Here is a 57,671-nt window from a genome sequence, read left to right on the forward strand (position 1 = left end):
GAAGGAGTCGATAGAAGTGAATGAGAGACAGGAAAGGATGGAGTAAACGCGTGAGGTCGTCGGCAGCGTCAGATGTGTATAAGAGACAGGGAGAAATCGAGGAGGTATGTTTTGCCTGAGAGAAGGGTTAGAAGTTGCCCACGAGTTGTGAAAGGAAAACCGCAGAAATACCCAAGAAAATGCCAGTCAATTTCTTAACTGACTGGCATTACTGCATATGCAGGGCTTTTTTCGCTTAATGAGTGCTTACTTTTTCTTTTTAGGACCAAGTAGCATACCCATTTGACGGCCTTCCATTTTCGGCATCTGCTCAACAGTACCGAATTCAGCCACGTCAGCTTCAATTTTTTGCAATTGAGCTAGACCCAACTGTTGGTGCGCCATTTCACGACCACGGAAACGAAGCGTGATTTTCACCTTGTTACCTTCTTCAAGGAACTTGATGATTGCACGTAGTTTTACGTTGTAATCACCAACATCAGTACCCGGGCGTAGCTTGATTTCTTTCACCTGGACTTGATGTTGTTTTTTCTTCGCTTCTTTCTGCTTTTGCTTAAGATCAAACAAATGCTTGTTGAAGTCCATGATCTTACATACTGGTGGCTCAGCGTTTGCTACGATCTCAACAAGATCAAGTTCAACACTTTCTGCTGCGCGTAGGGCGTCAGCTAAGCTTACAATCCCTTTCTGCTCACCATTTTCGTCTACAAGACGGACTTCTTTCGCACGAATTTCATCATTCAAGGCAGGACGGTTTGATTTGTTACCGCCCTGTTGATTACGGTCAGGCTGTTTAATCGCTGTTACTCCACAATGTACCGGCCGCGTTCGGCTACGGCTGCTTTTACTAGGTCAACGAAAGCATCGATTGACATAGTACCCAAATTTGTTCCTGAGCGGGTACGCACGTTTACGGTACCTTCCTCTACTTCACGGTCCCCAAGTACCAGTAAGTAAGGAATACGCTCTAATGTACGTTCACGAATCTTAAAGCCGATTTTCTCATTTCTCAAGTCAGAAATTGCACGGATACCGTTTTCTTTAAGTTTTGCGACGACTGACTCACATGCCTCAGCTTGAGAATCGGTAATGTTCATTACACATGCTTGCATTGGTGCCAACCAAGGTGGCATGAAGCCTGCGTAGTGTTCGATCAGTATACCAATAAAACGCTCGAAACTGCCAAGAATTGCACGATGTAACATTACTGGCTGATCGCGGTCATTATCTTCAGTGACATAAGACGCATCTAAACGTTCTGGCAAGTTAAAGTCACACTGAATGGTACCACACTGCCAGACACGACCTAAGCAGTCTTTCAGAGAGAATTCAATCTTCGGACCGTAGAATGCGCCCTCACCTGGTTGAAGCTCCCACTCAAGACCCGCAGCATCTAAAGCATCTGCCAAAGATTTTTCTGCCATATCCCAAAGCTTGTCATCACCCACACGTTTTTCAGGACGCGTCGACAACTTCATTTGTACTTCTTCAAAGCCAAAATCTTTGTATACATCCAGTGTCAATTTGATAAAGTCTGCAACTTCAGGACCAATCTGTTCTTTGGTACAGAAAATATGCGCGTCATCCTGAGTAAAGCCACGCACACGCATAATGCCATGTAAAGAACCTGATGGTTCGTTACGATGACATGAACCAAACTCTGCCAAACGTATAGGAAGATCACGGTATGACTTCAAGCCTTGGTTGAACACTTGCACGTGACAAGGACAGTTCATTGGCTTCACCGCATAGTTGCGATTTTCAGAATGTGTGGTGAACATGTTGTCTGCATAGTTTGCAGCATGTCCTGATTTTTCCCAGAGCGTGAAATCAACCACCTGAGGGGTACGGATTTCTTCGTAGCCATTGTCTTGCTGAACTTTACGCATGTATTGTTCAAGCACTTGATAAATGGTCCAGCCATTTGGATGCCAGAACACCATACCGGGTGCTTCTTCTTGCATATGGAACAAATCAAGCGCTTTACCAATTTTACGGTGATCGCGTTTTTCTGCTTCTTCAATACGTTTTACATACGCTGCAAGCTGTTTCTTGTCTGCCCAAGCGGTACCGTAAATACGTTGTAACTGTTCGTTTTTCGCATCACCGCGCCAGTAAGCGCCAGAGATTTTAGTTAGCTTGAATGATTTTAAGAATTTAGTGTTTGGAACGTGCGGACCACGACACATATCCAAATAATCCTGATGGTAGTACAAGCCCATTTGAGTTTCTTCAGGCATGTCTGCAATCAAGCGTAATTTGTATTCTTCGCCACGTGCTGTGAATTCTGCAATGACTTCATCACGAGGAGTCATTTTTTTCACAACTTCATAGTCTTGATCGATGAGCTTTTTCATACGCTCTTCAATCGCTGCCATGTCGTCTAATGTGAATGGACGTGGCATCCAGATGTCATAGTAGAAACCTTCTTCAATGACAGGACCAATTACCATTTTCGCTTCTGGGAACAATTGCTTAACAGCATGACCGACCAAATGCGCGCAAGAGTGACGGATAATTTCCACGCCTGCTTCGTCTTTAGGCGTGATAATTTGTAAGGTTGCATCTTCAGTAATCAAGTCAGACGCGTCAACAAGACGATCGTTTACACGACCTGCCACTGTATTTTTTGCAAGACCAGGTCCGATGCTAAGCGCAACGTCCATCACAGATACGGCGTGATCAAATTGTTTTTGATCGCCATTGGGTAAAGTGATAATTGGCATAAGAAAATCCTTAAGGAGTGATGCCCCGTACCATGGGGCATATCACCGCGAGATTATGATCGAGGAGAACCTCAAAAGATAAAAACGGTGGATAAATAAAAATCGACTTGAATTTTACACGTCTTAGCCACGGGATTAAACCTTTTCACCTAGAAAATTCGCGATTTGGCTCATTTTGAATTTATTTGCCAATACTTTGCCTTTACTCAGATCAGGAAATTTTCGGCTTTGTTTTTATTCTCTAAAGCTATCCCATATTTCGAATTTGCTCTGTATGTAAGCATAAAGCTGAGCGAATTGCGGAATAATCGCTTCACTCTGAGTCGGCCTTAAAAACACATAATCATCCACTGCAATGTCACACGGTTTAGGCACCTGAAGCATTTCCTGATTGCTGCTGCGGCCATACAACACATGCGGCCGGCTTTTTTCAGGATAAATATAATCTGCTCGCCAATAACCACCATACACAAACAAAGCTTTATATTTATGTGGAAGATGATTCAGTAGCTCCAAACCGGGCAATTGGCTATAGGGCAAAACTTTCAATACTGGAGTGGCAATCCAGAGTGCACATTTGAGTTCCGATAAATGATCCAAATCAAAATCACTCGGCTTGACCAACATGGAACCAAAAGCCAGATCATTGCATTCGCTCTGCTGGCAATGCTGCATAAAGGTCGGACTTCCACCTCCGTTAAAGCACAGACCCTCATGCCATAAATCCGGGAATTGCTGCTGAAGAATGGCTTTGTAGTGTTGATAAGTGTGTTGCGATTGTTGATAACTTTTTTCAGGACTTGTTATGATTTTTGGTAACTTTGCGACATGCGCGTCATAGCCCATTAGACCCGAAAGTTTGAGATAAGCCGCGTTGTGCTGAATCAGCTTCATTAAGGCTATAAATTGCTGCTGCGTTTGTACGCCGCCACGATGCAGTCCTACATCAATTTCAATATTGACATTCAGGCAGATATTCAAGCTTTGCGCGAGTTGCAGATATTGTTTTAATCGTTCCACATCATCAATCAACCATTGGATACTTGCTTGATCATTGATTTTATTTTGCTCAGATAAAGTTTGATAAAAATGTTTGACTGCCTGAATCGGCATCGGTTTACCCAACAAGATATCGGCTTGCTGAAATGTCCCTATAATCTCCAGCAGATGCGGCAGATGAAAGACCATAAAGCGCTGGGTATTTAGTTTTTCACTGGCCAGTTTGAGTAGCTGAATGCTGGCTAAAGACTTCACTACCAGACGTGGTTTTAACTTCGCAGGCAATTTTGACTGTACATAGTCCAAATTACGTTGATAGGTTTTTAAATCTAAAATCAGTTGCGGTGTGCCAGTGCCCTGCTGTTTTAAATCCTGTGTTAACTGCTGAAAATAATTCGATTGCATCACCCTCTCCTCATTTACCAGACAAAAACAGTTGCTTTAGGTACGGATTGAGCCATTTTTGCTGCGGATCCAGTTGCTGACGTAGCACCATAAAATCATCCCATTTTGGGTAGAGTTCGCGCAGCGAAGCGGTGCTCATGCTATGCAATTTGCCCCAATGCGGCCGTCCCTGATATTTCTGTAAAATCGGTTCAATCAGATCAAAGATGGTGCGGTAATCCTGTTTATAGAACTGGTGAATAGAAATAGACACTGAATCGCGCTGATAAAAAGGACTCAGCCAGATCTCATCGCCTTTGACATAACGGAACTCGATCGGGAAAAACATCGGCACCTGATGTTTACGTAAAATATGCAGAATCTCGTCCAGACACTGCAAGCCTGAATCAACCGGAATCTGATATTCCATTTCATTAAATTTGGTATTACGCGGGGTGGGGAAAATGCGATGCGACCAATCGACATAGCAGGTCGGTTTGACAAAGACACCGAGCAATTTTTGCAGATAAGGATTCGTAGCAGGCAACTTTCGAGTCAATTCTGAACACAAGGTCAGCAAGGCATCTTCCGAAGGCCAGCTCTCTGTTCTCGGCTGAATGGTTGCATCCGTTTCATCCAGAGTTTTCAGCATCACTTGATCGGCATGTAAAAAAGCCCAAAATTCAATATGCCGGTGCTGATGTTTCCATTGATCAATATGAGTAAATATGTCTTTTAATGAACAGAGCCGAATCTGTTCTTTTAGTTTATATCTGGGACGATTTTGCAGGGTGATTTGGGTCAATATACCCAAGCTGCCCAATGCCACCCGTCCAGCCTGAAATATTTCGGTATTCTGCTGACGATGACATTGCAACAGCTCGCCATCTGCGGTCAGCAATTCAAAGCCTTCCACGAAAGCGGATATGCAAGGTAAATCGATGCCCGTGCCATGCGTTCCAGTCGAAATCGCTCCGGCCAGACTTTGCTGGTCTATATCGCCCTGATTGATTAAGGCCTGATTGATCGGTGTCAGATCTTTCCCCAAATCATATAAACGCGTACCGGCGTACACGGTGCACTGTGTTTTCTCTTGATCAAAGGCAACCACACCTTTGAACTGATCGAGATTAAGCAACACCTCATCTGTCTTGGCCAAGGGGCTAAAGGAATGTCCTGCACCCACTGCACGAATGTGTGCATGGGTCTTCACTAAACTTTGTAATTCACTGATCTGGATGGGCTGAACAATCCGAGCAGTACTAAACTGGCTCCCCGACCAGTTTCGCCAGACGTCATTCGCCTGTTGTATTTTCATTATTATTCTCTGGCTTATATTATTTTAATGATTCAACTAGAGTAAAATACCTAAAAAATCAAACTTGGGAACCCATGCGTTCAGAACATTTAAGTAGGGTTAAATATTTTTATTAATATTCAAATACTTAAAATTTGTAAAATCGTACTCGACTAAAGCATAAATGCAAGATTTCTGAGAAATACATATCTTTTCAACAGGATATGAAAATAAATATAGAACGGAGTTTTACAATGGTTAGCGCATATGATGAATTACCGCGTACCCCCGCGAATTTTGTAGCCTTATCACCTTTACGCTATCTTGATCGTGCAGCTTATATCTATCCAAACCAGAACGCGATTATTCACGGTAAGCGTCGTATTACCTGGCGTGAGAAATACAACCGTTGTCGTCAGTTTGCCAACCAACTCCAAAAATTAGGCATCGGTAAAAATGATACCGTGTCTGTCTTACTGCCTAACGTCCCTGCCATGATCGAAGCGCATTTTGCTGTACCAATGGCAGGTGCCGTCCTGAATACCTTAAATACCCGTCTGGATGCCAAGACCCTTGCTTTCATGCTGGAACATGCTGAGAGCAAAGTATTATTGGTTGATCCTGAATTTACTGCACTTGCGACTGAAGCACTCGCTCTAGTTTCACAAGACATTTATGTCATTGATGTGGCCGATGCAGAGTTTGAAGGTGAAGATAAGCGTATTGGTCAAATCGAATATGAAGACTGGATTGCGCAAGGCGACGCAAACTTTGAATGGCATCTACCTCAAGATGAATGGGATGCCATCAGCTTAAGCTATACCTCGGGCACCACCGGCAACCCGAAAGGCGTGGTCTATCATCATCGCGGTGCCTACATTAACGCAGCCAGTAATATTATTGCCTGTGGTATGACACCACGTGCCACCTATTTATGGACACTACCGCTATTCCACTGTAATGGCTGGTGCTTTGCCTGGACCATGGCAGCCAACGGCGGAACCAACGTTTGCCTGCGTAAAGTCGATGCTGAACTGATCTTTAAGCTGATCGCTGAACATAAGGTCGATTACTTCTGTGGTGCACCGATTGTTCTGTCGATGTTGATTAACGCGCCTGAAGAGAAAAAGACCAAGATTGATCACCGTGTCGAAGTGATGGTCGCGGGTGCTGCACCGCCAGCTGCGATTATCGAAGGCATGCGCAATATCGGTATTAATGTAACGCATGTTTACGGCTTGACTGAAACCTATGGCCCTTCGGCACTCTGCGCTTCACAGGCGGGATGGAGCGATCTGTCTATTCAGGAACAGGCACAGTTACATTCACGTCAAGGCGTACCGTATCCATTGCAAGATGGCATGAAAGTGCTTGATCCGGATACCATGCAGGAAGTGCCGCATGATGGCCAGGCCATGGGTGAAATCATGTTCCGTGGCAATATCGTGATGAAAGGTTATCTGAAAAATCCTGAGGCGACAGCAGAAGCCTTTGCCGGTGGCTGGTTCCATACGGGAGATTTGGCGGTATGCCAACCGGATGGCTATGCCAAAATTACCGACCGTTCCAAAGATGTGATTATTTCTGGCGGAGAAAATATTTCATCGCTTGAAGTGGAAGAAGTACTGTATCAGCATCCGGCGGTGCTGACTGCGGCGGTAGTCGCCAAGCCTGATCCACGCTGGCAGGAAGTTCCTTGTGCCTTTATCGAACTCAAAGAAGGAATAACAGCTTCGGAAGAAGAAATTATAGAATTCTGCCGTGAGCATCTGGCCCGTTTTAAAGTCCCTAAAGATGTCGTGATTACCGAGATTCCAAAAACTTCGACGGGTAAATTACAGAAATTTGTCTTACGCGAATGGGCAAAAGAACGCGCGCAAGGTGAGTTTTCTTAAAAGATTACACTCTTCCTGAATAGATCTATAAATTATTGAGTTCATTTGGGAGAGCGCTGTTTTATTCCTTCAAAGCTTATCCAATAAAAAAATCGTGCTGAGAAAACTTAGCACGATTTTTTTACTCACCCTCTCCAAACCTCTCCCATAGGGAGAGGCTTATAGAAAAAGTTACATCTCAACCATTTCCACGCCATCAATGCGTGCCACCGTCATCAAGTCCTTATCACCACGACCTGAAACCGTCGCAATAATAATTTGATCCTTGTCCATGGTCGGTGCAAGTTTAGTGACATAAGCCATGGCATGTGCGCTTTCCAGCGCCGGAATAATGCCTTCAATTTTGGTCAAGTCACGGAAACCCTGTAAAGCTTCCTGATCATTGATCGGCACGTATTTCACGCGATCCATATCTTTCAGGAAGCTATGTTCCGGCCCCACACCCGGATAGTCCAGACCTGCAGAAATTGAATGAGTTTCAATGATCTGACCTTCTTTATCAGACATCAAGTAAGTCCGGTTACCATGCAGTACACCGACATGTCCGGCATTTAACGGCGCAGAGTGCTTACCAGTTTCAATACCCAGACCTGCTGCTTCTACTCCGTACATTTTCACGTCCTGATCATTCAGGAATGGGTAGAACAAGCCCATGGCATTGGATCCACCACCGACACATGCGACCAGTGCATCTGGCAGACGGCCTGCCTGTTCCTGAATCTGACGGCGTGCTTCACGACCGATGATCGACTGGAAATCACGAACCAGTTGCGGATATGGGTGTGGACCTGCCACGGTACCAATGACGTAGTAAGTTGAATCCACATTGGTCACCCAGTCACGCATGGCTTCGTTCATGGCATCTTTCAATGTTTTGGAGCCACTTTCTACCGGCACAACTGTCGCGCCTAATAAACGCATACGGTAGACGTTCATCGCCTGACGTTTTACATCGTCTGCACCCATGAATACTACGCATTCAAGGCCTAAACGTGCTGCAATCGTTGCCGTTGCTACACCGTGCTGGCCTGCCCCTGTTTCGGCAATAATACGTTTCTTGCCAGAAAGCTTCGCCAGTAAGGCCTGACCGATTGTATTATTTACTTTGTGCGAACCGGTATGGTTCAGGTCTTCACGTTTCAGGTAAATCTGTGCGCCACCCAACTCTTTCGACCATCGTTCAGCATGATATAAAGGACTCGGACGACCGACGTAAAACGTCATGTCACGGTCAAATTCTGCCAAAAACTGCGCATCATCTTTCATACGGAAATAGAGCTTTTCCAAGTCTTCTAAAGCCGCCATGAGTGTTTCTGACACAAAACGTCCGCCATGAATACCGAAATGCCCGCGTTCATCCGGGAATTGGGTATAGTCAACTGCCTGACTGTTCTGGCTAGTACTTTGCTGATCCACGATGGACTCCTTGCATAAAGCGTTCTATGAGTTGTTGGTCTTTAATACCTTTTGCGGACTCGACACCGCCACTCACATCGACGGCATACGCCTGTGTGGTGAGAATTGCCTGTTCAATATTGTCAGGATTTAAACCGCCTGCCAAGATCAAGGGAATATTGAGTTTGGGAAATGTGTCCCAATCGAAGCTGTGCCCTGTGCCACCTTTCAGATCAGGATGCCATGCATCTAATAGCACTGCGCTTGCGCCTGCATCTTGATAACCTTGAATTTCTGCGACTGCATCCAGATCAGGTTTTACCTGAATGGCTTTATACCAACGGCGTCCGACCTGCTGGGCGATAGCCTGACACTGTTCAGGTGTTTCATCGCCATGAAATTGTAAAATATCCAGCGGTATTTTATTTAAAATCGCCTGGATTTCATCTGCGTGACTATTCACAAATAAACCCACCGCCTGTACATAAGCTGGAACCGACTGAATCAGGATTTCAGCCTGCTCTAAAGTGACATGCCGCGGACTCGGTGGATAAAATACAAATCCTATCGCGTCACAGCCAGCATTGGCTACGGCATGTACATCTTCAACTCGGGTGATTCCACAAATTTTGGCACGGGTTCGCATATTATGTTGGCTCTAGATCTACCAATGTATTGAACAATCTGTAAGATTGGGGCAAATCATTGTAATGCAATTTTTCTGACTTGCGTAAAAGTTCATCCGGATTATTCTCGATGCAGATTGTTTATAAGGCATACAAACTTTATACTGCGCTCACTTTGCAGCAAGTCCAAGCCTTCAGGCTTTAGGGAAGCTGGTGTAAATCCAGCACTGCCCCCGCAACGGTAAAAAATGAAACGTCTATCAATTTAAACTCTTCGGTTTACACCACTGCATCTTGATGTGGGAAGGTGGATATACAGCAAAGTCGCTGCTTTGCACATTTAAGTCCGGAAACCTGCTTGTTGTGTTCTATAACTCAATCATTCACGGGGAAGTGAATGTAGGGAGCTTTAACATGTCACTTCATTGTCAACCTACTGCCTTGGTAGGTGCGATCGCACTTGCGTTGGGTACCACTTCATCTGTTTTTGCTAACGAGCAAAAAGTTGCGAAAGCATCTTTAGATACCATTGTGGTCACAGCGACTCGCTCTGGAGAAAAAATTGAAAATGTGCCAGCGCGTATTTCGATTATTGAACCTGCAATTCTTGAGCAGTCACCTCTTAAAGCACTACCAGATTTACTCAAAACAGACCCAAGTATTAATGTCGTGCAATCGGGTGGTTATGGCCAGCAAACTTCTATTTTTTTACGCGGCACCAATTCCAATCAAGTTTTAGTACTACGTGATGGTGTTCGTTTAAATACAGCCACCACAGGTGCAGCGTCTATTCCATTTTTAGACACCACAGATCTTAAACAGATTGAAGTCTTAAAAGGCCCTGCGTCTGTGCTTTATGGTACAGACGCAATTGGTGGTGTAGTGCAGTTTGTAACAAAAACACCTGAAAAAACGGGTGCTTTCGTTACAGGTGAAATTGGTGAAAATCAAACCTACAAATCAATTATTGGTGCTGACTTGGCAGAAAATGGGGTGTATGCACAGATTCGCGGTCAAGTATTAGAAACTGACGGTACACCTGTATTCAATATCAATGACACCCGTGACTATAGTTATGATCAAAAAGGCTATAGTGCAAAATTCGGTATTGAAAAAGAGCGTTATGCGACATCACTCGATTACAGTCAAAACTCAGGAAATGTCCAATACAGTAATTGGGGTACATTCTCCAGCCAAGATTTTGAAAATAAAATTGTAAACTTAAAAGGTCGTATTAACCCAACACAAGTCACTGAAATTAATGCACGTCTATCTCAGTTTAAAGATGACTTAGATCAGGTCACATCAAGCAGCTTTGTACATAGCACCACGCAAGAAGCAGAAATCTATGGCAAATGGAATTTCACAGCAGCACAAAATGTTTTACTGGGCATTACCCAGCGTAATACCGATGCAAAAACCCAGGCTATTGATGAAGATATTAATTCAACAGGCTACTATATTCAGCATCAGTATCAGACAAATAGCTTAAGCACTCAGGTGGGTGTGCGTGTCGAAGATAACGAAAAATTTGGCTCACATACCGTTGCACAAGGTGGTATCCGTTATCAACTGCTCCCTAATACCAGCATTTATACCAATATTGGTTCAGCATTTAAGGCACCGACTTTAAATGATATGTATGCTTTTGGCGGCAATGATCAACTGAAGCCTGAAGAAAGCATTTCGTATGAAATGGGGATAGATCAAAAACTTCCATTAAATATTTTAGTAGGTGCTTCCGCTTTCTATACGGAAGTCGATAATTTAATTAATTCGGAATGTATTATTGATTGTGGAGAAGAGTGGCTTCCAACTACTGTTTACCAAAACCAAAACATTGATGAAGCCAAGATGACTGGCGGCGAATTGACGGCACAATGGGCAAAAGATCAGTTCTTTATTAATGCCGGTTACACTTATGTCAAAACTGAAGATACGAAACAGAATTCAGAGCTATTACGTCGCCCTCGTCAGTCATTCACTGTATCGACAGGTCTACAAAATGCCGATTACGGTTTAAGTGCTGCACTGGTAGCAAAATCGAAAGCGAAGGACTTTAGTCGTGATATTCCAGGTTATGCACGTGTTGACTTAAATGCATATTGGAATATTAATCCAACAGTTAAACTGTTTACTAACATTGAAAATGTCGGTGATGTGAAATACAAAACTGTGCATAGCGCTGGCGACCAGTACTATGTGAACGGTGGCCGTCTCGCTTCTGCAGGCATCACCTTTAAATACTAAGCTCTAAACAGCAAAAAACTTTAAAACAGCGCAGTTTATGGATAATGTTATGACCGACATTATCCTTTTTTATTATCTTCATTAAAAATTCAAGGAACACATATGGGCCACCGTTTAAGCAAAATCTACACCCGCACAGGCGATTCAGGTACCACAGGACTCGGTGATGGCTCACGTGTTGCCAAAGATGATTTGCGTATCACAGCACTCGGTGATGTCGACGAACTAAATGCCGTGATTGGCGTATTACGTGCACAAATTTCAGCAAGTAACATTGAAGATCAAGCTACTTGGGATAAATCTTTAAGCCTGATCCAGCACTGGTTATTTGATCTGGGCGGTGAAGTGTGTATTCCGGGTTTTAATCTGGTGCAACCGGTATCGATTGAGTTTCTGGAAAATGATATCGACCGCATGAATGAAGCTTTGCCGATGTTAAAAGATTTTATTCTGCCTGCTGGAACGTTGGTGTGCAGCTTTGCCCATCAGGCCCGCGTTGTTTGTCGTCGTGCAGAACGCAGCGTTATGTCAGTCCACCACCGTGACCAAAATATTCAGGCAACATCATTGCAACTACTCAATCGTTTATCAGACTGGTTGTTTGTAGCATCGCGCACCCTGCAACGTGCTGAGGGCGGTTCCGAAGTGCTGTGGCAAAAAAATATCAATGACAGCATCGAAAAGTAAAATTATGTTTCAAGTTAGCATCTAAAAATACACGTCAGATGTCTCTTGATTTTACAGAGCGTCTGACGAAAATAGAAAGTGTCATCCTTCTGTCACGTAGCCCTCGCAAAATGAACTTAACTTTCCCACTCATGAGCATCTTATGCGCATAATTGGTCATCGTGGTGCACGTGGCGAAGCCCCTGAAAACACCTTGGGCGGTTTTCAGTATATTCAGGAAATCGGCATTCGCGCCGTTGAGTTTGATGTCCGTCAGCTCAAAGACAACGCCTTAATCATCATGCATGACGATGATTTCGTGCGCACGACTGGTTTGCAAAAGCATCTATATGAATGTAACCGTCAGGATCTGTGCCAATATAACCATGCAGTCAAATGGTCAGAATGGAATAAAATCGAAGCGACCCCACTGCTCGATCAAACCTTAAATGTCATTCGAAATTTCGAGCATATTGAAGTCGAAATTAAAAGCGTAGCATCTGAAGCAGCAGCTGAAAAAATAGCGTTTGAGGTCGAACAACAACTACAAGGTTATGAGCAGGCAGCCATTATTACCAGCTTTGATGCCAAAATTCTGGATGCTTTCAAACAGCAAAACTCACGTTTAAAACGCGGTTTATTGATTGAAACCGATGTCAAACATCAGGCCATTGATCAGGCGCTGGAACTTGGATGCTGTCATATTGGCTGGATGGATGAACTGGCCAGTAAAGACCTGATTCAGGCCACTCAGGCTGCCGAGTTGAATATCAGTGTCTGGACGGTCAATGATGTGACCCGAGCTAAACAGCTGCGAGACTGGGGCATTCAGGGGCTGATTACCGATTATCCAAAATTGATGCTACAACAACTCTAGATAATCTCTCTTAGCCTTGATTGATCTCGGTATTTCTTGACCCAGTTCATGTCGATAATACAATAAGGAAAGCGTGAATCTTCCTTAATCGGATTTTATTTGAAAGTGAAATTAAGTTGCCCAACACGTATATTCTGCAAATTTACTGATAATATTGTAGAAATTATGAACAACTATTTTCCTCTGATTCATTCGGTTTCAATTTTCTGAAAGAGTGATAATCCTCAGTCACTTAGTCGGAAATCAGAGCCTGTCTACGCTCGCAAAATGGTCACTTCTGCCCTACTTATTCTGTTACCGACAAGTACAATACAACCGTACAATAATGCTAGTGATGCCTTAGGGCACATGCTAATATGGACAAGATAGGCTGCTGTTAAAACCAACAGTAGTTTCTGCTTTTTGTTATACCTTCCGAGGTTCTAGGAGTGCTGTTGGAGATGAATGCTCCCTTACCCAAAGCCCCCATCAACTGGATTGCTGTGTTTGCATTGGTATTTTTACCGATCGTAGCCCTGATTGCGATTCCGTTGTATGCGTATCACCATGATTTTAGCGCTGCCGCTTGGATCAGTATGTTTGTTTTACTGGGCGTAAGCAGCCTCGGCATTACAGCAGGATACCATCGCCTGTGGGCACATCGTGCTTATGAAGCCACTTTACCATTAAAAATCATCTTGATGATTATGGGTACATTTGCTGTACAGAATAGTATTTTATTCTGGGCATCTGGTCACCGTACCCATCACCGTCATGTCGATGATGTTGATCAAGACCCGTACTCGATCAATAAAGGCTTCTGGTATGCACATATTGGCTGGATGTTACGTGATTATCCATCTGGTGCTGCCAACTATAAAAATGCGCCAGATCTGTTAAAAGACAAAGTGGTGATGTTTCAGGACAAATACTACGTTCCTTTAGTGATTGCCGTGCATGCTGCGATTTTACTGCCCATCGGCTGGGCTGTAGGTGATGTCTGGGGCGTATTACTGTTGGGTGGACTAATGCGTTTAATCCTGAGCCATCATGTGACCTTCTTCATTAACTCACTTTGCCACATGTGGGGAAATCGTCCTTATACCGATGAAAATACTGCACGTGACAACTTCGTACTCGCGGTTGCAACTTGGGGTGAGGGTTATCATAACTATCACCACATTTTCCAATACGATTACCGTAACGGCGTAAAATGGTGGCAATACGATCCAACTAAATGGTTGATCTGGACTTGTTCTAAACTTGGTTTAGCTAAAAACTTGCGCCGCATTCCTAGCTTTAATATCAAAAAAGCGGAATTGGCAATGAAGTTTAAATATGCCGAACAGGATCTTGCGGTGTATGGCCATGATGTTTCTGAAGATATCTCGGCGGTAAAAACCAAGATCGCACAGGAATATGATGCATTTACCCAAACTTTAAATGACTGGGCGAAGCTGAAAGAACAGGAAATTCAGGTCAAGAAAGCATCGATGGCTGAAAAAATCCATCAGATGGATGACAAGCTGAAAGTTGAATTCCAGCTGGTTGAACAGCGTCTTTCTCATCATCGTCAAACCTTGAATCTACTGGTTCGTAATTTGAAAAAATCTGCAGTTTCTCAATAAAAGCTGTTGAACACTAAAGCCCCGATTGGGGCTTTTTTTATGTCCGAAAGATAACGTGAACTCTCGCTTATACAACAGTTTTATACAGCTATCTTTGTTATAGTAAATTTATTCCAATCCTGTACTGACGCCATGTATTTTAACTCTCGCTATCAAACACTACCTGCTCGCCTCTATCATCATCAAGTTCCGCTGCCGTTAAAAGGTGCGAAAGCCGGACATTTTAATGCAGCTTTAGCAGAGCAACTGCAATGGTCGGATGAAGACAAGGCGCAATGGGTCGAGATTTGTAGTGGTCAGAAAGTTTTTACTGAATTTGAACCCTTGGCTATGGTCTATGCAGGTCATCAGTTTGGACAATGGGCAGGACAGTTGGGAGATGGTCGCGGGTTGTTGATTGCGCAAATTCTGGATAAAAATAATCAGACCATTGACCTGCATTTAAAAGGTGCTGGTGCAACCCCTTATTCACGCATGGGCGATGGTCGTGCAGTACTGCGTTCAGTCATTCGTGAGTATCTGGCAGGTCATGCCTTAAATGCTTTAGGTGTAGCATCCAGTAATGCAGTTGGTTTTACTTCATCAATCCAAGGTATTCAGCGTGAGAAGCTAGAGCCGGGCGCGATGATGTTGCGTACTTCAGACTGTCATATCCGTTTCGGCCATTTTGAATGGATCAATCAGTATCAGCCAGATCTACTAGCTGAATTTATCCAGAAATGTATCGAATGGCATTATCCAGAATGCCTGCAAGCCGAACAGCCGATCCTGAGCTTTGCCACAAAAGTTATTCAGCGCACTGCGGTGATGATTGCCAAATGGCAACTGGTTGGTTTTGCACATGGCGTGATGAATACTGACAACCTGAATATTACCGGTTCAACTTTGGACTTTGGTCCTTATGGCTTTATGGAGCGCTTCCGTCCGAACTGGATCAATAACCACTCGGATTATCAAGGGCGTTATACCTATCAGCAGCAGCCAAGTATCGGACATTGGAATTTGTGGCAATGGTTAAACAATCTGGTCCCGCTCTGCCCTACAGATTATGACAAAGAACAATGGAAACAGGATTTAGCTGCATGTCTGGAGCATTATGAACCAACATTCTTGGAACATTATAAACATGGTTTAAACCAGAAAATGGGCTTGCCAAGTTTCCATAAAGACAGTTTTGACTGCGCTATGGCCTTTCTGCGAATTTTGCAAAGTGAGCAACTAGACTATACCCAGAGTTTTATCGGGTTGCAAAATAAAGACTATGAAGCCCTTAAAGATGATTGTCTGGACCGACGCCAGTTTGAAGCATTCCTGGCGCAATATGGATCTATCCGTGAACACCAGGATATAGAAGAATTGGATGCCGCCATGCAACTGGCCAATCCGTATTATATTCTGCGGAATCATATGGCACAGAAAGCCATTGAACTGGCAGAGCGGGATGATTTTTCTGAAGTAGACCGTCTGTTTAAATTACTCAGTCAGCCTTACCTGAAACAGCCCGATTTGGAACAGCCTGAAGATTTAGCGCCATTGCCAAGTGATGTGCCTGAAGTGATGGTGAGTTGTTCGTCTTAATAAATAGACTCAAAAAACATGCAAAAAATTGATCAAACTAAATTGACACATGAAATTATTGAAACAGCATATAAGCTGCTTACTCACAAACTCGCATTTGGAGGATTAATTACACATAACGAAAGTGCTTTCCAATTAGAATTAGGACATATTTTAAAAACACTTGGGCAGTTGTATGAGTTTAGGTTAAGCGACAAATTCCATTTAGAGTTTGAAACATTTTTACCTTTAAAAACAACGAGTATTAAGAGTCAATCTGAGCGAGCAAGAATTGATATTTTAATTCGTTATCAAGATGGTGATCATCAAACTTGTGCTGCTATAGAACTAAAATTCTTTAAGAAAAGTAACCATCGGGAACCTAACAACCGTTAAGATGTCTTTAAAGATCTTTCAAATTTAGAACTTTACAAGAGAAATGGAATCGACATTTGTTATTTCATTCTCGCAACTGATCATGCCCACTATTGCAACCAAATAAAATATTCGGATGATACCCGTGATTTTGATTTCAGGCATAAAAGTACGTACAAAGAAGGAACGATATTAAGTTATAGAACTCCTAAGCCTTACGGAAACGATATTACACTCATGCAAGACTATGAGTTTTTATGGGACCAGATTAACGATTTATATTTTCTGAAAGTACAAGTTTAAATAAATGTGGATGGTTAATAATAACATCCACATTTATTTTTTAATCAATCTTCAGGATATTCAAAACGGTAGCCCACACCATACACCGCCTGAATCCACTCATGACGGTTGCCGGTTTCAGCCGCATCTGAAATCTTACGGCGTAAATTCTTGATATGACTGTCAATGACACGGTCAGCCACATCAAAACTGTCCGGATTAATATGATCCAGCAATTGCGCACGTGAATATACCTGTCCGACATGTTCCAGGAATAACTCCAGTAAACGGAATTCGGTCGGCGTTAAATTCAAGGCTTTTTGTTGATACCAGATGCGCTGTTGTGATTTGTCCATACGGAATAAATCATTGCTTTCCGGTTCTGATTTACGATCCAGACGACGTAACACAGCCTGTACACGCGCGACCAGTTCTTTCGGACTAAATGGTTTACAGAGATAATCATCTGCACCCATATTCAGACCCAACACACGGTCAATTTCTTCAGTACGTGCAGTCACCATAATAATCGGTAAATCCGACTGTTCACGTACCTTACGGCAAATGGTCAGGCCGTCCATACGCGGCACCATCAAGTCCAGAATCATCAGACTCGGTTTACGCTGGGTAAAACTGTTATATGCTTCCTGCCCATCATGAAACATACTGACCTCAAAACCAGCAGCTTCCAGATAGTCTCGCACCAACTGTGCAAGTTCGATTTCATCTTCAACCAGCATGACATGTTTCATCAATCTATTCCCTTCATGGTTTCATTTGTTTAGGAAAGCTCAGCTTGCATCGTAAACCACCCAGTGGTGAATGTGCAAAGCTTAAGCTGCCGCCCAGCGCCTGCGTAATTTTACATGATAATGCCAAACCCAGTCCGGTTCCGCCAGTCGCTCGGGTACGCGAATCATCGACACGGTAGAAACGCTCGCCAATACGCGCCAGTTGTTCATCAGTCAGGCCAAATGGACTATCATCGATATATAAGGTCCATTCTTTATCATCTTGCGTGGTGTGAATATGCACCTGCCCGCCTGCTTCAGTATAGCGAATACTGTTACTGAGCAAGTTCGCCACAATCTGTTTAAAACGATCCAGATCCAGATTTAACTCAGTCCCTTCGCCATCTGCAGTAACCGTCAATTCAGCCTGCTCAAAGTTCGGCTGGAAGTTAATAAGTTCCTGCTGCACCACCTCCCACGGATTCACCGTCGAGAAATAGAATTGCAATTGCTGGGCATCGACCTGTGCCAATGCTGCCAGATCTTGGGTCAGTTTTTTCAGGCTATTCACCTGAGCCAACATGGACGCAAAATGTTCAGGCGTTGGTTTACGAATCCCGTCCTGCATCGCTTCAATCTGTGCCTGTAAGACTGCTAGTGGCGTTTTTAACTCATGCGAGGTATCTGCCACCCACTGACGGCGTGAGGTTTCATGCTGATCCAGAATCACCGCCAATGCATTTAATTCATTGGATAAATCACCTAATTCATCATTCCGGTTCACTTTAACCTGATATTGATAATTTCCCTGAGTCAAGGCACGCGTACCATTGAGCAGACGTTGAATCGGCTTTTTAAAATAAGTCGCCAATAACAAGGACGCAATCAGACTCGCCAAAATACTGAGAGCATAAACCAGAAATAAATAACGCTTTTGGTTACTGAAGAAATTAATACTGAGCGCATCATCCTGATCTAGTACCGGTTTTAAGCCCAAATAGCCGACAATCTGATTATTCACCATAATCGGGCGATAAGAAATCTGTTCATCTGAAGCCTCACCCACTACGAAACGACGCTTGGCATCATACAGTGAGAGACGTGAACTGAGGCCAAGACGGTCCGGCATCTGAATAAACTGTTTTTTACCAGTCGGTTGCTGGGCTGGCTGCTCACCATTTTTGCGATCAGTTCTAAACAGATTTTGATTAGAACTGAGCGGGAATTTCAAGCCTTCAAAAGGCTGAAACTGGGAAGGCAAATTAGATGCTAGTAAACGTAATTCTTCTTCATTGACCTGACGTTGTGGCAGCTCTGGATCCACCATACTCGGTGCCACTTGAGCCAAGGTCTGTTCCTGAAAATAACGCTGCTGCAAGGCAATATCATACTGGCGGCGTAACCACCAGCGTGATAATCGGTCATAATCATCTGGTGCGGCTTCACCTTCCATCTGGAGAATCTGTGCCTGAATCGCGTTGCCCCAGTCCTGATAGACTGCATAGACATCCGCCAGATTTTCAATCACATAATCCAGCTTCTGCATTTCGACATCAGCGACATAACGGGCGAAATTACGCTGCATATTCAGATGCAATACACCCAGACTCACCGTGGTAATGACCAGCGTGGTCAACAGCACAGTCAAAAATAGACGTAATGCAATGGGAATACGGCGAATGTTCAAAAGTAAAATCTCAATTTTTCTTCTATATTCATTATTGTAGCGAACACTGCATCAAAAAACCCTTCATTGTTTCTACATCTTTATTGTTTAATCTTTAACGATCAAAAGAATCAGACCTTTAATGGGATTAATCATATGCAAACGATGACAAAAATAGCATTAATCAGTGCAAGTGTTTTATCAATGGGTGTGTTGACTGCCTGTCAATCCACCAGCAATGTCCCAAGCAATGATCATCCCCACATGATGAAACATCATGAAGGTAAAAAACATCATCTAAGCCCTGAACAGCGTGAGCAGTTTAAAGCGAAACGTGCAGAACGCATGCAGTTTGCCAAACAGCTTCAACAGGCCTGCGACAATAAAGCCGTGGGTTCAGCCATTCAGGTCAAGAGTGGCGATAAAACCATAGACGGCACCTGCCAGATGGTCTTTAAAGCAGATCGTAAAGAGATGAAAAGCCATCGCGGTGAACATCGTGGCATGAAAGCTGAACATCATCCAATGCGTGCCGATATGCGTGGCGGCATGATGCGCGGTGAAGTCCTGACTGATGCCAAACGTGCAGAATTGACTAAACAGTTTGATCAGCGCCTCGCTCAACACCAGGCACATCAACAAGCCATGCTACAAGCCTGTCAAAGCAAAAAAGACGGGACAGCTGCACAGATCAAGATGGGCGAACAAACCATCAATGGCAAATGTCATGTTCGTTTTCAGCCTACAGCCTCTGCCTATTAATGCATAGGAATCAAGGCTTCACGACCAGCACCTTCGGGTGCTTTTTTATTGCGTGCTGTTTCATGCATACAGTTGACTATTCCTTTCCTACAAAATATGACTAAAGTCTTTATACTCAAGACCTTTAATGCATCATGCAGATTAATCTTTGACTTTACAGTCACCAAGAAAACACCCCGAAAAGCTTGTACCGCAGGGGAAGTTGTTGCACGATTAGATCATTCCAAACCGTGTCAGTGAAGACAGGTTTTAGTTCATCTAAGATTATAACGCTGGTTCAACCAGTATTGAGGAAACCGATATGCCACAATACAAAGCGCCTTTACGTGATATGCAATTTGTGTTGCATGAATTATTAAATGCTGAACAACACTATGCAAATCTCCCTGCATTCCAAGAAAACGTAAGCCGTGAGCTGGTAGATCAGTACTTAGAAGCTGCGGCCGACTTCTGTGAAAACGAATTGTCTCCAATCAACCAGACCGGTGACCGTGAAGGCTGTACCTGGAATGACGGCGTTGTCACGACTCCGACTGGCTTTAAAGAAGCATACCAAAAATACATCGAGCTGGGCTTCCCTTCTCTTTCTGCTGAAGAGCAATACGGCGGTCAAGGCTTACCAAACTCTTTAGGTATCACGATTTCTGAAATGGTCGGTACTGCGAACTGGGCATGGGGCATGTACCCTGGCCTGTCTCACGGTGCGGTTCGTACTTTAGAACACCATGGTTCAGCTGAACAAAAAGACGCTTACCTGCCTAAACTGGTTTCAGGTGAGTGGACGGGTACCATGTGCTTAACTGAATCTCATGCGGGTTCTGACCTGGGTATTATCCGTACCAAAGCTGAACCACAAGCGGACGGTAGCTATGCAATCTCTGGCGAGAAGATCTTTATCTCTGCTGGTGAACACGACATGGCTGAAAATATCATTCATATCGTACTTGCTCGCCTTCCTGGCGCACCGAAAGGCACCAAAGGTATCTCATTATTCATCGTACCAAAATTCAATCTGAATGCTGACGGTTCGATTGGTGAGCGTAACGGTGTACGTTGTGGTTCGATCGAACACAAGATGGGTATCCACGGTAATGCGACTTGTGTCATCAACTTTGACAATGCTAAAGGCTTCCTGATTGGACCTGAAAACCGCGGCCTGAACTGTATGTTCACATTCATGAACACAGCACGTATCGGTACAGCAGTTCAAGGTCTTGCAGCATCTGAAGGTTCATTCCAAGGCGCGCTTGCATACGCAAAAGACCGTCTGGCAATGCGCTCTTTAAGTGGCCCTAAAGCACCAGAAAAAGAAGCAGATCCAATCATTGTACATCCTGCTGTACGTAACATGCTGTTGACGCAAAAAGCATATGCAGAAGGCGGTCGTGCACTGGTTTACCTGTTAGCACAATATGCTGACGTGGTTGAACATGCTGCAGAAGAAGCAGACCGTAAATTTGCAGACAACATCCTGTCATTGCTAACACCAATCGCAAAAGCATTCCTGACTGAAACCGGTTCTGAAGCTGCGAAACACGGTGTTCAGGTATTCGGTGGTCATGGCTTTATTTCTGAGCACGGTATGGAGCAGATCGTACGTGATACACGTATTGCTTGCCTGTACGAAGGTACCACTGAAATTCAGGCACTAGACTTGTTAGGCCGTAAAGTATTGGGTACGCAAGGTGCAATGTTGAAAGACTTCACCAAGATCATCCATAAATTTGCTGAAGCGCACAAAGACAATGCTGCAATGAAAGAATTCGTTGAACCATTGGCTGCCTTGAACAAAGAATGGGGCGACCTGACCATGCAAATTGGTATGCGCGCGATGCAAAACCCTGAAGAAGTGGGTGCGGCTGCAGTCGATTACCTGTACTTCTCTGGTTATGTCACTCTAGCTTTCCTATGGGCACGTATGGCATTGGTTGCTCAAGAGCAACTGGCTGCTGGCACCACTGAGGTTGATTTCTACAATGCCAAAGTGACGACAGCACGCTTCTACTTCAAGAAAATCCTGCCACGCGTTCGTTCACACGTTGAAGTGATTGCGACAGGTATAGAGCCATTGATGAACCTGGATGCGGAACACTTTGCATTCTAAGTTAGTCTCAGACTAGCTACCTCTCAGAAAAAGGACGGTCAATCAACAGGCAGTCCTTTTTCTTTATAAAGAGTTACAGAATTAACCTTTAGTCGTCTAACATTCAAATTTTGAGTGTTTTAGACTGATTAAAACTCATTTAATCAAACAATAAACAGGTGACACACCATGCCAATTTATAACGCGCCACTTGCCGATATGAAATTCATCCTGAACGATGTCTTCAATGCAGAACAATTCTGGCAGGCCAATGAAAATCTAGCGCATCTGGATGCTGCGACAGCAGAAGCGATTCTTGAAGAAATGGCAAAATTTTCTCAAAACGTCACGCTTCCACTGAACCGTACCGGTGATGAAGAAGGCGCAAAAATTGAAAATGGCAATGTGACCACACCTGCTGGCTTTAAAGAAGCATTCAAACAATATGCAGAAGGCGGCTGGATTGGTCTGGGCGCAGATATGGAATGGGGCGGCCAAGAAATGCCGAAAATGCTGACAGTACTTTCTGATGAAATGCTGTTTGCGACCAACCCGTCTTTCATGCTGTATCCATTGCTTTCTGTTGGTGCGGGCATGGCGCTGAACAGCTATGCTTCACAAGCACAAAAAGAAACCTATTTACCTAAAATTTATTCAGGTGAATGGTCAGGCACGATGTGCTTAACCGAGCCACATGCCGGTACTGATCTGGGTATTATCAAGACCAAAGCTGAACGTAACGAAGACGGCACTTATAGCATCAGCGGCACCAAGATTTTCATCACGGGTGGTGATCATGACCTGGCGGAAAATATTATTCACCTCGTTCTAGCGAAAACCCCAGATGCCCCTGCTGGCTCTCGTGGTATTTCCCTGTTCATCGTACCGAAATTCTTGGTCAATGAAGATGGTTCTATCGGCGAGCGTAATCCGGTCGGCCCAGGTTCAATCGAACACAAGATGGGGATCAAGGCATCAGCAACCTGTGTAATGAACTTTGACGGTGCGAAAGGTTATCTGGTTGGTAAAGAAAACGAAGGTCTCGCTGCGATGTTCGTGATGATGAACTACGAACGTCTGTCGATGGGTATTCAAGGCCTAGGTGCTTCTGAATTCGCTTATCAAAACGCTGCGCAATATGCCACAGACCGTTTACAGGGTCGTAGTGCGGCTGGCGTTCAGTCACCAAGCAAACCTGCGGATAGCATTCTGGTGCATGGTGATGTACGCCGTATGCTGCTGAATGTACGTGCCAATAATGAAGCTTCACGTGCATTCGCCGTGTATGTAGGTCAACAGTTGGATATCACCAAATTCTCGACTGATCCTGAAGCGGTGAAAAAAGCCAATGACCGTGTTGCGCTATTAACACCAATCGCGAAAGCGTATTTAACGGATACCGCATTTCAAGCGACATTAGATGCACAAATGGTCTTCGGTGGTCATGGCTATATCCGTGAATGGGGCTTGGAGCAATGTATCCGTGACCTGCGTATTTCCCAGATCTATGAAGGCACCAACGGCGTACAGTCACAAGATTTGATCGGCCGTAAAACCATTAAATGTGGCGGCGAATATATCTCTGAATATATCTCTGAAATCCGTGACTTTGCCAATAGTCTGGATGCAGACCTGAACTTCATTAAAGATGCCACACTGGATGCAGCGACTGAAGTTGAATCAGTGACTCAGTATATTCTGGAAGCAGCAAGAGAAAGTCATGACTTTCCGAATGCGACCGCAGTCGACTATCTGCACGCTGTAGGTCTGTTGAGTTTCTCTTATATGTTTGCGCGCATTGCCAATGCAGCGAAAAATAAAGAAGGTGAGTTCTATCAAAATAAACTCGCTCTGGCACGTTATTTTGTACAACGCATTCTGCCTGAACTGGCATTACGCATTACTAAAGTGAAATCAGGTTCTGACGTCATCATGAACTTCTCTGAAGATTATTTCACGACTCAAGCTTAAGCTGAAAATCTGCAATAAAAAACGCCTGCATCAGCAGGCGTTTTTTTATGAAAATGCAACAATTAAACTTTTTGAATCAGTAAGGTATCCGGCTGATTATTGCTCTTCGGATTCAGATGTTTATTCACAATTTTGATATTCCCCTCTGACTCTAAAGACTCGCAGAGTTCCACCACCTTTTGCATATCTTCAACCTTAATGCCTACGCCGAGGATTAATTTTTTTCCGGCTTCTAATTGGCTAATTTTTGTTTGAATTTTATCTAACACTTTTTTCTCCTATTTATTCAATGTTACCACCCATACAATATAGCAATTTAGTCTAAAAAAAGCGCAAAAGTTCAAATAATTTAATCTTTATTTTTCATTCAATCATTCTGTGCATGATCTTTGCACGTTATTCTGCAACTATCTTTATTTCACATGAAAAATCAGGAGGATAATATGTCTAAATCACGTCCGAAAATTGAAAAATTTGAAGCTCTCCTCGACCGTCTTGGCAATCTTGCTGTAGAAAGCTTTCATTATATTGCGCTGTTTATTATTGGCTGTATGGTGATCTGGTCCGCTGGCCATACCGTCATTGACATTCTGACCGTGAAACAGTTCGCCACCATTGACGACATTCTTCTGTTGTTTATTTATCTGGAACTTGGTGCCATGGTCGGCATCTATTTCAAAACCAACCATATGCCAGTACGTTTCCTGATTTATATTGCCATTACTGCACTGACCCGTTTGCTGATTGCAGATATTCAACACACGCATAAAGCCAGCATGGATCTGGTGATTATTACCGGTTCGATTCTGATTCTGGCCTTTGCGATATTAGTGGTGCGCTATGCCTCATGGACTTATCCATCCGTGATTCGTGACAAACATAGTGAAAAGCCATTACCCCTTGGCAAAACACCGCGTCCAGAAGATGATGAATTGGCATAGTCTTTTAAGCCCTCTTTTTTTTGCACTTCAGCTTAAAGTAATACTTAAGCCTCGTTTAGGGTTTTGGGAGATTTATCTCAAGCAATCTCTCCCTTGCGTAGCAGTGCTACTTCTCATCTCCTCACAGGAGAGGGAACTATTTTGGTCTTTTTGAGTTATTGACGTTTATAACTGAATTATCCGTTCAGAGTTTAGAGCAGTTTAACGATTCGGCACCAGCACATAGCGTCCGTTTTCATAAATCCAGTAGCTGCCACGCGGTGGTGCTGGTAACCCTAAACGCTGCCAATCGGTAATTACCGTATATCTCGAACTTTCAATCCGGGCAACATTCGGATCACCATTGACCCAGCTATAACTATTCGAATTTTGATAAATAGTGGTCGGTGCCTGATACTGAATGTTTAATCCACTTTGACTCTGTGCAGGTGGATAGCCCCAATATGGTGGTCGTTGCGGGTAATGTGGTCTTGGTGGCAGCGGACGTTGCGGATAATGCTGCCGTGGTGGATCATAAGATCGTGGAGCGCTGCGATAATTCGGTGTGGATCGATCTACACCACCATAACCCACCCAAGCATTGCCAGCCATACTTTGTGCAGAAGCTCCTAATAGCAATGCAGCCAATATTGCACTCGATAGTACGATTCTCATTTGAGCTTCCTCCGAATAATCTGCTTATATTTTAAACAAAATAGATGCAGAAAATATGGATAAGCTCGCTGGAGCTGCAATTTTTTGTAATGCGCTCGCCTATTTTCAATCTGACAGGCACGTCGGCAAGCTACTGCTTTATGCTAAAATTACTTTTTTTAATGTTTCGAGTTGAATACTGTGTCTGATTTAAATTTCGATCGTTTACATGAATATTTTTCTAAAGTGCCGAGTGTTCAGAAAGAACGGATTGATAGCTATGGTTCAGATGGCAAACAGGCATGGTGGTTTAAGTTTCAGATCAATGTCGATCATCCGCTGGCTTGGCAAACTGTGCAAGAGCTGGGACATGTCCTGAATTATATTTCTAAAAATGAACGTCTTCCGACGCAGTTCCTGCCAGTATCTCCACCACCGTATATGAATGGTATCGCCAGAGATTTCTTGTGCTGGGTGATTCAGTGTAATCATGCCGATTTCCCGCCCGATGTCGTATGTGACTGGCTAGAAGCGCGTCTGCCAAATCCGGTGGATGATGAGGCGCAATGGAAAATTAAAACCGATATTTCTGAACTGGATGAATTGACGGATAAAGAGCTGGATCAGTTGGTTCCGCCGAATCCAGAATCAAAAAGCTGATAATAAAAAATCTCCCTAAGTCCCTCTTTTTAAAAGGGAGGTCAGGAGGGATTTAAAATCAAAACGTCGACCAGCCGCTCCATTCCATAAAGCGATACAGCCAATATTTAAAGAACGAGTTTTCTGCATATTGCGTATAGTCTACGCTCATAGAACGGCCATTCAGATTTGACCATGCCCCTTCAAAATATTGCTGGGCATCCCGGAAGACTTCAGCCTGAGGCTGACCCACCACGCGCATATTGGTTTCCAGATTATAGTTTTTCAAATTGCGCACTGTAAAATTGGCCGAGCCTAAAATCATTTCAGCTTGCTGAGCGCTGCGCTTTATCAGTATTTTGCTATGGCATTGCTCGCCTTGAGTACGACACCAGCGCACATCTATACCTGCCTCGTGCAATTCTGAAGCCACCTGCCGGTTTGGAATTCCATTCTTTTCACGGCCAAAGGCATCTTTATTTGGGTCAAGTAAAATCCGGACTTTGACACCGCGTTCATGGGCCGCGATCAGACTTTTAATAATTTTGCGCTCAGACAGATAAAACATCGCCAGATCAATCTGTTCATTGGCTTTCGCGGTCTGAATCAGATTCAGAATCGCATCATAAATGGCTTTTTCAGTCAGCACCTGAACTTGTGGCTGGCTACTGTCTGCCTGAAAATCCCCAGCAACAATGGCTGGCATATTCGCTTGTGACATCCTGCCTACAGACAGTTCTGTTTTCAGAATATCCACAGCTGTGCTCCCCCAGACCAATAAGCCAATATTGGAATGCCGCGAACTGCCATCATGCGGGTTCATGGACGTGACCAGTGCTTTCCAGCCTTGATCAGTATCCACCACCATGGTTTTGCGATGATTGGCTTTAAAGTTAAATAAATCAAAATAACTGCGCAGAGTAATTTTTTCTGGGCCAAATGGGTTTGGCAACCAGCCTGTTTCCGGATTATTGCCAATGCCCTGGCAACAGATATACCAGAAGCCGGACCAGCTTGGATTGGAAGCGCGCAACGGCGTCAGATTGGTTTCAATCACATCAATACCGTGCTGACGTAATTTCCGATACTGCTCAGATCTAATCCCGCCATAAACTGAATTAATCGGATCGGTAATAAACTTGATTTCCACCTCAGGCTGCAGCAGGCGCTTACTGATTAAAGCATCACTCAGCTGTTGACTCAGTGCCTGATGCTGCTGCGTAGATGCACCGGTTTGCTGATTAAATAAAAACATGTCCAGCACAATCAGTGATTTGGCCTCTTCAATCATTTTCAGCATTTCATTAAAAATGCGATGATCTAAATGCTGTTTTCCTTCTGCATCCAGATAAGTCTGATCGGCCAGAAATTTGACTTCGGCATGACGCAGTTTGCCTGTGTAATTCAGACCTTCCGGCAAAGGCTTATACGTGTGGTAGATCGCCGAAGCCAGATAACCCACGGCCAGCATACTAATGATCAAAGCCACATAACGGCGATTCGACCAGTTTAATTTATTGTGAATTCGTTGAAAGATACGCATAAGAAAAAACCTAACCCAATATACTCAGGCTAGGTTTTATCTTATGATTTTTCAAGTAGATTTCAGTGAGATCTAGATGATTTAGTCGATTATTTCAGTAGACCTGTTAGAAATCATACTGTACGCCGACGGTAAAGTTGCGACCCACCTGCGGAATATTCGACAGGAAGGAAGTATGTGAATACACCTGATCATCAAGCAGGTTATTGGCCTTGAAATAAACCCGATAAGCATTGTTATCTGCAAGGCTATTGGCATAGCTTAAGCCAACATTCACCATATTGTAGCCCTGGGTTTCATCTTCATAGCTGGCGATCTTGTCCTGATTAAAGACATGATAATATTCAGCCAGACCTGACCAGCCATCGGCAAAGTCTGCTTCAACTTTTGTTCCTAAACGACCTGCAGGTACACGTGGTGCATTCTCAGCTTCAATCTTGCCACGCACATAGTCCCCAAAGACGCTGAGCTTATACATATCATTGATCTGATAACCGGCTTGTGCTTCTGTACCATAGAATCTGGCTTTGTCTTGGGTATATTGCACGCCACGTAAATTACCTTTTTGCGCTACCGTTTCGCCATAGATATAATCATCAAACCAGTTGTGATAGACATGCACATGGTAATCCAGTTTATCCCCTTCATAATGCAGACCTAACTCGAGATTATTTGAAGTTTCTTTATCGAGATCAGGATTACCTAGTTCATAGGTATTGGTCGCAAAATGCAAGCCATCAGCATAGAGTTCTTGAGCTAAAGGCAAACGCTGCTGATGTGATCCCACTACAGAAAGTTTGTAGTCCGGTGCAAATTCCCAGTTGGCAGCAGCGGATGCAGAGACACCAGTCCCCGAATAATCTTTCTGATCCGAATCTACTTTCACTTTTTGATGATCGACACGCGCCCCAAGTTCAACATGCACATCGCCAAGTTGCTTATGCTCTAAAGCAAAAAGACTGAATTTGTCAGTTTTTGTGTCCGGCATCACGACACCTGAACTATGAACATGATGTTCTTCATCGTCCTCATCGCCATCTTCATGATGGTCATGCTCTGATGCGGCAAGATTAATTTTTTGCTGTGAAATCTGGGTTCCAATCACCCCTTCCCAGCCTGCAACTGGCACATGCACCAACTCTAAACGGCCGTCATAACCTTTGCTTTTAAAGTTACTAATGACTTCACTTTCTTCAAGTTCATTGTGTTCATAATCGGTAATGCTGGCATGTGCACGTAGTTTTTCAACACCGGCAAAAGGCTGTTCCAGTTCGGTGCGTACTTCATAGCGTTCAGATTTTAAATCTACCCATGGTCCACCATGCTCTTCATGGGCTGGTGCATCTGGGTCAGGTGTTGGACAACCATGAAAATGATCACCATGTAAAACACAACCATGATATTCATGACTATGCCCTGGTAAGCCATACTGATCCTGACGGTTGCTATAAGACAGACCGACAAAACCACGATCATGAATCCATGATCCGCCAATATTGACTGTTTGCCCTTCAGCAAAAGTATTGCCCACACGACGTTCTTTTTCTAATTCGTCATCATGCTCATGAAAATAATCCGGTGCAATATAATCATTGGCTTTACGTTTTGAGCCTTCTACACGCAAAGCAAAGTTTTCACCAATACCCGCTGTTACACCAGCACTTGCCAGTTTTTCATCACTGCCGCTGTTATAACGCAGGCCGACTGTACCTTCCAAACCATCTTCAGGCATTTGAGTTGGGATTTTTTGATCAGTGACATTCACCAACCCACCAACTGTACCGGCACCATAAAGCAAGGTCGATGGACCGCGAATCACTTCGACCTGTTTCGCCAGAATCGGATCAACGGTGACAGCATGGTCAGGAGACAAAGTGGATACATCCGCTGTTTCAGACGCATGCTGCAACACTTTCACACGTGGACCATCTTGACCCCGAATCACCGGACGGCTTGAGCCTGAACCATATTGATTAGAATAAACACCCAGCTCATCTGCCAAGGCATCACCAATGGTGGGGGCGCGTTCAGACAGTGCTTTCTGATCCACGAAATGATCTGCAACTGCAAAATCTGCTGCAGTCTGCACCAATGGATGAGCTTGCACCTGAATCGTGTCCATGGTCTGAACCGGGATAGAAGATGAGGATTGCTCTGCAAATACTGTAGGTGCAACTACAGCAAAAATTGACAATGTTATTAGATTCTTAGGAAAGGACATGACCGAAGCTCAAATTCAGTATTTTGGATGAATGTTATAATATAACATTTCATTGTTTTTGCAATCCTTTACGATACTCAGTGTTATATTTTATTAGAATGTCCTTTGAATATTTTTGATTACATTAAAACATTATCTTTATGCCCTTTACCTTGTCGCATGCTGTGCTTGCTCCACCTATTTCATATTTGACTGGGAATAGACTTCCTGTTGCTGCGCTGGCGATTGGCTGTATGGTGCCCGATTTATATCGTCTCTTTACTTCGAGTAATTCAAATATCACGCATTTATGGTCTTCGCTGATACATCCTGACCTGTGGATCGGACTGGCTTTTTGTGCGGTCTGGTACCTGATTTACCGGCCCGTGATTTACCGTTTCATCGGTATTCAGCATGATTTAAAGATTCACAATATCCTTTCAGCACTAAAATTCATCCTGGTGATGTGTCTGGCAGTCATCATTGGTACAGCCACCCATTTAATCTGGGATGGACTGACCCATGTCGATTTTCGAACTTTTGCCTTTCATGAAGTCTTAGCCCAACACTTCCAGCTCTTTGGAAAAAGTTATCCGCTGCACCGGATTTTACAGATTGGTACCTCAGTGATTGTCTTGCCTCTTATCTTGTGGATGAGCCTGCATTACTATAAAACTCACCAGCAATATCTTGCAGTTAGTGTGAAAATCAAAGCATTTTCCTGGGGCTTATTGCTCTTTTCTATATTCACCGGCCTATTTTCTGTCTGGGATTATGCGCGCTATATTTCTACTGAAGTCTGGCAATCAGACCTCTATTATTTTACTGGTCGCTCGATCAATGAATTTAGTCAAGGCTTTTTGATCACCTTTAGTCTGGGCTGTTTATTGTTTTTATTTTTAGACAGAGGTCGCAGGATGGGTTAAACAAAGCACTGGCTTTTCCTCTATTCACTTTAAAATGATATTGTTTTTGACCCAAGTTCTTGTGACAACATGCCCAAAGAGGCATAATCCTACCTTTACTCAAAGCGGTACGCTGTTTACGTATTCGCTGACCTTAACCCATATAGTTGGATTTCTAACGCTATGATGCGAACTCATTACTGCGGTTCTTTAACCGAAGCCCAAATTGACCAAACCGTAACATTATGCGGTTGGGTACACCGTCGCCGTGACCACGGTGGTGTAATCTTCCTTGACATGCGTGACCGTGATGGTCTTGTTCAAGTGGTTATTGACCCAGATACTCCTGAAGCATTCGCAACTGCTGATAAAGTACGTTCAGAATTTGTATTAAAAATTACAGGCCGTGTGCGTCGCCGTTATGAAGGCACAGAAAATGCCAATATGGTGAGCGGTCAAATCGAAGTCTTGGGTAAAGAAATTGAAGTTCTTGCTCAGTCTGAAACTCCGCCATTCCCATTGAATGACGAAAACACCAATATTTCTGAAGAAATTCGTTTGAAATACCGTTTCTTGGACATCCGTCGTCCAGAAATGCTAGATCGTTTGCGCTTCCGTTCTAAGTTAACCAACCTGATTCGTAACTACTTCGAAGACAATGGTTTCCTAGACGTTGAAACACCAATTTTGACACGTGCGACTCCTGAAGGTGCGCGTGACTATTTAGTGCCAAGCCGTGTATCTAACGGTAGTTTCTACGCACTGCCACAATCTCCACAGCTATTCAAACAGTTGTTGATGGTGGGCGGTATTGATCGTTACTACCAAATTGCTAAATGTTTCCGTGACGAAGACTTACGTGCGGATCGTCAGCCAGAATTCACCCAAATCGACGTTGAAACATCGTTCATGAGTGACGATGACATCATGGATTTAATGGAAACTCTAACCGTTAAGATGTTCAAAGAACTTCTAAATGTTGAGTTTGATAAATTCCCACGCATGACCTACAACGATGCAATGCGTGACTATGCATCTGACAAACCGGATATGCGTATTCCTTTGAAACTGGTTGACGTTGCAGACTTAATGCAAGACGTTGAGTTCAAAGTATTCGCAGGCCCTGCAAAAGATCCTAAAGGTCGTATCGTTGCGCTTCGCGTACCGGGTGCTGGTTCACTTCCACGTAGCGCGATTGATGAATACACCAAATTTGTAGGCATCTACGGTGCACGCGGTTTGGCTTACATCAAAGTCAACGAACTTGAAAAAGGTATCGAAGGTCTTCAATCTCCAATCGTGAAATTCATCGAGCCAATCGTGCTTGATCTATTGAAACGTGTTGGTGCTGAAAATGGTGATATCGTATTCTTCGGTGCAGACAAAGCGAAAGTTGTTAACGATGCCATGGGCGCGCTTCGTGTGAAGATCGGTCATGACCTTAAATTATCAACTTGCGAATGGGCGCCACTTTGGGTTGTTGATTTCCCAATGTTCGAAGAAACTGATGATGGCAAATGGACGTCTGTGCATCACCCATTCACGCTGCCAAAATCTAGCGTAGAAGAGGTGAAGAACAACCCAGGCGCTGCTCTGTCTGTTGCTTACGATATGGTATTGAACGGTACTGAAGTCGGTGGTGGTTCACTGCGTATTCACAACCTTGAAATGCAAAAAGCGATCTTTGAAGCACTTGGTATTGGTGAAGAAGAAGCGGAAGAGAAATTCAGCTTCTTATTAAATGCATTACGTTACGGTGCTCCTCCGCATGGTGGTTTGGCATTCGGTCTGGATCGTCTGGTGATGTTGATGACTGGTGCATCTTCTATTCGTGACGTGATTGCATTCCCGAAAACCAAAACTGCGGAATGTCCATTAACTCAAGCACCAGCACCAGTTGAATCAAATCAATTGCGTGACCTTGGTATTCGCTTACGCGAAAAACCGAAAGCTGAATCTCAAGAATAATTCTTGACGTTTTAAGTGAAAAAGCCCTGCCTTGAGCGGGGCTTTTTTGTGTGATTGAGTCACATCTGGAACAGTGGCATAATAGCGATAGTTTTTAATCTAAGGTAATTCGCAATGGCTATGCGTCCTGCAGTTCGTAATCGCAGCATTATGCTTATTGTATTTTCAGTGGTTCAATGGTTGTTCATGCGCTATATCCTTGCCAACAATCTGTTCAACCTCGATACCAATGACCGTATTGTGTATTTTTGCCTGAGCAGTATTTTAGGTGCCCTGCTGATTTTTGTAGGTTTGATATATATGGTGCTGAAGGGCAATCCGGACAAAGACCTATAATCTGACCATCTGGACACCATGTACACCCTACTTAAAAATTTCTCCAAGCTTCCATTAAGATTCATTCAAAATCTTGCGCAACTGGCTGGATTGCTTTTGTATATCAGCCATTCTTCTGCACGCCGAGTGACCGAGATTAACCTGGCATCTGCCTATCCTGAACTTTCGGAAGCTGAACGAGCTAATTTGACCAAACGCAGTCTCAAAAGTCAGTGCATGACGTATGCGGAATCAGTCAAAATTTGGGGTTCATCTTCTGAATATGCGCTGTCTTTAATTCGAGATGTGCATGGCGAAGATATTTTTCTCCAGGCTCTGCAAAATCCTCAGGGCTGCCTGGCTGTGGTGCCTCATTTTGGTACGTGGGAGCTTTTAAATGTCTGGGTAAATCAACACACCTCCCCTGTAATTATGTACAAGCCCAGCAAGAATCAGGATATTGAACGCTTTATGCTTGAAGCCCGGCAACGTCTGAATGCCACACTGGTTCCGACAGATGATTCTGGGGTACGTGCTTTATTTAAGCATTTAAAACAGGGTGGTTTTTCTGCAATATTGCCGGATCATGTACCTAAAGAAAGTGGTGGTATCTACTCAATTTTCTATAATCAGAATGCGCTATCTTCTACCTTACTTTCCAAACTGGCAGCTAAAACACAATGTTCTGTAGTTGGGCTTAGTTGTTTAAGACGTGAAGATTTTTCCGGTTATGATATTCATGTCACTGAATTATCCTCCGATATTTTATCTAGAGACTTGCAGCTTTCTGTTGACACCTTAAATAAAGAAATGGAGCGCATGATTAATGTCGCTCCAGAACAGTATTTGTGGGGGTATAAGAGGTTTAGGAAAATAATTGATGAAAGTAATATTTATCAATAAATTTTAATTATTCAATTAAATCACTTAAAGTTAACTTAATATCGATTCCTAACTTTGTTGTTCGTGCATTAACTTCATTATGTCGTTTAACAATCTTTTTAGTACTTTTTGACAGTAGAGAAGAACGCATTATCCATTGATAAATTGAATTTCTTTGCTCATATTTCTGTATCCAACGCTTATCTCTACTTGCTTGTAATTGTTCAATACTAGGTTGAATCTTATCCCCATATAAATTACGAGATGTATCAAAAATAAATGTATAGTTTGGTGGTAGCTTTTTTAATGTAATAAGGCCTGCATCATGCCACTCATCAACCAAGTTTTGTAAAATAATCTGATCCCAAATAGTTGGATTTTGCAACATACGCTTCTCCCATTCATCCATCAGAGAATGTGCATTTTTAGTGTCATTTATAAAAATAGTACTACTAATTAAACGCTTATTATCTATGTAATGTACTGCAATATCTTCTTCAATTGCATTGAAGTATGGCCGGATATCCTCAAGAATTATAGCATCAGCATCAACAAATAAAAGTGGGCCATGAGTTTCACGACGCATTTGCGAAATAAACACAGGCTTAAATGCAATAATGGTTTGCCAGTCATCTTTTGAAAATTGCTTTAATAGAATATGAATATTAAATTTTTTTGCTGATTCAGCTAAAATTTGAGCATGCTTCGTATATAGTTTATCATCTGTATGAAAACCAAAAACTGTCAACATTAAGAATCCTTTTAATTTTCTACCAATTTAAGTTTAAAATCATAGATAAAAGTGTTATAAAAAACTATAATTTTAAATTTTTTTCGTAATTATATAACAATATAATACACATAAGTTATTGTAATTTATTTAAAAACCAAAGAAGTCATTGAAATAAATTCGATTATTTTATTTAAGTTTTAATTATAATAGAATAAATAAAAAACATAGTAAATCTTATGTAGTCTTTGTTTTTATATAGTCTTTGTTTTAATATACATTATCATATCACAAAATAATTGATAAAAATGAGTCTCAAAACAATCAAAATTTTTATAGGCTGTGACCCAAACAACTGTGATTTAGAACAAATGATGGTTTTAGACTACAGCATTAAAAAACATACCCAGCAGCCTGTAGAAATTATTTGGATGCAACTTTCGCGTGATCCTTCTAGCTATTGGTATTCTGATCCGAAATCGAATCAAGGATGGAGAACAGAAAACTGGGCGACACCTTTTTCCGGATTTCGGTGGGCTATTCCAGAGTATTGTCAATTTCAAGGTAAAGCCATTTACATGGATACAGATGTCATTGTACTCGATGATCTTGCACTACTCTGGGAACATCCTATTGAAGCCAATGCTATTGTGGCAGCCAAGGGGGGGGGAAGCTCAGCCCGTTTATGCACTTGTGTCTGGGATTGTGAAAAGGCCAAACATTTTCTTCCTAGAATTGAGGAATTAAAAAGTAACCCTGCCAGTCATCAAAGTCTGATGAGACAAATTCAAAAAGAACCGTCATTGGTTCAAGCTTATAATGATCATTTTAATTGCATCGATGGTGAAAATCTAAGTATCAACGAGATTAAAATTTTGCATTATTCCGATATGGGCACCCAGTTTAGTCACAAATATTCAATTCCTCGTCTTCAACACAATAATTCAACACATTGGTTTGATGGCGAAATTATTCCTCACCCCCGAGCGGACCTGACAACACTTTTTGACCAATACTATCACGAAGCCCTTTCTGCCGGATACCAACTTGAGGACTATACAATTACACCCTACGGAAAATTTCACAAAGCATCTCAAAAAAAATACTCGGGCAATAACATTACTCGGTCAGAAACATCCCAGCCTTGGTTTAAGAGGCTCCTGAGCAAGTTTAAAACCAAGCGTGATTCATTTAATTTAGATCATTAACCCTCTAAGCAACTGAATCATCTTATCAATTAGATTATTCTCAAATAAACTTGATATAACTCATAGAAATAAGCTATGAAAGAGACAAGAATATGTGTGGTTTAATTTTCAACCATTTCGTTCGAAATTTGACAAAATATACCTATAAACTTTTAAAACCGAGTACTTACAAACACAACAGACGCTATTGGCCTTTTTACCGTGTGGTTCGTAATGCATCGGGTCAAATTGATCAAGTTTTTTTTAGGAATACCTTAATTGCAGACCATACGCTTAACTTAAAGAATAAACATTCAAAATGTATGCTGATCGCAACAGGACCATCGATTAAAAAGATTCCTGATAAATTTTTTAAATATGAGAAACTGGACTATATTGGCGTCAATGGAGCAATCGCTTTGAATGAGGTCACTTTTCAACACTATGTCATTATTGATCATGATTTTGTACAAAATCGTTTTGATCTCGTTGAGCGGGTTTTAGACACAGCATGCAATTTTTTCACCACCGCACGTTGCTTAGACTATATTCTAAGAAAAGTAAAAATCGAACAGATTCGTTGCCAATTTAAAATTATTGAAATCACGAGTAACTGTAAAAATGAACTTTTTATGGGAAACACTATTCATGTTGATGAAAAAGTTAAGAGTAATTACTTCTACAATGGTTTTGGCTTTTCTACACACATGTATGACACAGTATTTGACTACTATACCGTGGCTTATACCGCATTACAGATTATGTCAGGATTAAATTACCAACATATCTATATTGCAGGTGTGGATATGAATAACTTCGACCTACCACGATTTTATGAAACTTTAGATGCAAAACAACCTACCTTATTAAACCAGCACACCCAATCAATCATAGCGGCATTTGAAACAGCAGCCTATTTCTTTGAAAGTCAAAAAGTGTCTGTTTATAATCTTTCACCCCATAGTCTTATCAAATCATTTAAGAAATTAACGCTCGAACAAGACACCATCCTCTAAGTGGTTCAGATCATCCAACCTGATAGAGCGTTAAGATAAGGTTTTACTCTGATCATCATGGAAATCTAGCAGTGAATCTTGAAAATACATTCCTTTTTCATAAAATTCGCCTATATGTTTACGCTCTTTACCGGCAAATTTAATCAATTTAGGGTATTCACCTGAATGATGATTGATTGCCATTTCAATTAATGTTTTTTCTTTGACCCATTTATTTTTTACCTGATAGTAAAAGGCATTTTGATCACAATCAATTAAAGTAATACTAGGCAATGCTTTCAGCATAATCACCTGACACACCACATAGGAAATCAGGTACTCTAAATTACTAATCTTTTGAAATATTCTCTCATAATTTGGCACAGTACGTTTAATTTCATTGATATATGTTTTAGGGCCAACCTGCATGGCGTTCACCAACTCATCAAACCAATCTTTAAAAAACCTATTGTTAGGAGCCGTTGCTAAAAGCCAATTCTCGATGACTGGAGAATCAATATTGGTAGTGTTTTTTTTACGATAATAGGCAAAACTTTCGGTCTGATTTTGAGAAACCAACTCTTGAATCCAATCTAAATTTTCATAAACGATAATACTTGCATCTAACCAGATTCCTCCATAAACATAAAGTAATTTAAATCTGATTAAATCAGCTTTATGCTGAGGTAGATGAATATTTAAAGAATCAAAATCTATCTGTATAAATTGATCAACAGTTGTTGGTGTTAAAAAATGAACCTCATAATTTGCATTTATTAGCTTTATATTTTCTATGCATTTTTCCACAAATAATGGTACATCCCCCTCCCAATACAGCCAAATCAGCTTAGGTATTTTAACTTCTTCTGGCTTTGGATTAAGCGTAATCATATTTGCGTAATTATGAATTTTTAAATTCGTGCCTCTAATCTTGTAAAAATACATGATATAAAACTTAAGCATATAATAAGTTTTTTTAAATATTTTCATCTAAATTATTTCCAACATGCTCATTGATTTATTCCTTTAATGATAAATATTCAATTATTAAGATATTCGATGAATTTTAAGAATTTAGCAGATATTTTAGTGCATGATAACGATCACGCCACATACGCTTCTGCTTTTTAAAGCCATAGGAGCTGCTTCTATTTTCAAGTGCTTTACGAGAAATCCCCTGAGTAGCAACCGTTCCCAAAATATCACTATCGACCCCTGCTGGCTTCACTAGTGGTGGCCAAATCCCTAAACCTTTGCCATTTTGACTTAACCAAGACTGGAAGAAGATATCAACCGGCATATTTATAGTTTTGCCTGCCTCAACAAAAGCCTGTGCTCCCTGCCGCGACCAGATTAACCCTAAGCCACGAATTGGGAAATAAAAAGCATGCCATAGACTTATATCCCCTATTTGCGTAATATCTTTTGCAAGTTTTTTCTTTTTTGCAGCAATATTAATAAGATACCAGTTTAAATCTTGATGTTGGTGCAAATATTCAATGATGCTGTCTATTTTAATCTTAAAGTCACTATTAATTTTAAGGTCATCTTCCAAAACCACTAAATAATCTGCATCAGTGGCTAAAAATTTTTCAGCACATCTATAATGACTTAAATAACAACCTAACTCGGAATTCATTAAACTACGACCTAATACCTTATTAGTTTGATCATCATTATAATTTGTGAATTCAGAGAGTGCTTTACCCCGACCATCATAAGCAGCAAAACGTTCAAACCTCCAGCCCACACTATTAAGCTGCTGAGTTGCTGCAGCTAGACGCTCATCACTTCCGTCTAAATTAATTAAATAAGTTACAACTTTCATGATTAACTCTTAATGCTGAATAGATAGAGGTAAATAGTTTTTTAATTTAGCAATTAAAGCAAAAGATACCTTTTCTGCTTCTTTTGGATCAAATTGATCTAAACTCTGAATACAACCGAATTTAACAGCTGGATTATTCAGGTCTGATAAAAATGTAGATACTGAAGCTTCATTTTTTAAGTAAGCAATATTTATATCATTACACAAGATTGTTTTTTCTTCTCGAATTTTTAAATGGTTATTCAGCCCTACTGGTAAAAATTGAAAAGCACTTCTAAAACGATACCTAATCTGTTCAGCTAATGTTGTAGGGTATTTTTGAAAATAATTTTGTAGTACATCACGATCCAATATATGGGGACGATGATGAATTTCATAATATTTATTAAATCCACATAATTCAGCACTAAGCATTTGAGCAATTGTATATTTAGGCTGTAAAGGTTTACCAAAATATTTATTAAGACCTTTACGCAGATTAAATTTTGCTTTAATTAAGGAGTTATTTTCCCAATGTCCATAGACTTTTATCTGGTCACCAACTAAAAAATCATCTAATTCAGATGAGACATTAAAAAAGAAATCATCATTCAAATAAATAAAATACTTTGATAACCCTGGAATATTCCAAAGCATGGTTTCAATACTTAAAGAATTAAATGTAGGCAAGTATTGCTCATGACCAGCAAATATTGTTCTATGATCAATTATTTTTATCTGCTCAGGAGCACATAATCCCTGTTCGAAAAAATCATGAATATGTGCAGGCTGCTGTTCATCCGTAATAATATAAATTGTTCCAAAATAGGGAACATATTTAAGAATTGAAGCAATTGAAAAATAGATTTCATCATTACTAGCAAATCGAGTTTCTTCTGCTGAACCTTTTACGATATTAGTAGATTGAAACTGTTGCCTTTTAAGTCGATGCTTTACATCATTGCCATCGACCCAGGCAATAACAAAATCTATTTTTTCCATAATACTTCTAATCAACAATTAGCTTGAATAAACTCTATAACTTACTGCCAAGCATCCTTAATCCACTGCGATGGCAATACATAACGGTACCATTTCCCACCACCACCATTCACTGCATCTGGCGGATTAATTTCACCGTGGAATACAATAATTTTAGCGCCTTCAGGTTTCACAGGGGGCTTAAAGTAAGCCATCGGGATTTTTTGCAGGCAATGATACTTATAGCTCTTGCACCAACTTTCTGGCCAATAGGTCTGTTTACCTTCACGGTCTACATACCAAGACAAATAGGCTTGCTCATTCCGGAATTTTTTACGGATTTCATCAAAGTTTTCACGGAAATAAGGTAACAGACCTGGGAAAGCACCCAGTTTAAACCGGTAAACCGAACTGTTACCGGTAATACGCCACGGCCGTTTCCAGTCATGAATAATCAGAAAGTCGCCCGGATAGGTAAAGAACTCATCGATATTATCGACAATCACCACGTCAAGATCGAGAAATAATGCATTGCCTTCTAAACCATACAAATCAGGTTCAAAAGTGGACAGCTTGTTCCAGCCACGCTCAGGGGCACCCTCAGGCAATGCCAGAGGTGGAATAGGGAAACATTGTACTGCAGGATCAATGCCTTCAGTACGATCCGTCAGACAGACCATTTTAAAGTCGACTGTCGTATGTCGTTTAACCATATTGTATAAACGATTGACGTATTCCGAACCGTATTTGGTTCCCCATTTCATACAAATAACGATGTTACTCATTGCGTATGCCTAAGCTCATCTTAAAATCTTCTTGATGCTGAATATGATGACATAAGTTCAGCAGAATAAGTACATCCGTTAAAAAAAACCTCTCAAATGAGAGGTTTTTTCAATCAGTAAATTCTTAATTACTTCACATACGTTAACCAGTGTGCATATTTCGGGTCTTTGCCCTGAACTGCATCAAAATATGCTTTCTGGATTTGTGTGGTGATTGGACCACGCACACCTTCACCAATTTGACGATCATCGTATTCACGGATTGGTGTTACTTCTGCAGCAGTACCGGTAAAGAATGCTTCATCTGCGATGTAGAACTCATCACGGGTAATACGGCGTTCAATTACGTCATAACCCAAGTCTTTAGCAATCGTAATAATCGTTTGACGGGTAATACCATCCAGCGCACCACCTGCGATATCAGGCGTATGAATCACGCCATCACGCACCAGGAATACGTTTTCGCCTGAACCTTGGCATACATAGCCTTGCGGGTCGAGCAGCATTGCTTCATCATAACCTGAATGCGCCACTTCCTGATGCGCAAGAATCGACAAGGTGTAGTTACCTGATGCTTTAGCCTTACACATGGTCACGTTCGGATGATGGTGGGTAAATGAAGACGTTTTTACGCGAATTCCCTTCGCCATCGCCTCTTCACCGAGGTAAGCACCCCAGCTCCATGCCGCAACTACGGCATGAATGGTATTGTCAGTTGCAGCGATACCGAGTTTTTCAGAACCAATAAAAATAATTGGACGTAAATAGCAAGACGCTAATTTGTTTTCACGAACAACATCAATTTGAGCCTGTTCTAATGCTGCTTGATCAAATGGAACTTTCATTTGATAAATTTTTGCAGAATTCAACAAACGCTTGGTATGTTCTTTTAGACGGAAAATAGCCGTTCCATTCGGGGTTTCATAAGCTCGGACACCTTCAAACACACCCATGCTGTAATGCAAAGTATGTGTTAATACGTGAGTTTTTGCCTCACGCCAGTCAACTAGTTGTCCATCTTGCCAAATGAAACCATCACGATCAGCCAAATTCATGCCACAAACTCCAATTTCTCACAATTATTCACTATCCAGTACAAAGTCTGCACTTGGATCAATTAGTCTTTGCCATAACTTGCAAACGGTCATTCGGGTATCGTGCCAGTCGCTTGCAGACACTTGCATGGATTGATTTGCAAGGGCTAAGCGATGGCTCTCGGCGCGTTCACGGAGATAAGCTTGAATCAGAGCAGTCGCATCGTCGCTGGATAAGCAACCTGATTTTGCGGCATCCTCAAGAATTCGTACATTGTCGGAGAAATGGGCGAGATCTTTATTCGTCCCACTCCAGGCCAACACCGCATACTGTGCCATAAATTCGATGTCTACGATACCACCTGCATCTTGTTTTAAATGAAAAATACCATCTTTTTTTTGCTCTTTAGAAGAACCGAGATGCTCCTTCATTTTCTGACGCATTTTCAGTACTTCTGCCCGTACATAATTTTCATCGCGAGGCTGAATCAAAATATCCCGGCGCAAGACTTCAAACTTTTTCCGCAAGCTCATTTCACCCGCAATCGGACGGGCTCGCACCAAGGCCTGATGCTCCCATAACCAGGCACTCTTGAACTGATATTGTTCAAAGGCTTTCAAACTGGTCACCAAAAGCCCAGCTTCGCCCGATGGACGCAAGCGGGTATCGACTTCATATACGCGTCCATCTAGGGTTTGCGTGGTCATGAGGGACATAAACTTTTGTGCGACACGCATGGCAAACTCAAAACCACTGATCGGCTTGAGTCCATCGGTATCGGCCTGTTCACCCATATAGTGAATAAAGACCAGATCCAGATCCGAGCCATAACCCAGTTCAATACCACCGACTTTACCATAACCAATGACTGCAAAAGCAGTATGCTCGACTGAACAGCGCTGCCCTTCTGCATCCAGTGGAAAACCATGCTTTTTCGCCACAATCTGATAGGCCAGATGCAGCGCTGCATTCACCGATACTTCAGCAATATCGGTCAAGGCATCAGAAACTTTCATCAACGGGCTTTCTGCCAGCACATCACTGGCGGCTACAGCAAGTACATTGGATTTTTTAAACAGGCGCAAGACCCGCATCTGGTCTTCGACCTGATCAACTTCAATGCGCAACAGTTGCTGGCGCAAGGAATCTTCCAGATCCTGACGTTTTGGCAATTCAAAATCCATTGACAGGAATTCATCCAGCAGTACCGGATAATGAGTCAGTTCTTCGCAAATCCATGGACTAACCGTTGCCATTTTAACCAGACGCTGCAATGCGCCTTTGCTCTCAATTAACATCACCAGATATACCGTACGGCGCATTACTGATTCCACCAAGGGCATCAGTCGTACCAGTGCGGTCTGCGGATCATCTGACTGTAAAACTGCTTCGATTAAATGTGGCCAAAAAGCTTTTAAACGCTGCACTGCTTTGGCTGGTAATTTTTTTAAGGCATGCCCATTCCAAAACTCATAGACAAGATTCTTTGCATTCTCGTCCAAAACTTCTTTGAGTTTCTTTTCCAACTGGGAAAAACTTTCAACCAAGGTGTCAGGACCATTTTCCTTGATTAAATGATCAAACTGATACATCACTTTGTCACGCTTTTCATTGAGATATGCCATAAAGCTGTCCCAATCCGCAAAACCAAGTGTGTCCGTTATACGCGCCCTTAACTCTGGCTCTGTCGGTAGTGATTGCGTTTGCTGATCATTCAGTGCCTGAATCGCGTGCTCAACCCGGCGCAGGAACAAATAGGCATCTTCCAGATCCTGCACCGCCTGTTCATCCAGCAATTCGGCATCATCCAGATGATTCAGATTTACCAGACACTGGCGATCCTGCAATTCAAGTTTGGCGCCGCCATAAATCAGCTGAAACACCTGCACGATAAATTCGACTTCGCGAATGCCACCGGCTCCGAGCTTGATATCATCTTCAATATTACGGCGCTGTACTTCGCGCTCGATCATGGCTTTCATTTCGCGCATGGCTTCAAAAGCGCTGTAATCGACGTACTTGCGAAATACAAATGGACGGGTCATCTCCAGCAGCTCGTCGCCTTCTGGACTTGGATTGACAATACGCGCTTTAATCCAGGCATAACGTTCCCATTCACGCCCATGCTGGCTCAGATATTTTTCCAAGGCCGCATGGCTAATGGCCAGTGCCGAACCATCGCCCCAGGGACGCAGGCGCATATCCACCCGGAATACAAAACCATCCGCCGTGATCTGATCCAGCAAATGAATCAGTTTCTGTCCCCACAGGATGCAAAACTGCTGCACATCAATACATTTGCGCCCATCGGTTTCACCCTGCTCATCGAAGGCAAAAATCAAGTCGATATCACTGGAAAGATTGAGTTCTTGGGCGCCGAGTTTGCCCATCGCGATGACAATCAGATCCTGGACTTTTCCGTTATAGCCAATCGGCTGGCCATACTTGGCAGCGACCGGAATACGGGCAAAATTTTTCGCTGCACAGATGCAGGCATCGGCAAAATCGGAGAGTTCTTGGGTGAGGGTAATGACATCGGTGAGTTGATTGGCATCCTGCCAGATCCAACGAAACATCAATCGAGCCCGCAAAATACGCATTGCGCGCATCCACGTTGCTTCATCGCTTATATTCAGGATGCAGTGCTGCACCAGCTGATCAATATATTCCCGACTGAGTGAGCCTTGAAACTGGTCAATTGCATAATCCTGTTCCAGTAGACTCTGGTGATTGGCCAATACCTGTTCGGTATATTGGCTAGCTCTTAAGGTTTTCTGCAATTGTGCCGCATTCATCACTCAACTCTTCCCCTGAAACATTCTGCTTAGTTTTGACATACTCCCACCACTTTCACGATGTTCAAGTGGGGGATTCTAAAAGTAAAAGCTCTTAGGTGACTTCCTCACGGATTTCACTTGCTTTCTGCTTCGCAAGGCGACCTTTACCGCATCCACCCTCCACAGACAAAACGGTATGTCCTACCGCCAAAATATTGCGAGAAGCATTAATATCTGCATTCTCGCCAAAGCTACACTCGACACAACTAAAGTTTGCTTGAGTAGGCCTATTTTCTTTTGCAACGTGACCACATGAACTACAAGTCTGACTTGTATATTTAGGGTCAACTTTAACGAGTAAACCACCTCGCCATTGCTGTTTGTACACCAACATATTAACAAGCATTGACCAACCTTGATCCAGGATTGATTTATTTAAGCCGGACTTGGCTTTAACATTCTTTCCTTTTTTCTCGATTGAGCCTTTCGCTGACTTCGACATATTGGCTACTTTTAAGTCCTCAACTACGATCATTGCGTGGTTTTTGCTGAGCGTTGTGGTGACTTTGTGCAAGTAGTCATGCCGAATATTGGCAATATGATGGTGTAATGTATTGATCTTGAGATTCAGCTTTTTCCAATTTTGACTGAACTTGTTTTTCTTTCTCAGCTTGCGCTGAAGCCTAGCCAACTTTACTTGATTGGCCTTGAAACTATTGATCGGGTCGAATACTTGACCACTAGACGTTGTAATTAACTTTTTAACACCTAAATCAATGCCAACGGCTGATTTTGATGGGTGGACTGGTGCTTCTACTGTGTTTTCAGCACCAAATGACACATACCATTTCCCGACATGCTTTGAGATTGTGACGTTCTTAATCTCACCCACAATATTTTGTGATTTTCTGAATTTCACAACGCCAATGTCATTAGGTAACTTAACTTGGTTGCCTTTAACCCAACAATATCTGCCAAATTGAACAATACGAATGGAATCATAACCATCAGATTTCTTTTTGAATCGTGGCATAAGTGTTCTAAGTTGAACTTCACCACCATCGGATAATTTAAAAAATCGTGGCTTCTTAGCTCTAAATGGTTTTTGCTTTAACTTAGCTTGTTCCTTTTTGTTAAAAAACTTCCCCCAAGCATCACCAAGATCACGAACTTTTTGTTGGAGTGAAACGCCATTTGAGCTGTTTTCTAGAAAAGCACATTCAGGTTTTTTGCGTAATTCAGGAATTTTATTGACTAAATTAACTTTGTTGATTCGCTCATTATTAGCAAGCATCTCGAACGAAACAGCTAAAATTTGATTCCAAACAAAACGTGCAGAGCCAAGCAACTTGTTTAAAACAAGCTCCTGTTCCGCATTAGGCTCAAGCCTAAATTTGTACGCTTTGTTGATCTTCATTTCGCCTTAAATCTATTTAGATACAGAAACTTAATGCAAATTATTCTATCATATTGCACTAAAAAAAAGTCGTGAAATTCACCTCCACCCTAATGTTGGGTGGAGTCCTCTTTCACACTAAAGATAGCAGGAGTTTTGTCTCAGTGGGAATGTTTTAGTTTGAAATTTACCTTTTAAGATTGCTCGGCATGTACATCTTCAAGCACTAGCGCCTGATGATCATTGGTAACCATCGGCAAATGCACAGTAAAGGTCGTACCACGGCCCTCTTTGGAATCTACAGCAATTTGACCATGGTTCAGGTCAATAAAGCGCTTGCAGAGTACCAGACCCAAACCTACCCCTTTCTCTTCAGCTGTGCCTCTGACACTGACACCCAAAGTCGGTTTAAACAGATTCTGCATCTGTTCTTCGGTCATGCCCAGGCCAGTATCCTGAATCGTAATCTTGACCTGCTCGCCTTCCATCTCTGCAGCTAAAATCACTTTACCGCCTTGATTCACCGGGGTAAATTTAAGCGCATTCGACACCAGGTTTTGCAAGACAGAGGTAATCATGTTGATATCCGCATGTACCTTGATGTCTTCAGGAATATTATCGACCAGTTCGATCTTTTTATTTAAGGCCAAACTTTTCAGAACACCACATACAATCTTGCTGGACTGTTTCAATTCATAATTGATCGGATGATAAACAAAGCGTCCACCCTCTGCCATCGCCCAAGTCAGCAGGCTTTCCAGCAGGTTATAGGTCGATTGTGCATTATCATATAAATAATCCGCAATACTCTGAATACTGGATTCATCCAGTGTGTCACGCTCCTGCGCTAGCACTTCGGAAAAGCCCAGTAAACCATGAAATGGTGCACGCAAGTCATGCGCAATAATCTGGAAAAATTTGGTTTTACTGAAGTTGAGTGCGCATTGCTGTTCATATAATTCTTTCAGTTCAGTATGTTCTTGATTGAGCTGAATTCGAATCACTAAACTTTCAGCAAATTGTTTAATAGTGGCAATATCATCCTGATCAAACCCTTCAGTCTGATCATCAAAGAAAATGACCTGTCCAAAAGACACACCGCTACTTGATTTTAAATTAAAGGCGACTAATCTCTGATGCGCTACACCGAGATTTTTCACATAATTTGACAGTTCTGTATAAGCAGGATGCATCTGGTCAATGACATCTGACTGTTGCAGATACGCAGGCAGATTCACGTTCTGCGGGGCGTGCAAGGCCCGGAAACCGCGCGGACAGCTGTACCAGATATAGGGTTCCATGTGGAAACTGATAATACTGGTTTTAACGTTTAAAATTTTACGGGCGATCTTACAAAAGGTGTCTAATAGGTTATTGGAGGTATAGACACCTAAAATGAGAGATATACGGCACGAGCTTAATTGCTCCGTATTCTGACCGACCTCTAGCAGTTTTAGTTCCATGTCTGCCTCTCTGAATGTTTATGGAATATAGAAAACACTGCCGACCAAATTCATACAATCAATAACAAAGATTCTATATTTACTCAACGATGAAAACTCACCTATAGGTTAAAGGATTTGTTAACCTGTTTCTATCCAGATACATTCTTAACCGCAAAGCACTGATATTTAATTGATTAAGAATAACTTGAAAATTTACTATTCGAAAAAAACTTACATAAGTATTTGAAATTAATATATCTCACCTAAAATAAGCATGTTTATTTGTATTTACTGTAACACACTACTGACTAAAAAATACCCACTATCGCTTTTTACTCTATTTGGAGTAAAAGCTAATGATTTTTCAATTATATAACTTGACCTTCTGATTAAAAAGAAATTTTATGTCAGGTTTCATCTATCTAATAACACTCAGAATTATCTTTTAATTTTTAAAAATATCTTAACAATTCCAGCCTACAAAATATTTAAATATCAGGATTTTGACTAAAAATAGGCCAAAAGAGCCACTGAGAATTGTAAAGATTTTACATTCATTAACAAAGTAATTGCAGAAATTTTGTATTTTTTATCATCAATGCAGTTTTAGAAGCTGGAATAGTAATATTAAGATAGACCACTTATAGACTATGCATGTCCAAGTCAGGCTAATCGGATTAAAAACAGTTATAAAAAAAGCGGCCTAAAAAAGACCGCCTTTTTACATGGCTGCTTAATTGTCAGAAATCAACGCCACTTGCTGTACATAGTTAAACAGCTTTAATTTAGAAGCATTCACTTCTTCTTCAGGTGCTTGATTCTTTAAATCACGGTGTACCCGAAGATAGTGTTGACGCAAGGTATGACGCTCTGTCGCATTATAGGTTTTGGTAAATTCATTGATGGCCGGATCTCCATCTTTGACAATTCGATCCACCCAACGCTGTAATTGGGCTGTCTTTTTAAGACCTTGTTTAGGTGTTAAATAAGACAAAATTACCGTTTCATTTTCATTGCGTAATAATTTACCAATCCGTGAAAATTGACGGCGACGTGCTTCATGCGAACTAATTGCCTGCACATCAAGCAAGGCGTCAATCAAACGCTCATCTACGGGTAGGTTTTTAATTTGTTTAGCGCTCAGCTCTGCAAGCTGCGCACCTAAAGCAGCCATACGCTGGACTGCTTTTTTCTGTTCGGTCTTACTTGCGCGTCCCTCTAAAGAATCAAAATCTTCTTCAGTTAAACTGTTCGGTCGACGTGCCACGATTAATCTGCCTCATAAAATTTTGCTGCAAATAGTGCCTGAATTTCAGATAAGGCTTTTTCCTCATCTGCTCCTTCGATCACTAAGCGTAAAGTTGTTCCCTTGCCTGCACCAAGCATGAGCAATGACATGATATTTTTGGCATCTACCAATTTGTCAGCCTTGCCAATCTGGATACTGGAACGAAATTTGGTGGTAACTTCTATCAGTTTACCAGATGCGCGTGCATGTAAACCCAGTTTATTAATTACGTCAACTGTCGTATCAATCATGACCAGTGCTTCATTTCTCGATGGAGGACTTGAATAGACCATTTTGCCTCAAGGGCTTTTTTTAGTCTATCCACAATATAAACAGAACGATGTTGACCACCGGTACAGCCTATCGACACGGTCATATAATGACGATGCCCTTCGGCAAAGGTCGGCAACCACTTGCCCAGAAAATGATACAGATCATTGAACATGTCCTCGACCTGATCGCTCTTTTGTAAAAACGCCTGCACCGGCTGATCTAGCCCTGAAAATTTGCGCAGTTCCAGTTCCCAATGCGGATTCGGCAAATGCCGGACATCAAAGACATAATCGGCATCCAGTGGAATGCCATGCTTATAACCAAAGGATTGCAGAATTAAAATTAGATTATCGGCCTGTCCCAGCTTGGACAATAAAGTATGTTTCAGGTCATGCACGCTTTTGTCGGTGGTATCGATATGTACCGTAGAACGCAACTGAATCGGCATCAACAGGATTTTTTCTTCCTGTATACACTGATTCAGACTTTTAAAGCGTGACGCTAAAGGATGCGGCCGACGCGAGGCACTAAAGCGTGCTATCAGTTCCTGATCCTGTGTGGTCAGATAGATAATATCGACCGAACCATGCTGCTGTAGTTGCTCAAATACATGATCAAATTCTTGTAAATCTGCCCGGGTACTGCGCACATCGACACCCAGCGCCAACTGTTCCAGATTGTTTTCGCTGTCCAGTTTTGCCACAATTTCGGGAAGCAATGCCAAAGGCAAATTATCAATACAGTAATAACCCAGATCTTCAAGCACCTGTAATGCAGATGATTTACCCGAACCAGATTGTCCTGTGACAATTAAAATGCGCTTCATGCATGCTACCCTTTCATCTTAGCCGGCAGTGTATTTAACCTGCAGGTTATCGATCAGACGTGTATTCCCCAGCTTTGCTGCTATAAATAACACAAGATCTTGATTAAACGTATGAATTTTTTGTAATTCTGGAGTGCGGACTTCAACATAATCCACCACAAACCCGGCATCGGTTAAAGTTTGGCGAATCTCCGCCAATACCGTATCCAGCTCCACGCCTGCATGTAATTGCTGTTCAGCTTTTTGCAAGCTTTGATAAATGACCGGTGCGATTGCACGATGCTCTTCGCTTAAATAACCATTGCGCGAACTTAAAGCCAGGCCATCTTCTGCACGGGCAATCGGCACACCAATCACTTCCAGTGGAATATTCAGGTCTTGTACAAACTGACGAATCACCGCCAATTGCTGATAATCTTTCTGGCCAAAGAAGGCGTAATTCGGCTGTACGATATTAAACAATTTAGTGACTACCACCGCCACGCCATCAAAATGGCCAGGACGCTGCAAACCGCATAAATCATTGGTAATGTCAGAAACACTAATATTGGTCAGACGCGGTTTTTTACCATACATTTGCTCAACCGTCGGCGCAAACACGATGTCACAACCAACTTCTGCCAAAAGCTGCTGGTCCTGCTCAAGCGTGCGCGGATAGCTGTCAAAATCTTCATTGGGTCCAAACTGGATTGGATTGACAAAAATACTGACCACCACTACATCACACAACTTACGCGCTTCACGCACCAGATTTAAATGTCCCTGATGCAGATTGCCCATAGTCGGTACAAAACCGATAATCTTGCGATTGGTACGCGCCGGATTTAATGATGCCGCTAAGCCCTGAATGGTGGTTTCTGTTTTCATCTTACAATTCAACCTGAAAAGTTTGTTCTGGTGCCGGGAAAGATCCATCTAAAACTGCAGCATGATACGCTTTAAAAGCATCCAGAATGGCGGTCGCACCCGATTGTTCTTGCATAAAATTACGTACAAATTTTGCAGTGTGGCCAAAGGTCAAACCGAGCATATCCTGAACCACCAGCACCTGGCCGTCTGTGGCTGCGCCCGCGCCAATGCCAATGACCGGAATCTGCGGAAACAGTTCTGTGATTTCCTGGCCAAGCTGTGCCGGTACGCACTCAAGTAGCAATAGTGCAGCTCCCGCCTCTACCACTGCCTTACAGTCCGCAATCAGCTGATCGGCCGCTTCACGAGTACGGGCTTGCAGCTTATAACCGCCAAAGACATGTACCGACTGCGGAGTAAGACCCAAATGCACACACACCGGAATACCGTTACGGGTCAGCACTTGCACGGTATCTGCCAGCCATGCACCACCTTCCATTTTCACCATTTGCGCGCCGGCCTGCATCACGGTTTTCGAGCTTTGTAAGGCATCAGTCAAGGTGGCATAGCTCATAAATGGCAAGTCAGTCATGATAAAGGCATGCTGGTTACCACGGCGTACCGCAGCAGTATGATAAGCCATATCTGCAACCGTGACCGGCAAAGTCGAATCACGCCCCTGAATTGACATTCCCAGAGAATCGCCAATTAAAATGCTGTCCACTTCGGCAATTTCCATGGCTTTGGCCATACTGGCATCATAGCAAGTCAGACATGAAAATTTGCGTCCATCTGCTTTAAAGCGTCTTAAATCACTCAGACTGACCATGAAAATGTTCCTCTATGCTTGAAAGTTCTGTCGAAACTACCATCACTTAAAAATTAAATATTTGCCCAGTTGCTGTCATCGAGTACCGCGAGGGTCGATTGTTTGACGATGTCCAGGTCTTTTAATCTATGTCCATGAACCTGCATTTCAGGATCAATATCCAGAAGTGGAATCAGGACAAAATCACGCTCTAATACTCCAACATGCGGCACAGTTAAGCGTTCATTTTGAATCTGCTCATTGCCGTAGATTAGTAAGTCTAGATCCAGTGTACGTTCGCCCCAATGCCGCAAACGTACCCGACCTGCGTCCTGCTCAAAGGCTTGCAAACGATCCAGCAAGCTTAAAGCAGCCAGATCGGTATTTAACTGCACCACTGCATTCAGATAGTTCGGCTGATCCTGTGGCCCCATCGGTGGACTTTGATACAGATGCGAAGTTTTCACCTGCCCCAAGGTCGCCAGTTTCTGTACAGCTTCTGCCAGAATCTGGCGTGAATCGCCCAGGTTACTGCCCAGGCCAATATATGTCACGATCATTGTGTTGGTCCAAATACCACTTGGCTCAGATCACGTTTTACCCGCTGACGTTTCATAATCGGATGATCTGCGCCAATTTCACCGCTGGCACTGGCTGCCACATGCGACAGAGGTTTCGCCTTGTCTTCAAACTTGGCTTTACGCACCCGACGATTGCGTGGTTCAGGTTCATTCACTAACGGCTCAATCTCGGCAAGATCTTGCTGTTGGGTCAGTTTCTGGTCCAGATGTTCTTCTTGACTCGCCTTGCGACGGCTCTTGGCACGCTGACGGTTATACTGGCTAATGGCCCGTTCTTTCTCGTCACCGCTCATTTGCTGGTAAGCATCCCACCAGCTGCCCATGCCTTGGGCAGTTGCATCGCCTGATTTTTCACGCAGCAGCAAAAAGTCAAAGCCGGCACGGAAACGCGCATGACTGGACAAGGCCTCAATTTGCTGTGGTTTTGGATTCAGCAAACGGGTCTGCATTTCCCAAACTTCACGAATAAAAGTTTCCGCAAAGCGTGGAATAATAGTGCGGGTTGCCTGACGTTTTAATACGTCGAGACCGGCTTGGGCACGGGCTTCGGCCGCTACCACACCTTTATTCAGATAGAATTCACAACGCTCCAGGAATGGCTGCCACAACAATACCGCATAGAAAAATGCCGGATTGATGGTCTTGCCGATCGAAATACGCTGATCGGTATTTTTCGCAGCGCGTTCCATAAATGGCGTAATTTCAGGCTTGATATCTGCAAATAACTGCTGCCAGATGCCGAAATCAATCAGCATTGGCAAGACACGGTTCAGGTGTCCCATGGTGAACAGTTTCTGTGATTCATCATAAAGTCGATGCGGAGAAACATCACGCAGCAACTGGGTCATTTCCGGCGTAAAGACATCCAGAATCGCTTCATCAATATTAAAATTCAGTTTGGCGGCAAAACGTAAGGTTCGCAGCATCCGCACCGGATCTTCTTCAAATCTTAAAGTCGGATCACCGAGTAAGCGTAAGGTTTTGCTGTGGATATCATCCACTGCATTGCAGAAATCCAGCACAATGCTTTTACGCGGCTGGTAGTACATTGCATTGATGGAGAAATCACGGCGGGCAAAATCCTGCTCGATGCTGCCCCAGTTGTTATCACGCAGAATCATCCCCGCGGCCGAGGTCACTGCTTTTTTTGGTGGTGCACGGAAGGTTGCCACTTCAACCAGTTCCCGCCCTGAATAGACATGCGCCAGTTCGAAACGTCGTCCGATAATTCGACAACGCCGTCCGAAAACTTCCTTGACCTGAGCCGGGGTTGCATTGGTGACTGCATCGAAATCTTTAGGATTCAAACCTAACATCAGATCTCGAACACCACCACCCACGATATAAGCTTCATAGCCTGCCTTGTTTAAGGCATCAATCACATCGAGAATATAAGAAGGTAATTGAGCGGTTGATAAACCACATTTTGACGCGCGCAAAGTTTGCAAAAGACGCTGTCTCCTACGTCTGAACGTAAAATTCTAAGATGACGCTAATCATATCGCTTACACGCCTAAAGGGCAATTTGATTATGTCAATCCTGCGAGTCAAATCAATCAGCTAGTCATGATCCATGCTGTCGCCTTACAAGGCCAATTTGGCCTTGTTTTTGGCAAACAATGCCGGCCCAATGCCTTTGACCAGCTGGATCTCTTCAATGCTTTTGAATTTTCCGTTTTTTTGCCGATGTTCAATAATGGCTTCAGCCTTTTTTTGACCAATACCATTTAGCTGCTGTAATTGCTCCACTGTTGCATTATTCAAACTGATTTTATTAGCAGCGGAAGATGCCGATAATGCAGGCTTCGCCAGATAGTGATTGCTTTCCGATGAAGCCGTAGCGGCAGTTTTTTTCTTCAGGCGGGCGTCATGTTGCTGTTGCTGGGTCTTCCATTCCATATAATCGGTCGCAGTCGCATGCGCTGTTCCGATAAAAATAAAGCCCAGCCAGCAACTCAGAAGAAGATTAATCCACGTTCGACCGATTTGATAAGGTATTTTTTTCATGTGCCGCTCTTTGTTTTAATTCTAATTTAGCCTGTTCCCACAGCTGATCAAGTTCAGCCAATGACAGCTTTTCCAGGTCTAATTGTTGTAATTGTGCCTGATCTTCTATTAAGGCAAAGCGGGTCCGGAATTTATGGATCGTCCCCAATAATGCCATCTCGCTGGAAATGCCAAGTTTACGACCAACATTCACCAGAGAAAATAAGCAGTCGCCAAATTCTTCCTGTATTTCATCGGAATTTTGTCCAGCTACCGCTTCTTTTAATTCAGCCAGCTCCTCTTCCAGCTTGGCATAGGCACTGGCCATGTCAGGAAAATCAAAACCGATTTTAGCGACATTTTTTTGAATTTCATCGGCCTGTACCAAAGCCGGTGCATGTTTAATATCATCCAGGCGTGAACGCGGCTTACCCTGCTTTTCTTGCTGTTTGATTTCTTTCCATAGCTCAGACACATCTTCCGGACTCATTTTTGCAAATTGTTCAGCCTGAAATACATGTGGATGACGACGAATCAGTTTCTCGGTAATAGCCTGCACCACATCCTGAAAATCAAATGCCCCCTGCTCGCTATACATTTGCGACTGGAACACCACCTGTAACAGCAAATCACCCAGCTCATCGCGGACATCGTCGACTTTTCCAGAGCGGACTGCTGCTTCGACTTCATAAGCTTCCTCAATCGCATATTTGGTCAGCGATTCGGGAGTTTGCTGCTGATCCCATGGGCATTTTTCACGTAATTCGCGCATGACCTGAAGTAGTTGTTCCATTTTCAAAAACCTCTTTTTTTACCAAATAATCGCGTCAATCTGCCGGTTTCTTGTTATGCTCAAAAAAAAAAGACAATAAGGAGATCAAACACATGCACAGTATATTGATTAGTGGGGCAGCACAAGGAATTGGGGCAGCAACCGCCCAGTTATTTTACCAGCACGGCTATAAAGTCGGTATTTATGATATCAATACAGCACAGGCTGAACAGCTGGCCCAGCAACTGGGCGAACATGCCAAAGCCGGCTTTCTCGATGTGGCCGATTATGCTTCCTGGGAAACAGCCTTGTCTGAATTTTCGGCCTGGGCGGGGAAAATCAATATTCTGGTCAATAATGCCGGGATTTTATATTCAGGCCCTTTTGAAGAAACTGATATTATGGCGCATCATCGGACTCTGGATATTAATGTTAAAGGAGTCATGAACGGCTGTCATGCCGCTTTCCCTTATTTAAAAGAATCTTCATTTGCCCGCATCATCAATCTATCTTCAGCTTCGGCGATTTATGGCCAAGCCGATTTAAGCAGTTATTCCACCAGCAAGTTTGCAGTGCGTGGCCTGACTGAAAGTCTGGATATTGAGTGGCAACCCTATGGGATTCGAGTCTTGGATGTTATGCCGCTTTTCGTCAGTACCGCCATGGTCAAAGATATGCAGGCAGAAAGCATCAAAAAGATGGGCGTGCATTTAAAAGCAGAAGATGTTGCACAAGATATTCTTAAACTGGCAGAACTCAAAGATTCCATCTGGCAAGCCACCCATCATCCTGTCGGATTCAAAAGCCAGTTTTTATTTCATTTATCGCGGATGAGTCCACAATTTGTGAATCGGCTGAGTAATCTGATCATTTCTAGAAAATAAAAAATATTTGGGTTGATTCTGTTTTAGACAGTGTGATGAATCTGGATCACAGGAAATCTCAATCCCTTGCAGGAATCCTCACTTTGCCAGGCCACGGTGAGCATGCAGCCAGCAAGCGTATAATTTTGATAGGCATAGATGCCAATCTCTGGATGTTCGCAGCGCCCACCATTTTGCTCAGGATGGATATTGGTATTGAGCTCATTCAGGTTGATCCGGATTCCCAAGCCTGATGCCTTTAACACGGCCTCTTTAATCGTCCAGACTTTAAACCAGTATTCAGGGTCATAAGCCAGCGTTTGCCAAGTTTTGAGTTCTTCGGGATGAAAGGCGTGCTGTGCCAAGGCTTCGAAACGAACCTTACGACTCAGTTCTTCAATATCAATTCCTAAGTTTTGGACATCTCTGCTCGTTGCCAGGACGTAGAAATTCTGACTATGGCTATGATTGAAACTGAAATCCGGATAGTCATTTAAATAAGGCTTGCCATATTCAGTGATGGTGAAATCCAGAGATTGGATCGGATGATTGAATTGATCTGACAGCAACTGGTTACGTCGCGCATAAATTGCCAGTTTTCGATTTTTGATTTGCTCTACCCGTGATTCAGGCGGTTTAATCGAAAAGAACTGATCTATTTTTTGTAGATAAATTTGAATATTTCGCGACAATGCAAAGCTCATAGAAACAGATGGACTTTTTCATTTTACGTCGCCAGATAAAAAAAGAAAGCCTGTTCGAAAACAGGCTAGACTCATATTGCTTAGATTGAATCAGAAATATCAACTGGTTTTGCTGCTGCAGATTCTGGCGCCTTAAAGTTCAAGCCCGCTTTTTTCATCAACTGCGGATACTCCACCAATGCCATTGTTGCGTTTTTTGCAATTCCAGTCACATCACCTAATAGACCTTTGGCATCCATAAAAGACATACCGCTATCGCTGACACTACGCGGATTACTGAGCATTTGCATAGACACCTGCTTACTATTAAGCACGAGTTCGCGTGCAGACAAGCCCGCAATCGCAAAGTTAGTAAGTGAGTTAACTAGAAGCTGTTTCTGGCTTACACTTAATGCATTAATACGTTCCAGTGTCGCCGCTTCATCCTTTTTTGATGCATCCAGAACATCATTGGTCAATTTGGTAATCTCTTTCTGGATTGCCTCTTTTTCCTTTACGTCTGAGGTAGTTTTCAAGCTGTTTAATTTGGTTTTCAGCTCTTCACTGTCTTTACGCTCAGCAAACAGGGTTGCCAGTGTCGTTCGGCTTTGAATAAACATGGCATTGGTGGCTTGTGCCTGCTTAAGAAAACCCGCCAAATCCAGATTCTGTGAAGATGTGCCTGTTGTTGTTTCAACTGCTTTTGATGCCAGACTACTCAGTGTTCCAAGACCGGCATGACTTTGCGATGCCAATACAGCACTTCCCAAGATCAAGATACTTGCGATTTTTTTCATAATGTTTCCCCTTATAATTCCTTACTGAACTGCATCGGCTTTTTGCACGATCTGATTTAAAATTTTTGGTAAGGCCTTGAACATCTGAATGTTGTACATTTCATGACGATGGGTGATATCAATGCCTTTTAAACTGACTTCTTGCTGTAAACCGACAGCTCCAATACGTTCCTGTTTTGTATTAAAACGCCGCGCTCCACCTGCCAAAACTAAAGTGGCATCGCAACTGGATTTGTCTGCATTGCATTTAATAGAATCTTCTTGAACCTGAATCTTGAAGGCTGGCTGTAAGCACTCGTCTTTAGGCACATACAGTTTCAAATCAAGCTGTTTTTTAAAGCCGGCATTTTCAGTCATTTTTATAATTGATGTTTCCAAACTGGTCTGACCTTTAAAACCTGAACCTGTGGCATAAAATGGACGTTTGGACTGACTGGTAAATGCGTGATAAATCAGCGGACCAAATCCATAAAATGGAATCTCTCCAACTTGATCGGTATGCAAGCTTGGGCAAAGTACACGGGCAAGTTTCGACTCACCCACAGCAGCATGGCTATCCACCAAGATGCTGTCACCCGAACGTACCGGTAGACGGTCATTTCCACTCACAGGAAAATCAAGCTGCGCTTTGA

Annotated in this window: 52 protein-coding genes and 1 riboswitch (1 of these 53 running past the window's edge); of the genes, 19 read left to right on the top strand and 33 right to left on the bottom strand. The window is 42.7% G+C overall.

The window, feature by feature from the left end; all coding sequences use genetic code 11:
* Nucleotides 1-246: 246 nt before the first annotated feature.
* From infC to BFN00_RS02900, 4 genes are all read right to left on the bottom strand, one after another.
* A complete protein-coding gene (gene infC / locus BFN00_RS02885; protein ID WP_071850398.1) occupies nt 247-798 on the bottom strand; it encodes a translation initiation factor IF-3 in 552 nt (183 codons plus the stop codon).
* A 5-nt stretch (nt 799-803) separates the two neighbouring features.
* Nucleotides 804-2,726, bottom strand: coding sequence for a threonine--tRNA ligase (gene thrS, locus BFN00_RS02890; protein ID WP_071850399.1), 1,923 nt, complete (start codon nt 2,724-2,726; stop codon nt 804-806).
* Nucleotides 2,727-2,960: 234 nt separating this feature from the next.
* Nucleotides 2,961-4,130, bottom strand: coding sequence for an alanine racemase (locus BFN00_RS02895; RefSeq protein WP_071850400.1), 1,170 nt, complete (start codon nt 4,128-4,130; stop codon nt 2,961-2,963).
* 10 nt (nt 4,131-4,140) lie between these two features.
* Entirely contained in the window at nt 4,141-5,427 is a 1,287-nt protein-coding gene (locus BFN00_RS02900; protein ID WP_071850401.1) for a D-arabinono-1,4-lactone oxidase, read from the bottom strand.
* Between the two features lie 233 nt (nt 5,428-5,660).
* Between BFN00_RS02900 and BFN00_RS02905 the strand changes: the two genes are divergently transcribed.
* Nucleotides 5,661-7,301, top strand: a complete 1,641-nt coding sequence (locus tag BFN00_RS02905; RefSeq protein WP_071850402.1) for an acyl-CoA synthetase — start codon at nt 5,661-5,663, stop codon at nt 7,299-7,301.
* Nucleotides 7,302-7,472: 171 nt separating this feature from the next.
* Here the strand turns inward: BFN00_RS02905 and trpB are convergent, their stop codons facing one another.
* Nucleotides 7,473-8,717 (bottom strand): tryptophan synthase subunit beta, encoded by a 1,245-nt coding sequence (gene trpB, locus BFN00_RS02910; RefSeq protein ID WP_071850403.1) that lies wholly within the window; start codon nt 8,715-8,717, stop codon nt 7,473-7,475.
* A complete protein-coding gene (locus tag BFN00_RS02915) occupies nt 8,698-9,342 on the bottom strand; it encodes a phosphoribosylanthranilate isomerase (RefSeq protein ID WP_005103301.1) in 645 nt (214 codons plus the stop codon). The genes trpB and BFN00_RS02915 overlap by 20 nt, the downstream gene beginning before the upstream one ends.
* Before the next feature lie 145 nt (nt 9,343-9,487).
* A riboswitch (cobalamin riboswitch) is annotated at nt 9,488-9,698 on the top strand.
* Between the two features lie 38 nt (nt 9,699-9,736).
* Between BFN00_RS02915 and BFN00_RS02920 the strand changes: the two genes are divergently transcribed.
* The 6 genes from BFN00_RS02920 (at nt 9,737) to BFN00_RS02945 (ending at nt 16,675) form a co-directional block, all read left to right on the top strand.
* Nucleotides 9,737-11,572 (top strand): TonB-dependent receptor plug domain-containing protein, encoded by a 1,836-nt coding sequence (locus BFN00_RS02920; protein ID WP_071850404.1) that lies wholly within the window; start codon nt 9,737-9,739, stop codon nt 11,570-11,572.
* Between the two features lie 102 nt (nt 11,573-11,674).
* The gene (locus BFN00_RS02925; RefSeq protein ID WP_071850405.1) at nt 11,675-12,259 is read left to right on the top strand and encodes a cob(I)yrinic acid a,c-diamide adenosyltransferase; all 585 of its coding nucleotides are present in this window, start codon (nt 11,675-11,677) and stop codon (nt 12,257-12,259) included.
* A 142-nt stretch (nt 12,260-12,401) separates the two neighbouring features.
* A complete protein-coding gene (locus BFN00_RS02930; protein WP_071850406.1) occupies nt 12,402-13,115 on the top strand; it encodes a glycerophosphodiester phosphodiesterase in 714 nt (237 codons plus the stop codon).
* Between the two features lie 440 nt (nt 13,116-13,555).
* Complete coding sequence (locus BFN00_RS02935) at nt 13,556-14,722, top strand: acyl-CoA desaturase (RefSeq protein WP_004647507.1); 1,167 nt, start codon at nt 13,556-13,558, stop codon at nt 14,720-14,722.
* Between the two features lie 132 nt (nt 14,723-14,854).
* Entirely contained in the window at nt 14,855-16,300 is a 1,446-nt protein-coding gene (locus BFN00_RS02940) for a protein adenylyltransferase SelO (protein WP_071850407.1), read from the top strand.
* An 18-nt stretch (nt 16,301-16,318) separates the two neighbouring features.
* Nucleotides 16,319-16,675 (top strand): hypothetical protein, encoded by a 357-nt coding sequence (locus tag BFN00_RS02945; RefSeq protein ID WP_005261868.1) that lies wholly within the window; start codon nt 16,319-16,321, stop codon nt 16,673-16,675.
* 326 nt (nt 16,676-17,001) lie between these two features.
* Here BFN00_RS02945 and BFN00_RS02950 read toward each other — a convergent pair whose 3' ends face one another.
* A complete protein-coding gene (locus BFN00_RS02950) occupies nt 17,002-17,688 on the bottom strand; it encodes a response regulator (RefSeq protein ID WP_004278304.1) in 687 nt (228 codons plus the stop codon).
* A 13-nt stretch (nt 17,689-17,701) separates the two neighbouring features.
* Nucleotides 17,702-19,354 carry a sensor histidine kinase efflux regulator BaeS gene (gene baeS / locus BFN00_RS02955; RefSeq protein WP_005103294.1) on the bottom strand — a complete coding sequence of 551 codons (1,653 nt, stop codon included), beginning with the start codon at nt 19,352-19,354 and terminating at the stop codon, nt 17,702-17,704.
* Nucleotides 19,355-19,489: 135 nt separating this feature from the next.
* Between baeS and BFN00_RS02960 the strand changes: the two genes are divergently transcribed.
* The 3 genes from BFN00_RS02960 to BFN00_RS02970 all read left to right on the top strand — a co-directional run bounded on the left by BFN00_RS02960 (nt 19,490) and on the right by BFN00_RS02970 (nt 24,149).
* Nucleotides 19,490-20,095, top strand: a complete 606-nt coding sequence (locus tag BFN00_RS02960; RefSeq protein ID WP_004732988.1) for a hypothetical protein — start codon at nt 19,490-19,492, stop codon at nt 20,093-20,095.
* A gap of 301 nt (nt 20,096-20,396) precedes the next feature.
* On the top strand, nt 20,397-22,199 hold the full coding sequence (locus BFN00_RS02965) for an acyl-CoA dehydrogenase C-terminal domain-containing protein (protein ID WP_071850408.1): 1,803 nt from the start codon (nt 20,397-20,399) through the stop codon (nt 22,197-22,199).
* Between the two features lie 168 nt (nt 22,200-22,367).
* Entirely contained in the window at nt 22,368-24,149 is a 1,782-nt protein-coding gene (locus BFN00_RS02970; protein ID WP_004732993.1) for an acyl-CoA dehydrogenase C-terminal domain-containing protein, read from the top strand.
* A 62-nt stretch (nt 24,150-24,211) separates the two neighbouring features.
* On the opposite strand, the gene BFN00_RS02975 is transcribed toward BFN00_RS02970, so the two are convergent.
* Entirely contained in the window at nt 24,212-24,418 is a 207-nt protein-coding gene (locus tag BFN00_RS02975) for a hypothetical protein (protein WP_004732995.1), read from the bottom strand.
* 174 nt (nt 24,419-24,592) lie between these two features.
* Between BFN00_RS02975 and BFN00_RS02980 the strand changes: the two genes are divergently transcribed.
* A complete protein-coding gene (locus BFN00_RS02980; RefSeq protein WP_004647497.1) occupies nt 24,593-25,090 on the top strand; it encodes a phosphate-starvation-inducible protein PsiE in 498 nt (165 codons plus the stop codon).
* A 201-nt stretch (nt 25,091-25,291) separates the two neighbouring features.
* Here the strand turns inward: BFN00_RS02980 and BFN00_RS02985 are convergent, their stop codons facing one another.
* Nucleotides 25,292-25,744, bottom strand: coding sequence for an RcnB family protein (locus BFN00_RS02985; RefSeq protein WP_005103287.1), 453 nt, complete (start codon nt 25,742-25,744; stop codon nt 25,292-25,294).
* Between the two features lie 180 nt (nt 25,745-25,924).
* On the opposite strand from BFN00_RS02985, the gene BFN00_RS02990 reads away from it, so the two are divergent.
* Nucleotides 25,925-26,383: a hypothetical protein gene (locus tag BFN00_RS02990; protein WP_005246011.1), complete on the top strand. Its 459-nt coding sequence runs from the start codon at nt 25,925-25,927 to the stop codon at nt 26,381-26,383.
* Nucleotides 26,384-26,441: 58 nt separating this feature from the next.
* Here the strand turns inward: BFN00_RS02990 and BFN00_RS02995 are convergent, their stop codons facing one another.
* The gene (locus BFN00_RS02995) at nt 26,442-27,905 is read right to left on the bottom strand and encodes a phospholipase D family protein (RefSeq protein WP_071850409.1); all 1,464 of its coding nucleotides are present in this window, start codon (nt 27,903-27,905) and stop codon (nt 26,442-26,444) included.
* A gap of 106 nt (nt 27,906-28,011) precedes the next feature.
* Nucleotides 28,012-30,126 carry a zinc piracy TonB-dependent receptor ZnuD gene (gene znuD, locus BFN00_RS03000; protein WP_071850410.1) on the bottom strand — a complete coding sequence of 705 codons (2,115 nt, stop codon included), beginning with the start codon at nt 30,124-30,126 and terminating at the stop codon, nt 28,012-28,014.
* A gap of 140 nt (nt 30,127-30,266) precedes the next feature.
* On the opposite strand from znuD, the gene BFN00_RS03005 reads away from it, so the two are divergent.
* The 4 genes from BFN00_RS03005 to BFN00_RS03020 all read left to right on the top strand — a co-directional run bounded on the left by BFN00_RS03005 (nt 30,267) and on the right by BFN00_RS03020 (nt 34,196).
* Nucleotides 30,267-31,031 (top strand): DUF4184 family protein, encoded by a 765-nt coding sequence (locus BFN00_RS03005; RefSeq protein WP_071850411.1) that lies wholly within the window; start codon nt 30,267-30,269, stop codon nt 31,029-31,031.
* A gap of 162 nt (nt 31,032-31,193) precedes the next feature.
* The gene (gene aspS / locus BFN00_RS03010; protein ID WP_071850412.1) at nt 31,194-32,978 is read left to right on the top strand and encodes an aspartate--tRNA ligase; all 1,785 of its coding nucleotides are present in this window, start codon (nt 31,194-31,196) and stop codon (nt 32,976-32,978) included.
* 114 nt (nt 32,979-33,092) lie between these two features.
* The gene (locus BFN00_RS03015; protein ID WP_004278319.1) at nt 33,093-33,314 is read left to right on the top strand and encodes a hypothetical protein; all 222 of its coding nucleotides are present in this window, start codon (nt 33,093-33,095) and stop codon (nt 33,312-33,314) included.
* Nucleotides 33,315-33,332: 18 nt separating this feature from the next.
* Nucleotides 33,333-34,196 carry a lysophospholipid acyltransferase family protein gene (locus BFN00_RS03020; protein WP_071850413.1) on the top strand — a complete coding sequence of 288 codons (864 nt, stop codon included), beginning with the start codon at nt 33,333-33,335 and terminating at the stop codon, nt 34,194-34,196.
* 7 nt (nt 34,197-34,203) lie between these two features.
* Here the strand turns inward: BFN00_RS03020 and BFN00_RS03025 are convergent, their stop codons facing one another.
* Nucleotides 34,204-34,926: a putative nucleotide-diphospho-sugar transferase gene (locus BFN00_RS03025; RefSeq protein ID WP_004278321.1), complete on the bottom strand. Its 723-nt coding sequence runs from the start codon at nt 34,924-34,926 to the stop codon at nt 34,204-34,206.
* A gap of 287 nt (nt 34,927-35,213) precedes the next feature.
* Here BFN00_RS03025 and BFN00_RS03030 point away from each other — a divergent pair, with 287 nt between their 5' ends.
* Both BFN00_RS03030 and BFN00_RS03035 read left to right on the top strand, forming a co-directional pair.
* Nucleotides 35,214-36,113: a glycosyltransferase gene (locus BFN00_RS03030; protein WP_004278322.1), complete on the top strand. Its 900-nt coding sequence runs from the start codon at nt 35,214-35,216 to the stop codon at nt 36,111-36,113.
* A 92-nt stretch (nt 36,114-36,205) separates the two neighbouring features.
* Entirely contained in the window at nt 36,206-37,108 is a 903-nt protein-coding gene (locus BFN00_RS03035) for a lipopolysaccharide biosynthesis protein (RefSeq protein WP_071850414.1), read from the top strand.
* A 30-nt stretch (nt 37,109-37,138) separates the two neighbouring features.
* On the opposite strand, the gene BFN00_RS03040 is transcribed toward BFN00_RS03035, so the two are convergent.
* From BFN00_RS03040 to mazG, 17 genes are all read right to left on the bottom strand, one after another.
* On the bottom strand, nt 37,139-38,077 hold the full coding sequence (locus BFN00_RS03040) for a glycosyltransferase family 32 protein (RefSeq protein ID WP_004278324.1): 939 nt from the start codon (nt 38,075-38,077) through the stop codon (nt 37,139-37,141).
* A 76-nt stretch (nt 38,078-38,153) separates the two neighbouring features.
* A complete protein-coding gene (locus tag BFN00_RS03045) occupies nt 38,154-38,915 on the bottom strand; it encodes a glycosyltransferase family 25 protein (protein ID WP_071850415.1) in 762 nt (253 codons plus the stop codon).
* Nucleotides 38,916-38,924: 9 nt separating this feature from the next.
* A complete protein-coding gene (locus BFN00_RS03050; RefSeq protein WP_071850416.1) occupies nt 38,925-39,896 on the bottom strand; it encodes a stealth family protein in 972 nt (323 codons plus the stop codon).
* 41 nt (nt 39,897-39,937) lie between these two features.
* Nucleotides 39,938-40,660, bottom strand: a complete 723-nt coding sequence (locus tag BFN00_RS03055) for a hypothetical protein (RefSeq protein ID WP_004647484.1) — start codon at nt 40,658-40,660, stop codon at nt 39,938-39,940.
* A 128-nt stretch (nt 40,661-40,788) separates the two neighbouring features.
* Complete coding sequence (locus BFN00_RS03060; RefSeq protein WP_004278329.1) at nt 40,789-41,715, bottom strand: branched-chain amino acid transaminase; 927 nt, start codon at nt 41,713-41,715, stop codon at nt 40,789-40,791.
* A 24-nt stretch (nt 41,716-41,739) separates the two neighbouring features.
* Nucleotides 41,740-44,490, bottom strand: coding sequence for a bifunctional [glutamate--ammonia ligase]-adenylyl-L-tyrosine phosphorylase/[glutamate--ammonia-ligase] adenylyltransferase (gene glnE / locus BFN00_RS03065; RefSeq protein ID WP_071850417.1), 2,751 nt, complete (start codon nt 44,488-44,490; stop codon nt 41,740-41,742).
* 94 nt (nt 44,491-44,584) lie between these two features.
* Complete coding sequence (locus BFN00_RS03070) at nt 44,585-45,889, bottom strand: RNA-guided endonuclease InsQ/TnpB family protein (RefSeq protein WP_071850418.1); 1,305 nt, start codon at nt 45,887-45,889, stop codon at nt 44,585-44,587.
* Between the two features lie 173 nt (nt 45,890-46,062).
* Nucleotides 46,063-47,331, bottom strand: coding sequence for a sensor histidine kinase (locus tag BFN00_RS03075; protein ID WP_071850419.1), 1,269 nt, complete (start codon nt 47,329-47,331; stop codon nt 46,063-46,065).
* 715 nt (nt 47,332-48,046) lie between these two features.
* A complete protein-coding gene (gene yjgA, locus BFN00_RS03080) occupies nt 48,047-48,580 on the bottom strand; it encodes a ribosome biogenesis factor YjgA (protein WP_004278333.1) in 534 nt (177 codons plus the stop codon).
* A gap of 2 nt (nt 48,581-48,582) precedes the next feature.
* Nucleotides 48,583-48,852 (bottom strand): HPr family phosphocarrier protein, encoded by a 270-nt coding sequence (locus tag BFN00_RS03085; RefSeq protein ID WP_044109984.1) that lies wholly within the window; start codon nt 48,850-48,852, stop codon nt 48,583-48,585.
* A complete protein-coding gene (rapZ, locus tag BFN00_RS03090) occupies nt 48,849-49,700 on the bottom strand; it encodes an RNase adapter RapZ (protein WP_071850420.1) in 852 nt (283 codons plus the stop codon). The genes BFN00_RS03085 and rapZ overlap by 4 nt, the downstream gene beginning before the upstream one ends.
* An 18-nt stretch (nt 49,701-49,718) precedes the next feature.
* Nucleotides 49,719-50,567, bottom strand: a complete 849-nt coding sequence (gene panC / locus BFN00_RS03095; protein WP_004278336.1) for a pantoate--beta-alanine ligase — start codon at nt 50,565-50,567, stop codon at nt 49,719-49,721.
* 1 nt (nt 50,568) lies between these two features.
* Complete coding sequence (gene panB, locus BFN00_RS03100; RefSeq protein ID WP_071850421.1) at nt 50,569-51,378, bottom strand: 3-methyl-2-oxobutanoate hydroxymethyltransferase; 810 nt, start codon at nt 51,376-51,378, stop codon at nt 50,569-50,571.
* A 53-nt stretch (nt 51,379-51,431) separates the two neighbouring features.
* The gene (gene folK, locus BFN00_RS03105) at nt 51,432-51,917 is read right to left on the bottom strand and encodes a 2-amino-4-hydroxy-6-hydroxymethyldihydropteridine diphosphokinase (protein ID WP_071850422.1); all 486 of its coding nucleotides are present in this window, start codon (nt 51,915-51,917) and stop codon (nt 51,432-51,434) included.
* On the bottom strand, nt 51,914-53,386 hold the full coding sequence (pcnB, locus tag BFN00_RS03110; protein WP_071850423.1) for a polynucleotide adenylyltransferase PcnB: 1,473 nt from the start codon (nt 53,384-53,386) through the stop codon (nt 51,914-51,916). The genes folK and pcnB overlap by 4 nt, the downstream gene beginning before the upstream one ends.
* Nucleotides 53,387-53,522: 136 nt before the next feature.
* The gene (locus BFN00_RS03115) at nt 53,523-53,945 is read right to left on the bottom strand and encodes a ComEA family DNA-binding protein (RefSeq protein ID WP_071850424.1); all 423 of its coding nucleotides are present in this window, start codon (nt 53,943-53,945) and stop codon (nt 53,523-53,525) included.
* A complete protein-coding gene (mazG, locus tag BFN00_RS03120; protein WP_071850425.1) occupies nt 53,905-54,717 on the bottom strand; it encodes a nucleoside triphosphate pyrophosphohydrolase in 813 nt (270 codons plus the stop codon). Before mazG ends, BFN00_RS03115 begins: the two co-directional genes overlap by 41 nt.
* A gap of 92 nt (nt 54,718-54,809) precedes the next feature.
* Between mazG and BFN00_RS03125 the strand changes: the two genes are divergently transcribed.
* Nucleotides 54,810-55,580, top strand: coding sequence for an SDR family oxidoreductase (locus BFN00_RS03125; protein WP_071850426.1), 771 nt, complete (start codon nt 54,810-54,812; stop codon nt 55,578-55,580).
* A 23-nt stretch (nt 55,581-55,603) separates the two neighbouring features.
* Here the strand turns inward: BFN00_RS03125 and BFN00_RS03130 are convergent, their stop codons facing one another.
* The 3 genes from BFN00_RS03130 to BFN00_RS03140 form a co-directional block, all read right to left on the bottom strand.
* Complete coding sequence (locus BFN00_RS03130; protein WP_082180545.1) at nt 55,604-56,263, bottom strand: 4'-phosphopantetheinyl transferase family protein; 660 nt, start codon at nt 56,261-56,263, stop codon at nt 55,604-55,606.
* Between the two features lie 80 nt (nt 56,264-56,343).
* The gene (locus tag BFN00_RS03135; protein ID WP_071850427.1) at nt 56,344-57,039 is read right to left on the bottom strand and encodes a hypothetical protein; all 696 of its coding nucleotides are present in this window, start codon (nt 57,037-57,039) and stop codon (nt 56,344-56,346) included.
* Nucleotides 57,040-57,060: 21 nt separating this feature from the next.
* Nucleotides 57,061-57,671: the 3' portion of an MreC domain-containing protein gene (locus BFN00_RS03140; RefSeq protein WP_071850428.1), read on the bottom strand. It continues 1,450 nt past the right edge of the window; only the last 611 of its 2,061 coding nucleotides appear in the window; its start codon lies beyond the right edge, outside the window; its stop codon occupies nt 57,061-57,063.

It is taken from the genome of Acinetobacter sp. AR2-3, from assembly GCF_001878775.1.
GTDB classification, from domain to species: domain Bacteria; phylum Pseudomonadota; class Gammaproteobacteria; order Pseudomonadales; family Moraxellaceae; genus Acinetobacter; species Acinetobacter lwoffii_D.

Excerpts from the sequence above, each read along its gene's own strand:
- panC (WP_004278336.1), bottom strand. The coding sequence starts at position 50,567 with ATGAAAACAGAAACCACCATTCAGGGCTTAGCGGCATCATTAAATCCG.
- BFN00_RS02950 (WP_004278304.1), bottom strand. The coding sequence starts at position 17,688 with ATGAAACATGTCATGCTGGTTGAAGATGAAATCGAACTTGCACAGTTG.
- BFN00_RS02920 (WP_071850404.1), top strand. The coding sequence starts at position 9,737 with ATGTCACTTCATTGTCAACCTACTGCCTTGGTAGGTGCGATCGCACTT.
- BFN00_RS02965 (WP_071850408.1), top strand. The coding sequence starts at position 20,397 with ATGCCACAATACAAAGCGCCTTTACGTGATATGCAATTTGTGTTGCAT.
- BFN00_RS02915 (WP_005103301.1), bottom strand. The coding sequence starts at position 9,342 with ATGCGAACCCGTGCCAAAATTTGTGGAATCACCCGAGTTGAAGATGTA.
- BFN00_RS03025 (WP_004278321.1), bottom strand. The coding sequence starts at position 34,926 with ATGTTGACAGTTTTTGGTTTTCATACAGATGATAAACTATATACGAAG.
- aspS (WP_071850412.1), top strand. The coding sequence starts at position 31,194 with ATGATGCGAACTCATTACTGCGGTTCTTTAACCGAAGCCCAAATTGAC.
- BFN00_RS02985 (WP_005103287.1), bottom strand. The coding sequence starts at position 25,744 with ATGAGAATCGTACTATCGAGTGCAATATTGGCTGCATTGCTATTAGGA.
- BFN00_RS02960 (WP_004732988.1), top strand. The coding sequence starts at position 19,490 with ATGCAAACGATGACAAAAATAGCATTAATCAGTGCAAGTGTTTTATCA.
- thrS (WP_071850399.1), bottom strand. The coding sequence starts at position 2,726 with ATGCCAATTATCACTTTACCCAATGGCGATCAAAAACAATTTGATCAC.
- BFN00_RS03060 (WP_004278329.1), bottom strand. The coding sequence starts at position 41,715 with ATGAATTTGGCTGATCGTGATGGTTTCATTTGGCAAGATGGACAACTA.
- BFN00_RS03075 (WP_071850419.1), bottom strand. The coding sequence starts at position 47,331 with ATGGAACTAAAACTGCTAGAGGTCGGTCAGAATACGGAGCAATTAAGC.
- panB (WP_071850421.1), bottom strand. The coding sequence starts at position 51,378 with ATGGTCAGTCTGAGTGATTTAAGACGCTTTAAAGCAGATGGACGCAAA.
- BFN00_RS02905 (WP_071850402.1), top strand. The coding sequence starts at position 5,661 with ATGGTTAGCGCATATGATGAATTACCGCGTACCCCCGCGAATTTTGTA.
- BFN00_RS02970 (WP_004732993.1), top strand. The coding sequence starts at position 22,368 with ATGCCAATTTATAACGCGCCACTTGCCGATATGAAATTCATCCTGAAC.
- BFN00_RS03085 (WP_044109984.1), bottom strand. The coding sequence starts at position 48,852 with ATGATTGATACGACAGTTGACGTAATTAATAAACTGGGTTTACATGCA.
- BFN00_RS02945 (WP_005261868.1), top strand. The coding sequence starts at position 16,319 with ATGCAAAAAATTGATCAAACTAAATTGACACATGAAATTATTGAAACA.
- znuD (WP_071850410.1), bottom strand. The coding sequence starts at position 30,126 with ATGTCCTTTCCTAAGAATCTAATAACATTGTCAATTTTTGCTGTAGTT.
- BFN00_RS03135 (WP_071850427.1), bottom strand. The coding sequence starts at position 57,039 with ATGAAAAAAATCGCAAGTATCTTGATCTTGGGAAGTGCTGTATTGGCA.
- BFN00_RS02940 (WP_071850407.1), top strand. The coding sequence starts at position 14,855 with ATGTATTTTAACTCTCGCTATCAAACACTACCTGCTCGCCTCTATCAT.
- BFN00_RS03130 (WP_082180545.1), bottom strand. The coding sequence starts at position 56,263 with ATGAGCTTTGCATTGTCGCGAAATATTCAAATTTATCTACAAAAAATA.
- BFN00_RS02935 (WP_004647507.1), top strand. The coding sequence starts at position 13,556 with ATGAATGCTCCCTTACCCAAAGCCCCCATCAACTGGATTGCTGTGTTT.
- BFN00_RS03045 (WP_071850415.1), bottom strand. The coding sequence starts at position 38,915 with ATGAAAGTTGTAACTTATTTAATTAATTTAGACGGAAGTGATGAGCGT.
- BFN00_RS03020 (WP_071850413.1), top strand. The coding sequence starts at position 33,333 with ATGTACACCCTACTTAAAAATTTCTCCAAGCTTCCATTAAGATTCATT.
- BFN00_RS02980 (WP_004647497.1), top strand. The coding sequence starts at position 24,593 with ATGTCTAAATCACGTCCGAAAATTGAAAAATTTGAAGCTCTCCTCGAC.
- BFN00_RS03055 (WP_004647484.1), bottom strand. The coding sequence starts at position 40,660 with ATGAGTAACATCGTTATTTGTATGAAATGGGGAACCAAATACGGTTCG.
- BFN00_RS02925 (WP_071850405.1), top strand. The coding sequence starts at position 11,675 with ATGGGCCACCGTTTAAGCAAAATCTACACCCGCACAGGCGATTCAGGT.
- BFN00_RS02900 (WP_071850401.1), bottom strand. The coding sequence starts at position 5,427 with ATGAAAATACAACAGGCGAATGACGTCTGGCGAAACTGGTCGGGGAGC.
- glnE (WP_071850417.1), bottom strand. The coding sequence starts at position 44,490 with ATGAATGCGGCACAATTGCAGAAAACCTTAAGAGCTAGCCAATATACC.
- BFN00_RS03040 (WP_004278324.1), bottom strand. The coding sequence starts at position 38,077 with ATGAAAATATTTAAAAAAACTTATTATATGCTTAAGTTTTATATCATG.
- BFN00_RS03015 (WP_004278319.1), top strand. The coding sequence starts at position 33,093 with ATGGCTATGCGTCCTGCAGTTCGTAATCGCAGCATTATGCTTATTGTA.
- BFN00_RS03035 (WP_071850414.1), top strand. The coding sequence starts at position 36,206 with ATGTGTGGTTTAATTTTCAACCATTTCGTTCGAAATTTGACAAAATAT.
- folK (WP_071850422.1), bottom strand. The coding sequence starts at position 51,917 with ATGATCGTGACATATATTGGCCTGGGCAGTAACCTGGGCGATTCACGC.
- BFN00_RS03125 (WP_071850426.1), top strand. The coding sequence starts at position 54,810 with ATGCACAGTATATTGATTAGTGGGGCAGCACAAGGAATTGGGGCAGCA.
- BFN00_RS03070 (WP_071850418.1), bottom strand. The coding sequence starts at position 45,889 with ATGAAGATCAACAAAGCGTACAAATTTAGGCTTGAGCCTAATGCGGAA.
- rapZ (WP_071850420.1), bottom strand. The coding sequence starts at position 49,700 with ATGAAGCGCATTTTAATTGTCACAGGACAATCTGGTTCGGGTAAATCA.
- BFN00_RS02930 (WP_071850406.1), top strand. The coding sequence starts at position 12,402 with ATGCGCATAATTGGTCATCGTGGTGCACGTGGCGAAGCCCCTGAAAAC.
- BFN00_RS02995 (WP_071850409.1), bottom strand. The coding sequence starts at position 27,905 with ATGCGTATCTTTCAACGAATTCACAATAAATTAAACTGGTCGAATCGC.
- BFN00_RS03115 (WP_071850424.1), bottom strand. The coding sequence starts at position 53,945 with ATGAAAAAAATACCTTATCAAATCGGTCGAACGTGGATTAATCTTCTT.
- BFN00_RS02895 (WP_071850400.1), bottom strand. The coding sequence starts at position 4,130 with ATGCAATCGAATTATTTTCAGCAGTTAACACAGGATTTAAAACAGCAG.
- BFN00_RS03005 (WP_071850411.1), top strand. The coding sequence starts at position 30,267 with ATGCCCTTTACCTTGTCGCATGCTGTGCTTGCTCCACCTATTTCATAT.
- BFN00_RS03050 (WP_071850416.1), bottom strand. The coding sequence starts at position 39,896 with ATGGAAAAAATAGATTTTGTTATTGCCTGGGTCGATGGCAATGATGTA.
- mazG (WP_071850425.1), bottom strand. The coding sequence starts at position 54,717 with ATGGAACAACTACTTCAGGTCATGCGCGAATTACGTGAAAAATGCCCA.
- BFN00_RS03030 (WP_004278322.1), top strand. The coding sequence starts at position 35,214 with ATGAGTCTCAAAACAATCAAAATTTTTATAGGCTGTGACCCAAACAAC.